The 57,671-nt window shown below is 45.5% G+C and carries 42 protein-coding genes and 2 tRNA genes (2 of these 44 cut by a window edge); 26 read left to right on the forward strand and 18 right to left on the reverse strand.

Translation table 11 applies throughout. The annotated features are described in order from the left end of the window. The 4 genes from ACF8CV_RS18165 to ACF8CV_RS18180 form a co-directional block, all read left to right on the forward strand. Positions 1-1,124, forward strand: the 3' portion of a protein-coding gene (locus ACF8CV_RS18165) for an ammonium transporter (protein ID WP_005490371.1). Its footprint begins 106 nt before the window's first position; the window shows 1,124 of its 1,230 coding nt (coding positions 107-1,230); its start codon lies off the left edge, out of view; its stop codon occupies positions 1,122-1,124. A gap of 151 nt (positions 1,125-1,275) precedes the next feature. After that, complete coding sequence (locus ACF8CV_RS18170; RefSeq protein WP_138938299.1) at positions 1,276-2,289, forward strand: Fe(3+) ABC transporter substrate-binding protein; 1,014 nt, start codon at positions 1,276-1,278, stop codon at positions 2,287-2,289. Between the two features lie 99 nt (positions 2,290-2,388). Next, positions 2,389-4,014, forward strand: a complete 1,626-nt coding sequence (locus ACF8CV_RS18175) for an iron ABC transporter permease (RefSeq protein WP_047708850.1) — start codon at positions 2,389-2,391, stop codon at positions 4,012-4,014. Then, positions 4,014-5,045, forward strand: coding sequence for an ABC transporter ATP-binding protein (locus ACF8CV_RS18180; RefSeq protein WP_005461276.1), 1,032 nt, complete (start codon positions 4,014-4,016; stop codon positions 5,043-5,045). Before ACF8CV_RS18175 ends, ACF8CV_RS18180 begins: the two co-directional genes overlap by 1 nt. A 154-nt stretch (positions 5,046-5,199) precedes the next feature. Here ACF8CV_RS18180 and ACF8CV_RS18185 read toward each other — a convergent pair whose 3' ends face one another. The 14 genes from ACF8CV_RS18185 to hemL form a co-directional block, all read right to left on the reverse strand. Then, a complete protein-coding gene (locus ACF8CV_RS18185; protein WP_047708848.1) occupies positions 5,200-6,612 on the reverse strand; it encodes a phosphoglucomutase/phosphomannomutase family protein in 1,413 nt (470 codons plus the stop codon). 106 nt (positions 6,613-6,718) lie between these two features. Then, positions 6,719-9,127, reverse strand: coding sequence for a GH36-type glycosyl hydrolase domain-containing protein (locus tag ACF8CV_RS18190; protein WP_005494031.1), 2,409 nt, complete (start codon positions 9,125-9,127; stop codon positions 6,719-6,721). Positions 9,128-9,211: 84 nt separating this feature from the next. Next, entirely contained in the window at positions 9,212-11,131 is a 1,920-nt protein-coding gene (locus ACF8CV_RS18195; RefSeq protein ID WP_005494033.1) for a beta-N-acetylhexosaminidase, read from the reverse strand. Positions 11,132-11,139: 8 nt separating this feature from the next. Beyond that, positions 11,140-12,030 (reverse strand): N-acetylglucosamine kinase, encoded by an 891-nt coding sequence (locus ACF8CV_RS18200; RefSeq protein ID WP_015297234.1) that lies wholly within the window; start codon positions 12,028-12,030, stop codon positions 11,140-11,142. 2 nt (positions 12,031-12,032) lie between these two features. Next, complete coding sequence (locus tag ACF8CV_RS18205; RefSeq protein WP_138938298.1) at positions 12,033-13,772, reverse strand: glycoside hydrolase family 9 protein; 1,740 nt, start codon at positions 13,770-13,772, stop codon at positions 12,033-12,035. Positions 13,773-13,835: 63 nt separating this feature from the next. After that, complete coding sequence (locus ACF8CV_RS18210; protein WP_005461254.1) at positions 13,836-14,831, reverse strand: ABC transporter ATP-binding protein; 996 nt, start codon at positions 14,829-14,831, stop codon at positions 13,836-13,838. Between the two features lie 47 nt (positions 14,832-14,878). Next, entirely contained in the window at positions 14,879-15,862 is a 984-nt protein-coding gene (locus ACF8CV_RS18215; protein WP_005461267.1) for an ABC transporter ATP-binding protein, read from the reverse strand. Positions 15,863-15,864: 2 nt separating this feature from the next. Continuing rightward, complete coding sequence (locus ACF8CV_RS18220; RefSeq protein WP_005461261.1) at positions 15,865-16,890, reverse strand: ABC transporter permease; 1,026 nt, start codon at positions 16,888-16,890, stop codon at positions 15,865-15,867. 2 nt (positions 16,891-16,892) lie between these two features. Next, positions 16,893-17,879, reverse strand: a complete 987-nt coding sequence (locus tag ACF8CV_RS18225; RefSeq protein WP_005461259.1) for an ABC transporter permease — start codon at positions 17,877-17,879, stop codon at positions 16,893-16,895. A 170-nt stretch (positions 17,880-18,049) separates the two neighbouring features. Next, entirely contained in the window at positions 18,050-19,732 is a 1,683-nt protein-coding gene (locus ACF8CV_RS18230) for an ABC transporter substrate-binding protein (protein WP_005461274.1), read from the reverse strand. 909 nt (positions 19,733-20,641) lie between these two features. Continuing rightward, on the reverse strand, positions 20,642-24,028 hold the full coding sequence (locus ACF8CV_RS18235) for a response regulator (RefSeq protein WP_005461251.1): 3,387 nt from the start codon (positions 24,026-24,028) through the stop codon (positions 20,642-20,644). Between the two features lie 226 nt (positions 24,029-24,254). After that, entirely contained in the window at positions 24,255-25,280 is a 1,026-nt protein-coding gene (gene rsmC / locus ACF8CV_RS18240) for a 16S rRNA (guanine(1207)-N(2))-methyltransferase RsmC (RefSeq protein WP_021449999.1), read from the reverse strand. Between the two features lie 86 nt (positions 25,281-25,366). Beyond that, positions 25,367-26,452, reverse strand: coding sequence for an AI-2E family transporter (locus ACF8CV_RS18245; RefSeq protein WP_005461253.1), 1,086 nt, complete (start codon positions 26,450-26,452; stop codon positions 25,367-25,369). A 337-nt stretch (positions 26,453-26,789) separates the two neighbouring features. Beyond that, the gene (hemL, locus tag ACF8CV_RS18250) at positions 26,790-28,085 is read right to left on the reverse strand and encodes a glutamate-1-semialdehyde 2,1-aminomutase (RefSeq protein WP_005488434.1); all 1,296 of its coding nucleotides are present in this window, start codon (positions 28,083-28,085) and stop codon (positions 26,790-26,792) included. A gap of 247 nt (positions 28,086-28,332) precedes the next feature. On the opposite strand from hemL, the gene erpA reads away from it, so the two are divergent. The 3 genes from erpA (at position 28,333) to vmeK (ending at position 33,039) form a co-directional block, all read left to right on the forward strand. Continuing rightward, complete coding sequence (erpA, locus tag ACF8CV_RS18255) at positions 28,333-28,674, forward strand: iron-sulfur cluster insertion protein ErpA (RefSeq protein WP_005461279.1); 342 nt, start codon at positions 28,333-28,335, stop codon at positions 28,672-28,674. Between the two features lie 108 nt (positions 28,675-28,782). Beyond that, a complete protein-coding gene (gene vmeJ, locus ACF8CV_RS18260) occupies positions 28,783-29,898 on the forward strand; it encodes a multidrug efflux RND transporter periplasmic adaptor subunit VmeJ (protein ID WP_138938297.1) in 1,116 nt (371 codons plus the stop codon). A 9-nt stretch (positions 29,899-29,907) separates the two neighbouring features. Beyond that, positions 29,908-33,039 (forward strand): multidrug efflux RND transporter permease subunit VmeK, encoded by a 3,132-nt coding sequence (vmeK, locus tag ACF8CV_RS18265; RefSeq protein ID WP_138938296.1) that lies wholly within the window; start codon positions 29,908-29,910, stop codon positions 33,037-33,039. A 24-nt stretch (positions 33,040-33,063) separates the two neighbouring features. On the opposite strand, the gene ACF8CV_RS18270 is transcribed toward vmeK, so the two are convergent. Beyond that, on the reverse strand, positions 33,064-34,353 hold the full coding sequence (locus ACF8CV_RS18270; RefSeq protein ID WP_005490383.1) for a peptidoglycan DD-metalloendopeptidase family protein: 1,290 nt from the start codon (positions 34,351-34,353) through the stop codon (positions 33,064-33,066). Between the two features lie 130 nt (positions 34,354-34,483). Here ACF8CV_RS18270 and tyrS point away from each other — a divergent pair, with 130 nt between their 5' ends. Next, positions 34,484-35,671, forward strand: a complete 1,188-nt coding sequence (gene tyrS / locus ACF8CV_RS18275; protein WP_005479092.1) for a tyrosine--tRNA ligase — start codon at positions 34,484-34,486, stop codon at positions 35,669-35,671. Between the two features lie 418 nt (positions 35,672-36,089). After that, the gene (locus ACF8CV_RS18280) at positions 36,090-36,935 is read left to right on the forward strand and encodes a magnesium transporter (RefSeq protein ID WP_005494055.1); all 846 of its coding nucleotides are present in this window, start codon (positions 36,090-36,092) and stop codon (positions 36,933-36,935) included. Here ACF8CV_RS18280 and dacB read toward each other — a convergent pair. Both dacB and ACF8CV_RS18290 read right to left on the reverse strand, forming a co-directional pair. After that, positions 36,914-38,335, reverse strand: coding sequence for a serine-type D-Ala-D-Ala carboxypeptidase (gene dacB / locus ACF8CV_RS18285; protein WP_021486744.1), 1,422 nt, complete (start codon positions 38,333-38,335; stop codon positions 36,914-36,916). The genes ACF8CV_RS18280 and dacB overlap by 22 nt on opposite strands. A gap of 198 nt (positions 38,336-38,533) precedes the next feature. Then, complete coding sequence (locus ACF8CV_RS18290; protein ID WP_017447707.1) at positions 38,534-39,526, reverse strand: porin; 993 nt, start codon at positions 39,524-39,526, stop codon at positions 38,534-38,536. Between the two features lie 537 nt (positions 39,527-40,063). Here ACF8CV_RS18290 and greA point away from each other — a divergent pair. Next, a complete protein-coding gene (greA, locus tag ACF8CV_RS18295; RefSeq protein WP_005485311.1) occupies positions 40,064-40,537 on the forward strand; it encodes a transcription elongation factor GreA in 474 nt (157 codons plus the stop codon). Positions 40,538-40,618: 81 nt separating this feature from the next. Here greA and yhbY read toward each other — a convergent pair whose 3' ends face one another. Further along, positions 40,619-40,915 carry a ribosome assembly RNA-binding protein YhbY gene (gene yhbY, locus ACF8CV_RS18300; RefSeq protein ID WP_005380066.1) on the reverse strand — a complete coding sequence of 99 codons (297 nt, stop codon included), beginning with the start codon at positions 40,913-40,915 and terminating at the stop codon, positions 40,619-40,621. A gap of 138 nt (positions 40,916-41,053) precedes the next feature. On the opposite strand from yhbY, the gene rlmE reads away from it, so the two are divergent. From rlmE to ACF8CV_RS18380, 16 genes are all read left to right on the forward strand, one after another. Next, complete coding sequence (gene rlmE / locus ACF8CV_RS18305) at positions 41,054-41,683, forward strand: 23S rRNA (uridine(2552)-2'-O)-methyltransferase RlmE (protein ID WP_005494062.1); 630 nt, start codon at positions 41,054-41,056, stop codon at positions 41,681-41,683. A gap of 108 nt (positions 41,684-41,791) precedes the next feature. Continuing rightward, positions 41,792-43,771 carry an ATP-dependent zinc metalloprotease FtsH gene (gene ftsH / locus ACF8CV_RS18310; RefSeq protein WP_021447645.1) on the forward strand — a complete coding sequence of 660 codons (1,980 nt, stop codon included), beginning with the start codon at positions 41,792-41,794 and terminating at the stop codon, positions 43,769-43,771. A gap of 52 nt (positions 43,772-43,823) precedes the next feature. After that, positions 43,824-44,654 (forward strand): dihydropteroate synthase, encoded by an 831-nt coding sequence (folP, locus tag ACF8CV_RS18315; RefSeq protein ID WP_005481601.1) that lies wholly within the window; start codon positions 43,824-43,826, stop codon positions 44,652-44,654. Between the two features lie 19 nt (positions 44,655-44,673). After that, positions 44,674-46,014, forward strand: coding sequence for a phosphoglucosamine mutase (gene glmM, locus ACF8CV_RS18320; protein WP_005481562.1), 1,341 nt, complete (start codon positions 44,674-44,676; stop codon positions 46,012-46,014). Positions 46,015-46,236: 222 nt separating this feature from the next. Then, positions 46,237-46,575 (forward strand): preprotein translocase subunit SecG, encoded by a 339-nt coding sequence (gene secG / locus ACF8CV_RS18325; RefSeq protein WP_005481580.1) that lies wholly within the window; start codon positions 46,237-46,239, stop codon positions 46,573-46,575. A gap of 15 nt (positions 46,576-46,590) precedes the next feature. Then, positions 46,591-46,674, forward strand: a tRNA-Leu gene (locus ACF8CV_RS18330). A 56-nt stretch (positions 46,675-46,730) separates the two neighbouring features. After that, positions 46,731-46,807, forward strand: a tRNA-Met gene (locus tag ACF8CV_RS18335). A gap of 227 nt (positions 46,808-47,034) precedes the next feature. After that, positions 47,035-47,490, forward strand: coding sequence for a ribosome maturation factor RimP (gene rimP / locus ACF8CV_RS18340; RefSeq protein WP_005456065.1), 456 nt, complete (start codon positions 47,035-47,037; stop codon positions 47,488-47,490). 36 nt (positions 47,491-47,526) lie between these two features. Then, entirely contained in the window at positions 47,527-49,014 is a 1,488-nt protein-coding gene (nusA, locus tag ACF8CV_RS18345) for a transcription termination factor NusA (protein WP_005456069.1), read from the forward strand. Positions 49,015-49,036: 22 nt separating this feature from the next. Further along, positions 49,037-51,754 carry a translation initiation factor IF-2 gene (infB, locus tag ACF8CV_RS18350; protein ID WP_005481598.1) on the forward strand — a complete coding sequence of 906 codons (2,718 nt, stop codon included), beginning with the start codon at positions 49,037-49,039 and terminating at the stop codon, positions 51,752-51,754. A 114-nt stretch (positions 51,755-51,868) separates the two neighbouring features. After that, positions 51,869-52,264: a 30S ribosome-binding factor RbfA gene (gene rbfA, locus ACF8CV_RS18355; RefSeq protein WP_005456060.1), complete on the forward strand. Its 396-nt coding sequence runs from the start codon at positions 51,869-51,871 to the stop codon at positions 52,262-52,264. After that, positions 52,264-53,208 carry a tRNA pseudouridine(55) synthase TruB gene (gene truB / locus ACF8CV_RS18360; protein WP_025592130.1) on the forward strand — a complete coding sequence of 315 codons (945 nt, stop codon included), beginning with the start codon at positions 52,264-52,266 and terminating at the stop codon, positions 53,206-53,208. Before rbfA ends, truB begins: the two co-directional genes overlap by 1 nt. Before the next feature lie 150 nt (positions 53,209-53,358). After that, a complete protein-coding gene (rpsO, locus tag ACF8CV_RS18365) occupies positions 53,359-53,628 on the forward strand; it encodes a 30S ribosomal protein S15 (RefSeq protein WP_005456110.1) in 270 nt (89 codons plus the stop codon). Between the two features lie 354 nt (positions 53,629-53,982). Beyond that, positions 53,983-56,118, forward strand: coding sequence for a polyribonucleotide nucleotidyltransferase (gene pnp / locus ACF8CV_RS18370; protein ID WP_005456067.1), 2,136 nt, complete (start codon positions 53,983-53,985; stop codon positions 56,116-56,118). 180 nt (positions 56,119-56,298) lie between these two features. Further along, positions 56,299-57,219: a lipoprotein NlpI gene (nlpI, locus tag ACF8CV_RS18375; RefSeq protein ID WP_045601849.1), complete on the forward strand. Its 921-nt coding sequence runs from the start codon at positions 56,299-56,301 to the stop codon at positions 57,217-57,219. 96 nt (positions 57,220-57,315) lie between these two features. Further along, positions 57,316-57,671 carry the 5' portion of a MarR family winged helix-turn-helix transcriptional regulator gene (locus tag ACF8CV_RS18380; protein ID WP_024702430.1) on the forward strand. It continues 58 nt past the right edge of the window, so the window shows 356 of its 414 coding nt (coding positions 1-356); it begins with the start codon at positions 57,316-57,318; the stop codon falls past the right edge of the window.

A 57,671-nucleotide genomic window follows, 5' to 3' on the forward strand; every position in this document is an offset into this window, starting at 1 on the left:
TAGAAGCGGGTCTAGTGCGTTCTAAGAACACAACTGAGATTCTAACCAAAAACTTTTGTTTGTACGCGATAGCGTGTACCACTTACCTTGTTATTGGTTACAACATTATGTACGTCGATAACGGAGAAGGCGGTTGGTTACCATCGTTCGGTGGGTTGATTGGTACCCAGGGTGAAGGCGCAGACCATTCTCTTGAATCCGACTTTTTCTTCCAAGTGGTATTTGTTGCAACAGCGATGTCTGTTGTTTCGGGGGCCGTTGCAGAGCGCATGAAGCTTTGGTCATTCTTGCTGTTCTCAGCTGTTTTGACCGCGTTCATTTACCCAATGGAAGGCTACTGGACATGGGGCGGTGGCTTCTTATCTGAAGCTGGCTTTAGCGACTTCGCGGGTTCAGGTATTGTTCATATGGCAGGTGCATCTGCGGCGCTCGCTGGTGTGTTACTGCTTGGTGCTCGTAAAGGTAAATACGGTAAAAACGGTGAAATCTACCCAATTCCTGGCTCGAACATGCCATTAGCAACACTGGGTACGTTTATTCTTTGGTTCGGCTGGTTTGGCTTCAATGGCGGTTCTCAATTGATGGTTTCAGACTTTGAAAACGCAACGGCGGTTGGTCAAATCTTCCTTAACACGAACGCGGCTGCGGCTGCGGGTTCGATTGCTGCATTGTTTGTGTGTAAAACCACTTGGGGTAAAGCAGATTTAACCATGATCCTTAACGGTGCGCTGGCTGGTTTGGTCGCTATCACGGCAGACCCACTATCACCATCACCTTTGTATGCTGTAGCAATCGGTGCGGTATCGGGTGCGCTAGTGGTATTTAGCATCATCGGTCTCGATAAACTGAAGATTGACGATCCTGTAGGTGCAATTTCAGTTCATGGTGTTTGTGGTTTCTTCGGTCTAATGGTTGTTCCTCTAAGCAACGGTGAAGCGACGTTTGGTGCGCAGCTTCTTGGTGCCGCAGTGATCTTTGCTTGGGTATTTGGTGCAAGCCTAGTGGTTTGGGCGATTCTTAAAGCTACGGTTGGTATTCGAGTTACGGAAGAGGAAGAAATGGAAGGCATGGACATGCACGATTGTGGTGTTGGTGCTTACCCTGAATTCGTAACTGTGAAGTAAATATGCCTTGTAATAAATAGTTACATTCTCGGTATGTAAAAACCTGCTCCGATGAGCAGGTTTTTTTATTTTGGTCGTTGTTTTCTTATTGAACATACATATAATAACGCAACTGATAAACGTTATCATTAGCATGGTAAAGGATTAAACAATGAAAAAACTGCTAACTCTTTCAGCACTGACTTGCGCAACTCTAGCTCCAATAGCAATGGCAGCTGAAGAAGTGAACGTCTACTCTTACCGTCAACCTTTTCTAGTTGAACCAATGTTCAACGAGTTTACTAAAGAAACTGGCATCAAAGTAAACGTTAAATTTGCGAAGGAAGGTCTAGCAGAGAAACTAGCTCAGGAAGGCGAATACAGCCCAGCGGACGTTGTCCTGACTACTGATATCAGCCGTCTAGCAGAACTGACAAACAAAGGTCTAGTTCAGAAAGTTGATAGCAAGATCATTGAAGAAAATGTACCAGCTCAGTACCAAGACAAAGAGAATGAGTGGTTTGCACTTACGCTACGTACTCGCAGTGTTTACTCTTCTCGCGACCGTGTTGGCAAACTAGGTGCGGACTTTAACTATGCTGATCTAGCCAAACCAGAATACAAAGGTAAGATTTGTACTCGCAGCGGCAAGCACCCATACAACGTATCTCTTGTTTCTTCGATGATCGCTCACTACGGCGAAGCAGAAACGAAAGAGTGGTTGGAAGGCGTGAAAGCGAACCTTGCTCGTAAACCTCAAGGTAACGACCGTGCACAAGTAAAAGCGATCAAAGAAGGTCTATGTGATGTTTCTTTGGGTAACAGCTACTACCTAGGCAAAATGGTTAACGACAAAGAGCAAAAAGCTTGGGCTGATGCGGTTTACATCAATTTCCCGAATCAAGAAACAACAGGCACGCACGTGAACATCTCTGGTATGGCGATGGCGAAATACGCTCCAAACCGAGATAACGCGCTTAAGCTAATGGAGTTCTTGACTGGCGAAACCGCTCAGAAGATGTACGCAGAAGTGAACTACGAGTACCCAGTAAAAGAAGGCGTTAAGCGTTCTGAACTTGTGGAATCTTGGGGCGACTTTAAAGCAGACACGCTTTCTCTAGATGATATCGCTTCTCACCATGAAGCAGCGATTAAGCTACTAGATGAAGTGAAATTTGACCTTTAATTCCTTGTGGGGGTATAACTATACCCCCATTTGATTAAAGGATATGAGATGTATTTGCACCAGCATTTGTATTTCATAAAGCCTTGCAGTAATTAGGCAATGAAAGATAGACATTCTCTATGGAAAACCAGTAGTGGAGCGATAACTCTGTTACTGGTTTTGCCGATCTTAGCGATCTTCTACACCGCAATTGGTGAAACGGATAACCTGTTTACACATTTGATGTCGACGGTGATGCCAACCTATATCTATAACACCGTCGTCTTAACGATTGGGGTTATGGGCCTCTCTCTTATTTTCGGTATTCCAAGCGCTTGGTTGATGGCAATGTGTAAGTTGCCAACGGAAAAGTGGTTACAGTGGGCGCTTGTATTGCCATTGGCAATGCCGGGTTACATTATTGGTTACATATTTACGGATTGGTTCGACTTTGCTGGCCCAATTCAAATATTCCTGCGTGATGTCACTGGGTGGGGACCTGGCGAGTATTGGTTCCCTGATATTCGAACCTTACCGGGGGCGACCTTTGTCCTGTCTCTAGTGTTGTACCCTTACGTGTATCTACTGTGCCGCGCGGCGTTTATGGAACAAAATGTTTCACTGCTGCAAAGTGCCCGCTTGCTGAAATGCTCACCTTGGGAGAGCTTTTGGCGTATTTCGATGCCTTTGGTGCGACCTTCTATTGCCGTGGCTTTGTCGCTGGTGGCGATGGAAACCATTGGGGACTTCGGCACCGTCAGCTATTTCGCCGTTAACACATTAACGACAGCGGTTTACGATACGTGGCTTGGTTATTCTAACCTTAACGCGGCCGCTAAAATTTCCGCAATTATGCTGTTGATTGTTGTGCTGTTACTCAGTACAGAACGCTATAGCCGCAGAAAGCAGAAATTATTCCAAAGCCAATTCAACAGCCATGAAGATTTTCGTTACGAGTTAAGCGGCTGGAAAAAATGGGCGGCACTGGTGTGGTGTTGGGGACTGGTTGCTGTGGCGTTCATTTTGCCATTACTTCAGTTGATCGATTACTCCATTACTTACTTTGAGCAAAGCTGGACACCAGAATTCCGTGAGTATGCGTGGAACAGTCTTGTTGTGTCTGTCATTGCTGCGATCATCGGCGTGGCTGTTGCTCTTATTGTTAACTTTACCCACCGAGTCAATGGCAAACGTGAAAGCCTTGCTTTTATGCGTCTTTCCTCAATGGGCTACGCAGTACCTGGAACGGTATTGGCGATTGGCGTGATGGTTGCCGTGCTGTTTATGGACTATCGCGTAAACGATATTGCGAAGGCGATGGAATGGGGTAGACCGGGACTGATTTTCTCAGGCTCAATGTTTGCGTTGATCTTTGCGATGGTGGTGCGTTTCTCAGCTGTTGCGATTGGTAGTATCGAAAGTAATCTAAATAAAATTTCTCCATCGTTAGATATGGCGTCACGCACGATGGGATGTACGCCTAATACGATGCTGTGGCGAGTGCACTTTCCACTGGTAAAACGTGGTGCACTGATCGCGGCATTGTTGGTGTTTATTGAGTCGATGAAAGAGCTCAATGCCTCTCTGCTTCTGCGTCCATTCAATTTTGAAACACTGGCAACATACGTATATAACTTTGCCTCGGATGAGCATTTAGAATTGGCAGCTCTGCCTGCTGTATTGTTGGTTCTTGTTGGGTTGATCCCGCTTGTTGTTGTTAACCGTTCACTGGAGCAAAATCACTGATGAGCTGCGCACTATCAATTAAAAACCTAACTTGCCAATACGATGCTCAAACCGTTTTAGAGTCTTTGTCGCTTGAAGTTGAACAAGGGCAAATCGTTTGTCTTTTAGGGGCGAGTGGTTGTGGCAAAACGACATTGTTGAAAGCGATTGCTGGTTTGCTGCCTCTTACTTCTGGTCAAATGAGCTTAAATTGTCAGACGATTGATGATGGTGAAAATTGGTTGCCGCCAGAAGAGCGCAATATCGGAATGATCTTCCAAGATTATGCACTATTTCCTCATCTGACAGTTGCGCAAAATATAGCCTTTGGCTTGAAGCATCAATCAGCACAGGAAAAGCGCGCGAAAGTTGATGAAATGCTAGAACTCGTGCACCTTCAAGGTTACGCCGATCGTTATCCACATCAGCTTTCTGGTGGACAACAACAGCGCGTTGCGATTGCCCGTTCTCTGGCTTACAGCCCTGATTTACTGCTTTTGGATGAACCGTTTTCCAATATTGATACTCAGGTTCGTCACGAGTTAATCAGCGAGATCCGTAAGATTTTTAAGGCACAAGGCGTTACAGCGATTTTCGTGACTCACAGTCGTGAAGAAGCATTTGCGTTTGCCGACAAAATGGCGGTGATGAACCACGGTGTTATTGAGCAATACGGCACGGCTTCAGAACTCTACTACCAACCTTCGAGCAAGTTTGTTGCAGACTTCTTAGGTGGTGGTAGCTACCTAGCCGCAACGCGCATTTCAGATACGGAATACGAAACCCATATTGGTGTAGTTGAGGCGAGTGCACAGCAAGAGATTCAAATGCAATCTGCTTGTTCATTACTACTGCGACCACAACATGTCCAAATTCAGTCGGATGAAGACAGTGCGGTCACTGTGCTTGAGCAGCACTTCATGGGTGATCATTGTCGTTATGTGATTGATGCTAATGGTGATCGTCTACTGGCTATCGCATCACAGCCGCTTCATATCGGTGAGCGTGTTGCTGTGAAGATCGAAACTCAAGGCGTGCTAGCGTTCGCTTAATGTCTCTGCATACGGGATTGCGAATCCATTCTCTATTTATAGATACAAAAAAGCCCGGCAGTGATGCCGGGCAAGTGCTCTTCTCCTGTTGATGATCACCTTTTCCAGACAGCGTCGGCTCTCATCATTGTGCTCGAAGCGGGCACAAGGTCAGTTATAGAGACAAGAAGTCTTTAAACTGTTGAAGAACACGTTCCGCAGTGTCCTTATCTTGCATTTCTGCAAAAATACGTAGTAATGGCTCAGTACCAGAGAAGCGCGCGATGATCCAACCGCCGTTCTTGAAGTAGACTTTCGCGCCATCTTCGTAGCTGACTTTTTCAATATCGAACTCAAACTCAGGCAGTTGTTTTTCAACATATATCTTATTGAATAGGACTTCTTTTTGCGCTGGTTTGAATTTGCAATCACCTTCTGCCATGTACGCGTAGCCGTACTTGCCATAGATTTCATCCAGTAGCTCAGACAGCTTTTTGCCCGTTACCGAGATCATTTCAACCAGTAAGCTTGATGCGAACACACCATCTTTACCTTTGATATGACCGCGAATAGTTAAACCACCAGAGCTTTCTCCACCAATCAGTGAGTCATCTGCTTCCATTTGCGAGCTGATGTGTTTGAAGCCCACTGGAACCTCAAAACATTTCTCACCGTGATCTTCGGCAATTTTGTCTAATAGGTGTGTTGTCGCGATGTTACGTACGACTGAGCCTTTCCAACCTTTGTATTTCAATAGGTAGTAATACAGAAGAATCAGCACTTCATTTGGATGAATGAAGTTGCCTTTCTCATCGATGATACCAAGACGGTCTGCATCGCCGTCAGTCCCAATACCGATGTCGTAGCCTTCTTGCTCGACAAGGTGCATCAAGCGGTACAGGGTCGCAGCACTTGGAGAAGGCATTAAACCGCCGAAGTCTGGGTTTTTTCCGTCGTTGATCACGTCTACTTCACAGCGGCCGTTGATTAGGACGGTTTGTAGTGCGTTTTTCGCGACACCAAACATCGGGTCAATCAGCACACGAAGGTTGGCTTTTTTGATTGCTTCAATGTCGATAAAGTCGATGATTGAATCAACAAACTCGTTCATCGGGTTGATGATTTCAATCAACTTGTCTTCAACCGCTTGATCAAAATCGACACTTTTCACATCTTGTGCGGTAAGTGTGGAAATTTGAGTTTCAATTTTCTCGGTAATGACTTCATCTGCATCACGACCACCTTCAATGAAGACTTTGATGCCATTGTAATCTGCAGGGTTATGCGATGCGGTGATGCACGCCGAGTAAGCACAGCCCATCTCTTTTGCTTTGAACATCACGATTGGTGTTGGAACAAACTTATCGATGAAGCTAACTACAATGCCATTTGCCGCTAAAACTTCGGCAAACCAACGGCCCGCTTTATCAGACAGAAAACGTCGGTCATAGCCAATGATAAAGCCACGATCTGCCACTGATTCTCTGTTAGTGATGTTTGCTACTGCCTGAGCAACCAAACGAACATTATCTTTAGTGAATTCTTCACCGATGAATGCGCGCCAACCGCCTGTACCAAATTTGATCATGATTCGAACCTCAATAAGGGCGGCAATACACCGCGCCTTAAAATTTTGCTAGCGAACCCAATGCACAAGCTAAAGAGCAAAAGTGCATTGGGGCATTTTTCAGCGATTAACCTAGTGTTACGATCACTTCGTTCACGGAGCCTTCCGCTTGAACTGGTACTGATGCGCCAGTGATAGCTTCGCCGTTCAGAGTGATAGATTTCACGCCTTTGCTGACTGAATCAGGGTTAACAACTTTGATGTTGTAAGTCGCGCCTAGCCACTGACGAGTGACTTCAAATCCAGGCCAGTTAGTTGGAATACATGGATCGATAGTGAGACCATCAAAACCTGTGCGCACACCAAGGATAAAGTTGGTCACTGCGAAGTAAGCCCAACCAGATGTGCCAGTTAGCCATGGGTGGTTTGCACGACCGTGATCTTGGTGGTCTCGACCCATAATGAACTGCACGTAGGAGTATGGTTCTGCGATACGTTTTTCGATGATGTCGTTTTGGTTGTATGGGTTGAGAGCATCGTAGAACTTCATCGCACGGTCACCGCGCCCCAATTTTGCTTCAGCAACCCAAGCCCATGGGTTTGGATGTGAGAAGATCGCACCGTTTTCTTTTACGCCTTGGTAAACGCGCGTTACAAAGCCGATATCATCATTTGGTGTTGCGAATGATGGTGAGTTCAGATGTAGGCCGTATTCAGAGAATAGATTCTCGTCGACTGCGTCCATTGCCTTTTCACCGCGCTCTTGAGATACCGCACCAGACAGCACCGCAAGAGTGTTTGACTCAAGGTGCACACGACCTTCTTTTTGTTGCGCTGTACCAATCTTGTCGCCGTTTTTCGTTAGACCACGAATGTACCAGCCGCCTTCTTCGTCCCAAAGGTGTGTTTCACACGCTTCGCGAACGTTTGCCGCCATCTCGGTGTATTTCTCAACGTCAGCTTCTTTGCCTAGGTATTTTGCAAGGTCGATGAACTCTTGTAGAGCCCAAAAGTGTAGGAAAGACACCATTGAAGACTCGCCGCCGCCTAGGTTTAGACAGTCGTTCCAGTCGGCACGTAGACCTTTACAGATGCCCGTTTGACCCACGTATTCAGCTGAGAAGTCTAGCGCAGCTTTCATGTGATCATACACGGTTGCATCACCGCCATCCGCGTAAGGAATCACTTCGTCGAAGAAGCTGTGCTCACCGGTTTCCATCACGTATTTACAGATGGTTGGTACTAGCCATAGGTGATCATCAGAGCAAGTGTCTTCAATACCGTGGATCTTATCTTCATCGGACGGAGTAGGAACAACCGTTGGAGACTTAGATGGTTTAACATCTGCTTTTTCAGGATCGAACCAATCAGGATCGAATAGGTGTAGGCCGTAACCCGCTTTTACTTGACCACGCAGCAGATCAACGATGCGCTTACGAGTCATTTTCGGGTTCGCGTGAGGAACTGAAATTGCGTCTTGCGCCGTATCGCGGTAACCAAGACCAGTACGACCACCCACTTCGATGAACGAAGCAAAGCGAGACCAAACCACACACGTTTCTGCTTGATACAGCGTCCAAGCATTGATCATGGTGTCTAGGCCTTCGTTTGGCGATTTCACTTGGAACTTGCCACAACGCTCATCCCAGTGTGCTTTGATGCCAGCAAATGCATTGTCGACTTCTGCAAGGTCTTGGTACTTAGCACGTAGACGCTCACCGTTGCCTTTACCGATACCTAGAATGTAAGCAAAGCGAACTTCTTCACCTGGTTGGATAGTAAATTGCTTGTGCAGAGAGCCACAGTGGTTGTAACACGTTTGTGCGGTGTTAAAACACTTACCTTGTTCTACTGCTAGTGGGTTTGCTTCGTCGCGGTATAGACCTAGGAAGCTATCACGTTGACCGTCGTATGAATCTGGATCAAACGTTGACGCTAGGTAGTAGAAGCCTTCGAAATCGTTAGTGTTGTAGTACAGGTCGTATTCAATCACGCCTTCGTTGTATGACGTACCAGCAGAGTAGAGAGACATCTGGTGGTTTTGGTTATCAGATTGAATGTGGCTGAACGAGAACTCAACAAATGAGAATGCACTGATCGTACGCGGTTTGTCAGAGGTGTTCTTGATGACCACATCCCAAATTTCTGCATCTTCGCCTTTTGGTACAAAGAGCGTTTTGGTTGCGCTAATGCCGCTGTATTCACACTTGAATTTAGAGTACGACAAACCATGACGAACTTCGTAGTTCGCTTCGTCTAGGCTTTTGGCAACTGGTTGCCAAGAGATTGACCAGTAATCTCCCGTCTCATCATCACGTAGGTAAACGTAGTGTCCTGGGCGATCGAATGTCGCATTTGGACGGAACTTAGTAACACGGTTGTATTCTGGAGAGTTGTAGAACGAATAGCCACCTGCGTTATGCGAGATAACGGTACAGAATTTTTCTGTACCTAGGTAGTTGGTCCAAGGAGCAGGTACATCAGGGCGAGTAATGACGTATTCACGATTCTCGTTATCGAAATAGCCGTATTTCATTTGTGTATTTCCTTTTTACAAAGCTGCGTCTGCAGCCAAAATTTAAAAACTCTTCAAGCGTGATGCTTCTACATCAGCTCTGTATTACTTCCACGGTTTACGGTAATTCACTCCCTGCAAATCAAGCAGCGGTAGGTGTCCTTTCAAACGTGATAAATAGTCGGTCCAGTCTCGGTGTTGTTTGTCTGTCCAACATGCTTCTGCCATTGCGGTTAAGCGCGGGAAGACCATGTAGTCCATACGAGACTGGTTGTTGATGATTTCACACCACAATGCTGTTTGAATGCCCCAAATGCGTTTACGTATTGGATCGTCGGCTGGCACTTCAGCGAGTGGTTCATAGTTGTAAGCTTTTTCTAGCGGCAACGGGTTAGCCCAATCCACGCCCGGTTCTTCTGGTGCGTAATCTTGGGTCATATCTAGGTAGGTGGTTTGTGCAGGTTGTAGCACCACATCGAAACCTTGGCGCGCGCAGTTCAACGCCGCTTCTTCGCTTAACCACGAATAGATCACTGTGTCTTTGCTGACTTTGTCGCCATGCTGTGCTTCTTCCCAACCCAGCATGCGCTTGCCAAGTTTGCGCAGTTTGTCTTCGGCATGACGCAAGAAGTGCCCTTGTAACTCTTTGTAGTCGCTGTAACCTAGTTGTTCCATTAGTGCTTGGCACGCTGGGCTTTTTGACCATACGCCGTTAGGTACTTCATCCGCACCGATATGAACATAAGGGGCAGGGAACAACGCGGAGACTTCTTCCAACACTTTATCTATAAACTCATAGCTCCCCGGCAGAGCTGGGTTAATGACGTTGTCGTTGTAATGCTGAATGCTGCGGTATTCGGTGGTATCTTCTGCTTCTACCAATAGGTGTGGTAACGACTTGATGGCAGCTCGGCAGTGGCCTGGTACATCGATTTCAGGGATAACAGTGATGCCTCGTTTTGAAGCAAAGGCAACCACGTCTTTGATGTCTTCTTGAGTGTAAAAACCGCCGTAACGCTCAGCAAGGTGCGTGTACTGTGGCTCATTGGTTTCATCCAACCCACGCCATGCGCCAATATCGGTTAGTTGAGGCAATGATTTGATCTCAATTCGCCAACCTTCATCATCGGTAAGGTGCCAATGGAATGTATTGAACTTGTAGTGAGCCAACTGGTTGATCAAACGTTTGACTTGCTCAACGGAGTGAAAATGGCGAGCACAATCTAGCATCATACCGCGGTAACGAAAACGTGGTCGGTCTTTGATTGAACAGCAAACCACTTCCATTGAGGCTGGTTGATCGCCAACTTTGATCAGTTGCAACAACGTTGCACAAGCATGGGTAAAACCAGACGAAGAGCCAGCTTCAATTTTGATCGACTCTTCTGCTACCTTCAGTTTGTAAGCGCCTTCATCCAAGGTTGGGTTGCCTTTGAAGATGATCTGACTGCCATTGTCTGATGCGAACTCAAATTGATGAATGCGCTTAAGCTCTTCAAGTAACCACTCTTTAGCTGAATTGGCTAAGTTTGAATAAACCGCAACGCCAGCTTGATGATTAAAGCTAAAGCAGTGATCGCTGACTTCTATATGGTTTGGTTTTGGCAATAAAGGCTGCGCATGCGTCAAGCTGGAAGGGATCTCACTACGTTCACGGTACGGCGAAGCCAATACGATCGGCGTGACATCGACTTGAGCTCGCTGCAGGTTGCCGTTGACTTCAAAGTTGACCAAGGCTTCATTGAATCCATCAGAATAGTAACGGAATGGGTTCGAACCAATACTGAACTCGCAGTAAAAATGATGGTTAGCTGCCAGCACCAACCCTTCTGGTTTGAGGGTGCAGTAGCTGCCAATTTGCTTGAGCTGACCATTCGAAATACTATCCGGCAGAATGTAGCGATCAAAAGCAAAAATCAGGCTCCAATTGTGGAGATCTTGATCGCTCAAGTTATGGAAAGTCAGTCCGAAACGGCAGTTTTGCTTTTGTTCTGATAGGACGACGAGATCAACACGATATTCCATATCTACTCCTACGCCGCACTGAGCGAGTAAAGGTTATGTTCAGGTTTACCTGCAAACATAATTGCGCCTTCAATCGCGTCAAACTGTGGCTCAACAACCCATTGCTGAACTGGTGGCGAAAGCCAACGTAAAATACGTTCAGCAATGCTGCCCATTAAACAAATACGCGTTGCGCCGCGCTTGTTTAATGCCACGAGAAACATTTCTATATCAGCTGCAGTTTGCTTCAGCATCTCAATTGCTAGTGCATCACCTTGTTCTGCATGTTGGAAAATCGCAGGAGAAAACTGGCCATAATCACGAGGAAGCGCTTGTTTAGACCAAGCCACCACGTTATCAACGTCATTTTCGAAATGCGCCATGACGTGTTGTGCTAGAGGCGTTTTCTCTCTGATGCCATCTTCTGCTAACAAAACTTGTTGAACTAGGCGAAGCCCCATCACTGCGCCGCCACCTTGATCCGAAATAGGGAATTCGCGACCACCGACAACGTGCTGCTCCAATCCTTTAAGGTAGATGCCACAAGAGCCCGTTCCTGCGATCATGATTGCGCCATCTTCGCCATTGTGTGCACCAACGCACGCGCCGTAAGCATCAGTATTAAGAGTCATACTGGCAAACGGATGAGGAAGAGACATAAAGGCTTGCCAAGATGCTTTGTGCTCAGCACCTGCAAGGGCTAAGCCGACATGCATCGATGTAAAATCTTGTTGTGTCAGGCCACCTTGCTCGGCAGCCGAAGTGATGGATTCAAGAATCGAAGCCATTGCAACTTCAGCACCTAGCATGATGTTGGCGCTGCCGCTTTTGGCCTCGCCAAGAAAATTACCTTGTGAATCTTTGATCCTGGCTCGACATGACGTGCCGCCACCATCGATACCGACAAAATACATCCCCATGATTATTGTTCCTTAATATTTTTAGAGGTTGCCAACTGAGAAATATGCTGAGCTTGACTCATTATCGCGAGTAAGTACCAAGCGCCATGCGGGATCCATTGTTCGCCCCAGCGCCAGTTTTGTAGCATGTCGTCTTTTTGTGCTGGTGGGTTAAATGCGATGTCTTCCTCGTCTTCAAAGCCGCCAGTGATTCCGTTACACACACCGCCTTTAGCGTTGAAGAAACCATATTGAGGAAGGTAATCAGGGTTGTTACGACCGTGGCCATCAAGCATGCACATGTCGTATGGGTTTAAGCCTACAATCCAGTTCAATGCATCTTGAGCAAACACGGAAAGTTGTTGCTGTATTTCTTGCGATGCTATATGCGGTTGAGCAAGGTATGCCATGGTCGCGAGTGAGCCCAATCGAGCATTCTCGCCTTGCCACCAATAGCCGGATTCATTGTTGTGTGCGACAAAAAATGCATCGCGTTTTGACTCATTTACGCCTTTAACATACTGGCGAGGGTAACCGAATGGGTTGGTCACTTTATTCGATATTTTGATCTCAAACTCACACGCTTGGTTAACGATGCGTTTTACCGATTCTGTCTGTACGGAGTCGTCTTCAATTGCTAGGTATTCGCATAGGGCAATAACTGGTAGACCTGCTTCGGCAGCGTGAAAGTATGGACGACTGCCGTCTTGGTTTGCTGACCAAAAGTGTTGAATCTGCTCGTCGCTCATTTGGCGGGCAACTAAGCGTTGTGCCCACAAACGGCTCTCTTCCAAGTAGCGAGTTTCTTTGGTGGCTTTAAACAGTTCTACACTAGCTAGTAGCGCACAGTATTCGTCGATAATGTTTTCTTCACCATCATTGAGGTACTGCGTATTGTGCTCATTTAAGTGCCAGTAACCATTTTCAGCAGCGTTGCGGTATTTCTGTTGATCGTATTCGCCGTGAACACCTAAACGCGACGCCGCGGCCAGAGCTGCGATGGCGACACCGCCACCTTGTCGAAAGCCTGCTTGGTAGTCGTCAAATTTGTGACCAAGTTGCGTTTCGTAGGCACAGATTTCTCGTTGCGCAGTATCTTTGCTCCACTTATCAAAGACCGTCATGTAGAAGAAGCCTTTTTCGTTTTGCATACGAACAAGGAAGTCTGCACCGAACAGGGCTTCTTCAATAAGACGTGTGCGTGTGAAGGCTGCAATGTCTTCGCTTCCTTCAAGCAATGAAAGCCCTTTTAGTATGTTCCAAACCACCATTGGAGTTTGTTGAGGGTTCAAATAATTAGCGTATGAAAGATGACTTAAGTACTTACTAACGTCTCCAGATGCGTCGTACCAGCCACCGTGAACATCAACTGTTTGGTTGGCGTTGAGCACTGGCACTTGTCGATCTTGTTGATCGAAAACCCCACCGCAACGTTGTGATTTGAAGTAGTGGATCACATCTGACAGGGTTTGATTCAACAGAATATGTTCGCCAACAGTGAAATAAGAAGAACGCGAATCTTCCACTTGCAGGAAATAGTCGCCTGAATCTGTGAAAGATGAAAAGTCGATGAGGTAGAAATAGCCCTGATGCCAGTTCGCCACTTTACCTTGTACTTCAACCGCAAAAGTTGCCACTGTTTGCTCGCTAGTGGCACAAATCAATTGAGCAGTGTAAGAAGGCAAGTGTGGTTGTTCGGTCTGGATAATGGCTTTTTTGGGACCCAGACGTTCATAACCAATGTGGTTAGTCAGTAGCAGCATTCAATGTCTCCGGGAAACGATAAAAACAGGAATGGGCCAGGCTGAACCTGACCCTCGTTATGATTAATCTTCAAATAAGTAACAGCGGACAAAGTGGTTGTCGGACAGTTGAGTGACGCCCGGTAGTCGTTCGCGACATTTGTCGGTAGCGTGTACACAACGTCCTGCAAATGGACAGCCGACAGATTCTGGTGTCCAAAGTGGAATTTCCCCTTTGTTGCCTTTCAGTTTCTCGTGAATAGACTTTGATGGATCTGGAACCGCAGATACCAACAGTTGCGTATATGGGTGTTGAGGATCGTGAATGATTTCTTCAGTATCGCCCCATTCAACCATGTGACCTACGTACATGACCGCGAGATCTTCAGCAATGTAACGCGCTGTTGCGATGTCGTGAGTGATGTAAAGCAGAGACATTTGTTTCTCGAACTTCATCTCTTCCATCAAGTTCAGAACACCGGCACGGATTGATACATCGAGCATCGATGTTGGCTCATCCGCCAATACCACTTCTGCACCAACTGCGATGTTACGAGCTAGGTTTACACGTTGACGCTGGCCGCCAGATAGCTGGTGCGGGAACTTTTGCGCCGTTTCTTTTGGTGGAATAAGACCAACTTGTTCAAGTAGGTCGTACACACGCTCTTCCAGTTCTTTCTTGTTGCCCGGTGCTACTTTCTTATGAATCAGCAGCGGGCGCGCAATATGGTGGAAGATATTGTGCGTTGGATTTAGCGAGCCAAATGGGTCTTGCCACACCATTTGTACGCCTTCACGATACGCCATCAAGTCTTGTCTTGAGGTGATGTCTTGAATATCACGCCCTTTGTACTCAATGATGCCGTCAGTAGGTGCGTACATTTTTGCAATCATTTTAGCGGTGGTCGATTTACCTGAACCAGATTCGCCCACTACTGACAAACCGCGGCTTTTGTACATTTTGAAAGATACGTCGTTGATAGCACGCATCTTTGACTGCTTGATTGAGTTACTGTTTAACGGGAAGTCCTTAACGACGTTTTTACCCTCAACCAGCAGTTCGCCGAGTTGTTTGCTCATAATTCTCTCCAGTGTAATTTTGTTCTTAGCTAGCGTGACTTCTGGTTTTAAACCTTGGCTTGAGCAATCGTATCGCCGTACAAGTGGCAGTTTGAATAACGACCAGGTTCAATTTGACGCAGCTGAGTCGGTACTCGTGTACAAGCTTCGTGGACTCGGTCACAGCGAGCTTGGAAGCGGCAGCCTTGAGGAATCTCTAATAGGTTCAAAGGGTTGCCTGGAATACCAGTCAATTTGGTCTTAGGACCAGTTAGTGGAGGGAAAGAGCTACCCAAACCTTTGGTGTAAGGGTGGTAAGGACTTTCCAGAATTTGTTTCGAAGGTGCGACTTCAATCAATTCACCTGAATACATGATGCCTATACGGTCAGAAAACTCGACCATCAGCGACAAGTCATGAGTAATGAACAGAATTGAGAAGCCAAACTCTTCTTTAAGCGCGTAAATCTTTTGCAGAATTTCACGTTGGACCACCACGTCTAGTGCCGTAGTTGGTTCATCCATGATGATCATCTTCGGATTCAGAGCCAGAGCAATAGCGATAACCAAACGCTGACGCATACCACCAGAGAACTGGTGAGGGTAATCGCTCAAGCGGCTAGGGTGAATATCAACAATTTCCAATAGGCCTTCAGCGCGAACTCTTGCTTGAGCTCGAGTGAGTCCTGTGTGGCGCATGATTACGTCACAGAACTGTTCTTCCATAGTGAGAACTGGGTTCAGCGCGTTCATCGCACTTTGGAATACCATCGACATTTCACTCCAACGGAATGATTGCATGCGTTGATCACTGTATTGGAGGATGTCTTCGCCATTGAAGATAACTTCACCTCCGGTGATAAACGCTGGCGGCTTATGTAAGCGCATGAGCGAGAAAGCAACGGTTGATTTACCACAGCCTGATTCACCAGCCAGACCAAAGACTTCGCCCGGTGCAATATCAAAGCTTACGTTGTTACAGGCGCGGACATCGCCCGCATCTGTAATGTAGTCTACGCATAGGTTACGGATAGAAATTAGTGGTGCAGTCATGATTATTTATCTCCGCTCCATAGTGCATTTTGCGGTGCCAATTCAGGCTCACGCTCTTTCTTGTCTTTTGCTGCTAGTTTTTTCCAGCGTTTCATGCCTTTGTGAGAACGAAGCTGAGGGTTCGCAATTTCGTCAACGGCAAAGTTCAACAGAGCAAGGCCAGTAACCAGTAGTGTTAGTGCAATACAAGGTGCGAGTACTTCCCACCATGCGCCAATCAACATTGCTGAAGATGTTTGTACGTTGTACAGCATGATGCCCCAGCTGATGGTGTTTGCGTCGCCAAGACCCAAGAACGAGATAACGGCTTCGGTGTTGATTGCCAGCATTACTGAACCGATGAAGCTTGCACCTACGATAGGAATTAGGTTTGGCAGAATTTCAACGAAGATGATGCGGAATGGAGATTCACCCAAAACTTCGGCTGCTTTAACGAACTCTTTCTCACGCAGTGCCATGGTTTGCGAGCGAACAACACGAGCGCCCCAAGCCCAGGAAGTACCTGCAATAATTAAGGCAATGGTGAGAGGACCTGCCTCGCCAATGAATGCCGCCAATACAAACAGCAATGGATATTGAGGAATTACCAGCATGATGTTCATTGCTGCACTCAATACGTCATCCACTTTACCGCCGAAGTAACCTGCCGAGATACCAATGACCGTCGCTAGGAAACACACGATGATGCCAGCACCAAAGCCTACCCCTAGTGATACGCGGGCACCGTAAGCCACTTGTGACCAGATGTCGCGGCCCATACGGCTAGTACCTAATACGTGATCTGCTTTTTTAGACATAATCAGCGTGCGACGATCGTCTGCTAGGTTCTTAGCCACCCAACCATCAGGGTTACTTTGCGCTTGTTTCACAACAAAGCTTGGGTACTCATGAGGATTACCAGTACGCTTGTCTGGTGCGTGTTTTGTAATTAATGGTGCTGCCACTGCAACGAAGATGAAGATCGTGATAATGGCTAAACCAATACGTGCGAACGAGTTGCCTAAAATCAGTTTGAATAAGTTTTTCATGATTATTTGCCTCCCTTGCGTAGGCGAGGGTCTAGAATCATGTACAGCATGTCAGCCATTAAGTTGAAGCACAGCATGAACATCGTCATGATAATTAGCTGACCTTGAAGTACTTGGTAGTCACGAGCGTGGATAGCGTTCAGTAGAACAGTACCTAGGCCTGGGTAGTTAAAGATCATTTCGATAATCAACTGACCACCGATAGCCATACCTAGAGACATTGAAAGTGCAGTCACACTTGGAAGTAAAGCGTTACGAGCGGCGTAGTTAAATACCACACGGTTTTCGCTTAGACCCTTACCTTTAGCCATTGTGATGTAGTCTTCAGCTAGAAGGTTGATCATGTTGTTACGCATGTTTACTAGGAAGCCACCGATTTGAACAATCGTTGCACAAAATAGAGGCAGTACCGCGTGGTAACCAACGTCTTTAATGAATGCCCAGCTTGACCAATCTGGCACGGTGCCAGGTGTATAAGCGTAGCCAGATGGGAACCATTTCAAGCCAATTGAAAAGGTAAACAGCGCTAGCATTGCGATAACCATTTGTGGGATAGCTTGGATGATCAGTGTGCCTGGTGTTACGAAGGCATCGTAACGACTACCACGTTTCCAAGCGGCGAAGATGCCAAGAACTGATGCGATTGAGAAAGAAAGTACAACCGCTGTACCAGCTAGGAACAGAGACCAGCCAAATGCACTGCCAAGTAGAGAGTTTACTGAAAGCGGATAGAACTGAATTGAAGTACCTAGCTCCCAGCTTAGAATGTTTTTAATGTAGGACAGGTATTGGATGTAAATAGGACCATCAACGAAACCTAGCAATTCTTTCATTGCTGCGATTCGCTCTGGCGTTACCTGTACTGAAGCGTTCGCAAACATCATGGTAACTGGGTCACCAGGCATTGCTCGCGGAATAATAAAGTTTAACGTCGCCGCAACTAAGAGCGCGACAAGATAGAACGACAAACGTCTTAAAAAATAACCCATAACTCACACCTTACTCACCCAGATTTTTTCCCTGTTTCTGGTTTCAGGTCGCCCCTAGCGAAATTTAGAGCGAAAAATCCCCTGACGACGAGCGCCACATATTGGTTTCGTTATTAGGGGATTTTTATAGGCGGCACACGGGATGTGTGCCGCGAGAAATGAACTTCTACTTATTTAACTGGTTTTAGGTCCAGTACGTGAAGTAGACGCTCTGGGATACCAGCCCAAATGTTTGGACGGCCCTTAGGATTTTCTTCGTTCCACCAACCAGTGAAGCGAGTTGTGTTGTATTGGTACATGTAAGCGCCAGACAACACAGGGATAGTAACTTGATCCTGAGCGATGATTTGCTGGATACCATGAGCGATTTCTAGCTGCTCTTGCTTATCAGCTGTTTTGTAGAAGCTGTTAAGTAGGCTGTCTAGCTTGTCGTTCTTGTAGAAGTGCATCGCGAAACGAGGCATACCATCGCCAGATTGTAGCTTCGAGTTGTAACCGCTATCCCAGTACAAGTGTGGATCTGCACCGTGGAAGTAGTTGGTGTAAGCAACGTCGTAAGTACCTTCTAGCATTGCTTGGTTGTACACAGAGAAGTCTGGAGTACGAGCACGTGCTTTAATACCAACTTCTGCTAGTTGCTCAACCGCTAGTTGTACGGTGTTGTTGAAGTCCGTCCAACCGTTTGGCGATTGAATTAGAAGCTCAAAAGACTTACCTGATGGTGTGTCTACGAAGCCATCTTTGTTCACGTCTTTGAAGCCAGCTTTCGCTAGAAGTTTCTTAGCACCTTCAACGTTGTACGTGTTGTAGCCTTTGTACTTGTTGTGAGTTGCTTCGTCAGACCAAGCTTCGAATGCGTAGCCAAGGCCAGATGCGAAGTCGTTCACTGTACCGCCACCGTAGAATGCGATGTCGATGATAGTTTGACGGTCAAGCGCCATAGAGAACGCGCGACGGAAGTCAACGTTTGTTAGTGCTTCGTTCTTAGCAGCGTCTGGGTTTTTGAAGTTCACTACGAACGCTTGAGTACCTGCTGGCGGGTACCAGTAGTGGTGGTTCGGGCTTGCTGCTGCGTAAGTACGGTCAATGTCAGGAACGAATGAAGAAGTCCAGTCCATCTCGCCGTTAACAATCTTACCTAGGAATTGGTCGTTGTTTGCGATTTGAGGTACACGTAGACAGTCAACATCTAGGTTGTCAGCATCCCAGTAGTTCGGGTTTTGACATTGGATGTACAATTGTGGAGTGAACGTATCGATCACTGTGAATGGGCCTGAACCTACAGGATTTTCGTTAGTAAACGTTGCTGGATCTTTCACTTTGCTCCATACGTGCTTAGGTACAACTGGTACTTTAGCAATTTCGTAAGGAACGTTAGAGTTTGCTTCGCTTAGACGGAATTTAACTTGGTAGTCGTTAACTTTCTCAACACCAGTAACCCAAGAGTTGATGCCTGACTGGTCTAGCTCAGGCTTCTCTTTTACTAGATTGAAAGAGTAAACAACGTCGTCAGCAGTGAATGCTTGACCATCAGACCATTTCACGCCTTTACGAATATCGAAAGTTACGCTCATTAGGTCGTCAGCCATTTTGAAGTTTTCAGCTAGACGGAATACCGGAGTGTTACCGTGCATTTCGTTGAAAACAACTAGTGGCTCGTAGATGAAGTCGGTTGTTGTGTGCAAGTTAGTTGCACCCAAGAAAGGGTTAAAGTTACGAACGAAAGTTGTAAACTCTTTAGGGTGGATAGTCAGTTCACTGCGTTCAGCCGCAGTAGCTACCGATGCAAAACCTGTAGTAGCTGTTGCAATAATTGCTGTTGCTAGTGCTGTTTTTTTAATATTGGCAAGCATAGCTGTTCCTTACTATTTGCTTTCATTTCACTAAATGGAATTGAATGTCATCAATTGATAAACACTCTCCAAGACCTACCTCTTCGTTTTTCGTTACTTACGCTTTTCACATTAAGTCTCGTTAAGAGTGGCCTGTAGGCCTTAGGCAGGAGTAAGAAAACACCTTATCCATAAAATAATCAAACTCGATTCCCGTTAAAAACGTTAAAAACACACCCGCCCACGTCATAAACGTCATTTTGTTTGCTTTTAGCTCGTTCTTGGTTGAAAAATGAACATTGATATGTGTCGCAGTTTATATCCGTGTTTTGTTTGTGTGTTAGTAGATGCTAACGTTGTGGGGTGGGTTTTTAAAGGGCTTACTCTGTCTATCTAAGGTTCGGAGATCTAGATCACATGCGTTGAAAGCGTTAATTAATCAGGTGAAATTTAATCTGCCGTTCTGTTGTGATTGACTTCGCAATCTCTGTCAATTGTTGGTCAATTTCCGTTTGGAATATGAAAAATCGTCTTTTTTACCAGCGAAATTAAGGGGGGGATTATGCTTTTTTTACAAGAAAAATGAAGTCTAATTTCCCATTTATCAAAGAAGAATGGCGGATTGATAAATAGTGCAATACAACACTTTTTAACTACGGTGTTTTTTCGTTTAAAGAAGAGGAGAGTTCCGTCGAAGTTGCTAGGAAATGAGCTCAATTAAGAAGAGTGCTTGAGGCCGTCGCTAAGATTAATGGTGTTTGTGAAAATGTCAGCTCGTACTAGTTCGTTGAGTGCATAGGAGCATACATTCACCGTTTACATGTCATGCATTTTTGTTTTTTGAGAGGGGAGAGTGCGTACCACCCATAGGTAGAAAACAATAGGTATAAAAAGCCCCGCATTGAGCGAGGCTTGTATTTTATGAGAGGTTTAGCTAGTGAGCAGTCTTTGCAATTTGTCGCGCTGTGCTTCGATGTAAGCACGTTCAGGGCTCTGTTCTTTACAGTGTTCAAGAATAAACTCAATCGAACTCAGAACCGTTCTCCAGCGCGGTGTTTTAGGCAGAGTTTCGATACGCATGTATTTATCGAGCGTGCGGGTTTGCAGTGTGCTTCGGTCGAGGTAGACGCGCCACAGCCCACTTTGTTCGGCAAACGCAAATTTACTTTCACCCGTAACAGACTCCCAATAGTCCAATGCATGCGTCATGGCATCGACCAACACTTCACGCATCAAATCTTGCTTATCTTTTTTGTTGCCCAAAGCCTTATCAGCCAAACGAGTAAACTCTCCACCAAGCTCTTTGAGTTTCTGCAACTGGTCTCTATCACCATCGAATGCATAACTTGAGAGTACTTCTACCGCAGTTTCTAGGTTATGAATACGCGCGGCGTTAGCTCCACCACCGACATTAAAGATGTACATCACATCTAAGCCGGAGCCTTCTGGCAGTTTTAGAATGTCGGCTTCAATGTTTTGACGAATATCCTCGATGTAGATATCAATCTTGCCGCAATAATGAGGCTGCTTCACCGTCAAATATTTTGGTGCGATCAGTTCATCAGCTGACGAGCGTTTAAGTTGCTCTAAACTGCGTTTGAATAGCTTACAAGCCGCTTCGTTAGCAAAACGAATACGCTGATCTTCTCGCAGACAAATAATAGCTTCCGGAGCAGATTCTAGCTGTTCTAACAAACGACCTTGAGTTTCAAGAAGGCTTGCTTCGACGACAGCTCGCTGTCTAAGCTCTGACTCCAGCACTTTGTTTTCCATATGGCGCATTTCCGCTTTACTTGCTGTTAAATGCGCTTGGATACGTGCCGCCAACTCTTGTTTGTTGAATGGCTTCGATAAGTAGTCATTCGCGCCTGCTTCAAAGCCTCTCACACGGTCTTCTGTTTGGCTGAGAGCGGTGAGCATAATGATCGGTAGCTCAGCATGATCATAGGTTTCACGTAGTTCACTACATACTTGGTAGCCGCTCATGCCGGGCATCATAATGTCGAGTAACAGCAGTTCCGGCTTTTCTTGTTCAACCAGCGCCAGCGTTTCTGGGCCATCTGAAACGGTACGAACGCGGTATCCTTCTAGGCGCAAGAAGCTTTCCAGTACTCGCAAGTTAACGGGTTCATCATCTGCGACGTAAAGCAGTGGGCCATCAGGGTTCTCTGGTAGCGATAAGTCGTCGCCATTTTCCAAATTAATCTCAGGAATTTGAAAGTGCCCGCGCGCCACCAAGGTTTGAGTTGCTTGGATTTCTTCTTCGCTGGCCAATGGCAGTGTGAAACTAAACGTGGTGCCGACCATCGGCTGGCTGCTCACGTAAAGTGAACCGCCCATCAACTCAATCAGTTGGCGGCTAATCGATAGTCCCAGTCCCGCACCTTGACGATAGCGACTTGCATCTTGGCCAGCTTGAATTAAAGGCTCAAAAATATGCTCAAGATGTTCTGCTGGAATCCCCTGACCAGTATCGACCACTTGCACTCGGACGTGATCGTCAACAATGGTAGCGGAAATGACGATCTTACCTTCTGAGGTGTATTTAATGGCATTGCCAATCAAGTTATACAGCACTTGCTCGAGGCGTTGAGGATCGGCCGAAACGGCTTTCAGGTCGGCTGGTACTTGGTTGATGATGCGAATGGTCTTATTGCCTAGCAGGTGATTAGAAAGCTCAAGCACCAAGCGTGTTGCACTGGCTAAGCTTACTGCCGATTTTTGGATATCCATGCTGCCATAGCGCATTTTGTGGTAATCCAATAAATCGTCTACGAGGTTAGCTAAGCGTTGACCACTTTTGATAATGATATCAAGTTGGTATTTTTGACTGGCGGGAATGACTCCATTTGCTCCTGACACAAGGGTTTCTGCTATCCCAACCATGCCATGTAGCGGTGTACGCAATTCGTGCGAGGTTGTTGCGAGGAACTCATCTTTCAGTTTATCAGCCAGTTGCAACTCATCATTTTGCTTCTGAATCAGCTTGATGTTGCTTTCAAGTTCTTCGTTTTGCTGTTTGATGGTTTGGATTTTTTCTCGAATCGAGCGCTGCATACGTTCGAAGCTGATAGCCAAGCGACCGATTTCATCTTTACGTTCGGTATTGAATGTCGTTTCGTCGAGGTCGCCAGCGGATACTTTCTCCGCCGCCCAAGTCAGCTTCAGCAGTGGTGATGTAATGAAGTTGGACAAATAATGCGATGCAATCACCACAAGAATGATCGCGATTAGCATGGCGATAACGAAGAGCTTTTCCAGTTGATGAATGCGTGAAAACGCCTCTTTTTCTGGAAGTTGAACCACGAGCGCCCATGTAATACCGCGTGTTTGAATTGGGGCAAATGCAGCGATAATTTCTTCGCCAAGTCCATTGGTGTAGGTGCCAACGTCGGTTTGTCCCGCTAAAGCTTTATCGATGACTTCAAGACTGTTTTGAATACTGTCTTGCTTGGTATTAATCGTACGTGGTTGCTGATCGCTGCCGACCAGTAGAGTGTTGATGGACGATTCACGGTTCTTATCTGCGATCAGTTTGGTAATGCCGTTGTTTGGTAAACGGAACATAGCATAGCTGTGCAAATAGCCTTGCTGAACGATAGGTGCACCAAGCCAAGCGACTTGTCGACCATGTTCCAGTTCAAAATCAGAAATAATGACGGGCGTATAATCTTCATTCACTTTGCGGCGTTCGTTGACGTCATCAGCTAGACGTTTAAAGGTTTTACCTAATGCCGAGTCTTTATAGCGCCCTGTTAGTAGGTTAGTACCGTAGTTGTCGTCTTTATTGATGGAATAGGTCACGTTGCCGTTAATATCGACCAGCAAAATATCATTAAAATCTGAGCGTTTGAGTAGCTCCAGATACGCCCAGTGATAACGTTTGTGGAGTAAGCGATAACGTTCACTGCCGACATAATTTGAGGACTCCGGCAAAATCGATGTTTTGATTTGGTCACCGCTGCCTTCTATATAACGTTGCTGAGCATTTTCACGTGCTTCTTCAATATCATTGCCTAAACGGCTAAATGCATTGACGAGGCCGTAAAAACGACCACCACTGGCATACGCGAGCTCAGAGCGTACAAATCCCATGACTTCGGTTTCTTGCGCTTCGAAGTAGTCGAGGATCTGTTGTTGTTTGGTATCACGAACAGAAAGCAGATGTGAAGTGCTCTGTTCTTGCAGATCTTTACTATGGGATTGCAGGAAAAAAATCGCAGTGATGGTAAGAGGCGTAATGCTGAGGACAAGAAACGCAGTCATCAGCGTACTCTGAAGGCGCTTAAATTTCTGTTTTTTGTAGAATTTAAACATGGATAAGATTACAACTCGTAAAGGGCTTGCACGGGTTGAAGGTGCTCGCCTAGGTTCTCGTTAAAAACGGATAAGAAGTTAAATTCGATAGAATTAACAAAATTAACGAGTTTTTTTTCTTTGACAAGAAAGTTAGTTGCAAAGCGTGCAGAGTCACGCAGTTTTTCTTACAAATGGGGCAATTTGAGGAAAGAAGCGCACAGGTTCTTGCCTGCGCGGCTCACAATTACGATTTTTTCGCGTAGTAGATAGAGAACTTATTGGTCTTATTTAGCGTCTCGCAATTATTGAATGCGTTCTCAATAATTGGTGGGTATTTCAAGAAGCTGTTCGCAACAATGATCATCTCACCATGGTTTGAAAGATGTTGTGGCGCGTGACCTAACAGAGTTTCAGCCGCGTTGTAATTGGTGTCTAAACCACTGTGGAATGGTGGGTTGCTGATGATAAATCGGTAGTCATTGGCCGTATCTGAGTAAATGTCAGACGCAAACACGCGACCAGACAAACCGTTGGCTTCAAGCGTTGCTTGGCTTGAGGTGATGGCATACGCGTTGATATCACACATCTCAATCGCAATTTCTGGGTTTGCTTTCGCCATGAACGCGCCTAAAACACCGGCACCACAACCAAAATCGAGCACTTTGCCTGACAAGTTAGGTAAGGTTTCCAGTAGTAGACGGCTGCCTAAGTCAAATTCACCATGACTGAATACGCCCGGTAAACTTTTTACTGTAAGTGACTGCTCACCAAGGGTTACCGTGTAAGACTTAAACCACTCTTCTTGATTGAATGGCTTTGGCTCATTTAAGCAATTACCCCAGTAGAAAGAGCAGCGGCGAGCTGAGTCGTATTTGTTCACAGGGCCATATTCTTTGAACATCTTTTCAATGCTCTTTACACCGGAACGGTTTTCACCGACAACCACAATCTCCGTGTTCACGCCCAGTTTAGCCATAAGCATGGCAAGCAAATATTCGGCTTCTGCTTTCGCTTTTGGCCAATACAGTAGGAGCATGTCGGCTTGAGTATCCACATCAAATTCAGAACCAAAATGGCTTTTTATTTTGTCTGAGTGACGGATTTGACGGAAATAGCTGTAGTTTGAAGTAAAGACTTCGACCGATTCACAGTGTGCGGTCAGTTCCAGAGGGAACATATCTTCGACTTCACCTGCAACTAAAACATGTTTTCCGTTGAAGTACTCTAGCTGACGCTGAGCGATTTGGCTTGGAGCGATATAGGCAGACATAAATTTGGTTCATCAGAAATAATTAGGGCCAGATTTTCGCACAATCTGGCCCAAGCTTGAAGCTGTTGCTTACTATTCAGTGGCGGCTAGCTGTTGTCTTGTTGGTTGAGGAAGTCTTTGAATTCCTCTTCATAGATATTAAACAGCACCATGGTGACCGCAAAAATCAGTGGGCCATAAATCAAACCAATCAAACCAAATAAGTGCAGACCACCTAATAATGAGAAGAAAATCATTAAGGTATTCATGCCTGCGCTGCCTTGCATCAACAATGGACGCAGCAAGTTATCAATCGAACCGACGATGACTACACTCCATGCGGTTAGGAAGATTGCCCACGTCATATCACCGGTGAGGAACAAGTACGCGGCGGCTGGTATCCAGATCAACGCCGTACCGACAACTGGAATGAAGGAAGCAAAGCCCATCATTGTTCCCCAGAATAGGCCAGGGAAGCCAGCTAGCCACATACCGATACCGCCCGCTAAGCCTTGCGCGATAGCCGTTAAAAACGAGCCCATGACTGCGGACTTCGAAACTTGTTCTATCTCGGTCAAGATTCTATCTTCTTGGCTACGAGAGAGTGGCAGAATATGTCGAATGGCCGAAATGATTTTGTCGTGGTCACGTAATAGGAAGAAAAGCACAAACAGCATTAGGAAAAAATCCATCAAGAAGTTTGTTGCATCACCCAGAATTTTCGCACTGATCGCGACAAGGTTTGAACCAAAAGTGGTAGCAAATTGCCCGATTTTTTCGGCGATGGCTTTTGGCTCGATTTTATCGAAAGGTAAGTACTCATTAACAATGGATAGACCTTTGATAACCCAAGGATGTTGGAAGATGTCTTGAATGCCACCATTGGTGACCCATTTGTACGTATTCTGAGAAAAAACAGAGCCTTGTTGAACAATTGCAGCAAACACAAACAGTAGTGGAATGACAATAATGAAGGTCAAAACTACGCACGTGAGCAGCGATGCCGAATTTTTGTGTTTTGGCATTTTACGCTCAAACCACTCATGCACAGGAAACATAAGCAGTGAGATAATGAAAGCCATTACGATCGAATTGATGTAAGGCTCGACCAATAAATAGCAAGCAAAAGCAGCGGCGAGTAGAGCGATCATTAATACACGATGACTCGACGTGATTTTTACGTTGTTTGGCATGAGATAAATCCAACTTACGGATGACGTTTACAATGGCTCGCGTTGATATCAGCGCGAAACCTTTATTACTTTGCACCGGCTTTCCTTTCAGCCTTATGACACAGCTGAATTGGGAAGGGGTAAATGACCTTGTTATAATGACTACAAATCAGATGGTTATCAATCAAGAGATGAAAAATGGGTTGTTGTAACGGCGATAAGAAATGTAAATCTGAGAAGAAAACCAAACGTATTCCGTGGTTTGGTATTGTTCTAGGCGTGTTAGCTGTCTTGGTAATTTTGAACTGGCAATAAAAAAGGACCTTCCGGTCCTTTTCTTATAACTTGCGTGTAGCGCTTATTTTGCTTCTGCCGCAATGATCGCAAAACAGCGATCCGCCGCTTCTAGTGTCGCGTCGATCTCTTTTGAACCGTGCGCTAGAGACGTAAAGCTTGCTTCGAATGCTGATGGCGCGAGGTATACGCCGTGATCTAGCATTAAGTGGAAGAAACGCTTGAATCGTTCGATGTCGCACTTAGTTACGTCTTCGTAGCAAGTTACTGTTTCTTGGTCAGTGAAGAAGAAGCCGAACATGCCGCCCACTTGGTTAACAACTAGTGGGATACCGTGTTTCTCTGCTAGAGACTTAAAGCCATCTGCCAGTTGCTTAGTTTTAGAAGCTAGGCGTTTTTCATTGCCTTCTTCTTTTAGAAGGTTCAAACAGGCAAAACCTGCAGCCATTGCCACTGGGTTACCAGAAAGCGTACCAGCTTGGTAAACAGGGCCTGTAGGCGCAACGTATTGCATCACTTCTTTACGGCCACCGAAAGCACCCACTGGCATACCGCCGCCGATTACTTTACCTAGCGTGGTTAGATCTGGTTTGATGTTGTAGTGTGCTTGTGCGCCGCCAAGTGCAACACGGAAGCCTGTCATTACTTCATCAAAAATCAGCAGTGCGCCTTCTTGATCACAGATTTCACGCAGGCCTTCATGGAAGCCTTCTACTGGTGGGATACAGTTCATGTTGCCCGCCACCGGCTCAACGATGATACATGCGATTTCACCTTTGTTCGCTGCAAACAGTTCGCGTACAGAATCTAGATCGTTAAATGTTGCCGTTAGCGTGTGCTTAGCAAAGTCTGCGGGAACGCCTGGAGAGCTTGGTTGACCAAGGGTCAGAGCGCCAGAGCCTGCCTTTACTAACAAGCTGTCTGCGTGACCGTGGTAACAGCCTTCAAACTTCATGATCTTGTCACGACCAGTAAAGCCACGAGCGAGACGAATCGCACTCATGGTTGCTTCTGTACCAGAACTTACCATACGGATTTGTTCCATTGATGGTACGAGTTCAGACACTAACTCTGCCATCGCGATTTCCATCTCTGTTGGTGCGCCAAAGCTCAGGCCACGTTGTGCAGCGTCGATAACCGCTTCACGAATAACAGCGTGGTTGTGGCCAAGAATCATTGGACCCCAAGAGCCAACGTAATCGATGTACGCTTTACCATCGGCATCAAAAATCAGTGCACCGTCTGCTCGTTCGATAAATAGCGGAGAACCGCCAACGCCATTGAATGCACGAACTGGTGAATTTACACCGCCAGGAATGGTTTGCTGAGCTTTTTGATACAGCTCTGATGATTTGGTCATGGGGTTATCCTCTTTTGATTGCTCGGACCAAGTGGGGCGCATTGTACCTAGCTATAATCAAGTTAGAAACGTTTTGCTTAATTTATGTGTTGTTTCGCAGTGTAATCTTACATATCAGCGACCAATCTAAAGAATCGGCGGCGAATACTTGAACGAGTTTGTCAGGTATTGGATAATCGTCCTCAATTAGCACAAATTTGACGTCTTGCTCCAGGCTTGACGCATTACACGAGTGAGAGAGGTCTTCGTGAGCGAAGTAAACGTACCATTATCTTTTTCTGATGCTGCAGCATCTCGCGTTAAGGCACTGATTGCAGAAGAAGAAAACCCAGCATTGAAATTGCGCGTATACATTACTGGTGGCGGTTGTAGCGGCTTCCAATACGGCTTTACTTTCGATGAGAACGTAAATGACGGCGATACAACCATCGAAAACAGTGGCGTGACACTGGTTGTTGACCCAATGAGCCTGCAATACCTGATTGGCGGCATTGTGGATTACACCGAAGGGTTGGAAGGCGCTCGCTTCTTCGTTAACAATCCGAATGCAACAACCACATGTGGTTGTGGTGCATCATTTAGCGTGTAATTGACACGATGACAGGCAGCCAATTGGCTGCCTGAGTTTTACGTAGCAGGATGTCACGTAAACATGCTCTCAGCGCTCCGCAGGAGAGAATAATAAAAAGGACTTTGTATGTCTGGAACTTCGTTTGGGCGACGTTTTGTCGAACGTCCGTGGCTAGTATCTCTCATCCTTATTTTGCTACTTGTTGCTTGGTTGGCTGCAGGGCAGCTCAAAGCACAAGGTGACCACACCTCATCCCCATCTCTCCAATCTGAAAACACGCCCTTAGCTAAGGTGATGTTTGATACTTTCATCGCAAAACCTACCAGTAAAACGATAGAACTTTATGGCCGAACCGCACCCAATCGCCAAGCTCGTCTTGGTGCAGAAGTGGCCGGTAAAATTGTCAGTCTCAGCATCAATAAAGGGCAACTTGTTAAGCAAGGGCAAGTGATTGCTAACATTGATAAGCGGGATTTGGACAGTCAGCTCAAACGCGCTCAGGCCATGCTGCGAGTGAAAGAAAAGGAGTTTAATGCCGCAAAATCGCTCAAAAGCAGGGGGTTACAAGGCGAGGTGGCCTTTGCGACTGCGGAAGCCGCGTTAGTCGATGCAAGAGCGAACCTCAATAATGTCCAAACCGCTCTCAAGAATACCGAAGTTAAAGCGCCCTTTGATGGCATTGTTGATCATCATTTTGTCGAAGTGGGTGACTTTGTCGGTGTGGGCGATCCAATAGCGACAGTGATTGATTTAGAGACTCTGGTCATTGAGGCCGACGTTAGCGAGCGCCACATCCAGTATCTTAAAGAAGGTCTTCAAGCGGATGTCAGAACGATCAATGGTCAGCATCACTTGGGGACTTTACGTTATATTGGTCGCGTTTCCTCCGTATCGACCAATACGTTTCCGATTGAAATCGAAATAGATAATCGTAATTCGCTCATCCCTGCGGGGATCAGTGCGGAAGTGCAGCTCCCTTTGAATGAAGTGCTAGCGATTAAAATTACCGCTGCAATGTTGGCGTTAGATGAAGAAGGGAATTTAGGTGTCAAAACACTGCAAGATGAACACGTTAAGTTTGTTCCTATCCAGTTAGTCAAAGCAGAAGAAGATGGCGTTTGGTTATCTGGGCTTGGCGAGCAAGCGGACATCATTGTATTAGGACAGGGGTTTGTTCGTGATGGCGATACCGTGATTGCGAATAAAGTCGGTGATGTCGCTACCGATGCGGCCGAAAAATAGGGAGGCAGCATGTTTAGTATAATTGACGCTGCGTTATCCCGATCAAGAACGATGTTGACCTTGTTGGTGATGATCCTCATCGCAGGGGTCATTACTTACGTCACCATCCCAAAAGAATCTAGTCCCGATATCACTATTCCTATCATTTACGTCTCTGTGGGGCATCAAGGTATTTCTCCAACTGATGCTGAGCGTTTACTGGTTCGTCCTATCGAACAAGAACTGCGCTCAATTGAAGGGGTGAAAGAGATGACATCGGTTGCCTCCGAAGGCCACGCCTCAGTCACTTTGGAGTTTAGCGTCGGCGTGGATCTCGATAAAGCGATGGCGGATGTTCGCGACGCGGTCGATCTGGCGAAACCTAAGTTACCTGCAGACAGTGATGAACCGACGGTCAATGAAGTCACTTTTGCTTCAGAGGAGCCTGTTTTAACTGTTGTGCTTTATGGCACGGTGCCAGAGAGAACCATTGTTCAAATCGCACGAACGTTGCGTGACCGATTAGAAAGCTTCCGTCAGATCTTGGAAGTCGATATTGCTGGTGATCGTGAAGATATTGTCGAGATCGTGGTTGATCCGCTTTTAATGGAAAGCTATGAATTGGATCAGGCCGATATCTATAACTTGATCGCACTAAACAACCGAGTGGTTGCGGCGGGGTTTATCGATACAGGATATGGGCGCTTTTCGGTCAAAGTTCCGTCGGTGTTTGATTCTCTGAAAGATGTTCTCGAATTGCCTATCAAAGTGAATGGCAAAGAAGTGATCACTTTTGGTGATGTGGCCACAGTTCGCCGAGCGTTTCGTGATCCGGAAAGCTTTGCCCGCTTGGATGGTGAGCCTGCCATTGTGCTTGACGTGAAAAAGCGTGCTGGCGAGAACATTATTGAAACTGTCGCGTTAGTTAAAGAGGTGATTGCTCAAGGGCAACTGCGTGCAGAGTGGCCAAGTAATTTGCAGGTTAAATACACTTGGGATCAGTCGGATGATGTCAAGCTGATGCTTAGTGATCTGCAAAACAACATTCTCTCGGCAATCATTTTGGTGGTCATCGTTATTATCGCGATCTTGGGGGTAAGAACGGCATTGTTGGTTGGGATCTCTATTCCAGGATCTTTCTTAACGGGGCTGTTAGTTCTCTCTGTTTTTGGTCTTACCGTAAACATCGTGGTGCTGTTTGCCTTAATCATGGCGGTCGGCATGCTGGTGGATGGTGCAATCGTCGTCACTGAGTTTGCCGATCGGAGAATGCAAGAAGGCACGCCGCGTAAAGAGGCATACCGAGACGCAGCTAAACGCATGGCATGGCCGATCACCGCCTCTACCGCGACTACGTTGGCGGCATTTGCTCCGCTTCTTTTTTGGCCGGATATTACCGGTGAGTTTATGAAGTACTTACCGTTAACGCTAATCGCGACGTTAGCGGCGTCATTGGTGATGGCTTTGCTATTTGTGCCTGTTATTGGCGGCATTATTGGTAAACCTCAGGTTATCAATCCTAAAGCCCAACAAGAAATGGTGGAGCTACACAACGGAAACTTTGAGAAAGCGACAGGAATTACCAAGCTTTATTACAAAACCTTGTTTGTGGCGATTCAACATCCTTGGAAAGTGCTGCTGAGCGCGGTATTGCTGGCGGGTGGTGTTGGATTTACTTACAGTAAAGCGGGGTCAGGAGCTGAGTTTTTCCCTGAAGTCGACCCGCCATTTTTCACCGTAAAAGTACGCTCTTACGGGGATCTTTCCATTAATGAGAAAGATATCGTAATGCGAGAAATTGAAAAGGTCATGCTGGGTCATGATGAGTTTGAAAGTGTCTACACTCGCACTGGATCGAGTGATAATGGTGACGAAATCGGTCAGATTCAAATAACTCCTGTGGATTGGCAATATCGTCGTAAAGTCAAAACGATCATTGAAGAGCTAAAAGCTACCACCGACCAATTTTATGGCGTTGAGTTAGAGTACAAATTCCCGGATGCCGGCCCTCCGGTTGAACATGATTTGGTGATTGAAGTTTCTTCTCGAAGTATGAGTATAGGCGAGCTAGATGACGCCGCGAAGCTAGTTAGGCTTTGGGCAGATAGCAACCCAGCACTGACTAATTTGAGTGATACCACCAATAAAGAGGGGATTGACTGGCAAATTGACATTCGACGCGACGACGCTTCTCGTTTTGCTGCCGATGCAACTTTGGTGGGAAATACAGTTCAATTTGTCACGAATGGTCTGAAAATAGGGGACTATTTACCTGACGATGCGGATGAAGAAGTCGATATTTTGGTTCGCTACCCACAAGAGAAGCGAGATATTGGTCGATTCGATCAGCTAAGAGTGAAAACCGCTGCAGGTTTAGTGCCTATAACCAACTTTGCTCAAATTAAGCCAGACCACAAGCAAGATACTATCCGTCGTGTTGATGGTCATCGAGTTATCAACATTAAAGCGGATATGGTGGAAGGCTACAATTTGGCGCTTGAGTTACCTAAGATTGCCGCTGAAATGGAACAGCTCGGTTTACCGGAAGGCGTTGAATATAAGATTCGAGGTCAAAATGAGGAGCAGGAAAACTCATCAGCATTCTTGCAAAACGCTTTTGTTGTGGCTCTTGGCGTTATGGCGCTCATTCTCATCACGCAGTTCAACAGCTTTTATCAGGCATTTTTGATTTTGAGTGCGGTGCTGTTTTCAACGGTCGGGGTTTTTGCTGGGTTGCTTATTTTCCAAAAACCATTCGGCATCATCATGTCTGGCATTGGTGTGATTGCCTTGGCTGGTATCGTAGTTAATAACAACATTGTACTGATTGATACTTATAACCAAATGCGAAAAAGAGGACTGGACAAAGCAGAGGCTATCCTGCGGACCGGTGTGCAACGTTTGAGACCGGTGCTATTAACCACAATTACGACCATTTTAGGGTTGTTACCGATGGTTCTAGAAATGAACATCGATTTAGTTAATCAAAAAGTCGAATTTGGTGCGCCGAGTACGCAATGGTGGTCTCAGTTAGCGACGGCAGTAGCGGGGGGATTGGCATTTGCTACGGTGTTGACGTTGGTGCTTACGCCTTGTTTGCTTATGTTGGGAAGAGATCATCTTGCTAAGCCCGAACCTGATGAAAGCGAAGAGGCAGCGTAATGCTGCCTCTTTTTACTTTTCCGTTTATCTCATTGCCAGTAACTTACTGTAACGATCCAGCTTGTCCATACTGACTTTTGCATTCGCCATGAAGGTTTGTCTTGCTTTACCTGTTAACGATTTGGATTGCGGCAAATTCACTGTTCTTGGGTTTTTGTGCACGCCATTTACTAGGAACTCATAATGTAAGTGAGGTCCTGTCACACGACCTGTTCCACCAAGCGTACCGATAGTTTGACCTTGTTTAACACGTTGACCCGTTTTGACTGTGCGCTTCGTTAAGTGCAGATACTTGGTAATGTAAGTATTGCTGTGCTTAATGAACACGTAGTTCCCGTTGAACTTGTTGTAAGCCGATTTTTGCACCACACCATCACCAGCGGCCCAAATTGGCGTACCAACAGGTGCTGCGTAGTCAGTGCCTCGGTGAGGACGTACTCGACCCGTAACTGGGTGAAGACGACGTGGGTTAAAGTTTGAAGTCACGCGACGGAAATCCAGTGGAGCGCGCAAGAAGGCTTTTTTCATCGCTCGGCCATTTTCGTCGTAATATTTGCCCGTTTTTTCATCTAAAATAGCCGTAAACGTATCGCCCTGGTTTTTGAATATCGCAGCGATGATTTTTCCGCGACCAATGACTTCACCTTCTACAACTTCTTCTTGATACAGCACTCGGAAAGAGTCGTTTTTGCGAATATCGAGTGCGAAGTCGATATCCCAGCCAAAAATTCCTGCTAGCTCCATGATTTGGTTGCCATTCAAGCCAGACGAAATTCCTGCGTTCCAGAAGTTGGATTTGATGGTTGCCTCGGCGTAGTTGAATTGGTAATCGACCTCTTTTTTATCGACCTCAGAAACGTATTTGCCGTCTTGCAGTTTGATGCGAAAGGTTTCGAATGCGCTTAACGTACGGCGCAGTTGAACCAAGTCGTTTTTCTCATCAAAACCAAATTGCAATTTATCGCCCGGACGAAGACGAGTTAACTGCTGTTCAATTTCTTTATCGGAGGACACTAACTCGTGCAGTAGACGAGCAGATAGTCCCACTCGATTAAATAGAATGGCGGCGCTCTCGCCATTTTTTACTTTGTAAGTTTCCCAGCGCAAAACCGAAGACATCTGAGAGGAGCCATTTAATGTCGTCAATTCAAGTGAGATTGGCACAGGATAGTGTTGACCAACTTTTAATCGGCTTTGTTGCGGGTTGAGGTCTTGCGGATCGGGCAGAAAGAACAGTGCAATGATGATCAGAGCACTAAAAAAACCGATCAATACTTTGTGCAAGAGTGGAAGTCGGACAAAAATCGAATGCATGAGGTACTTGATTGCTAAATTAAACGGAAAAAGTGACAACTACCTAGTCTAACGTGTTTCAAAATGCATCGCTATTCAAGTAATATGTTCAGCTATTATATTTTTGCCAAATCTGTGGGAGTGAACAAGAATGGCGAGCATTGAAGCTGCACTAGCCGAGATTAAGCGCGGTGTTGAAGAGCTGATTCCAGAAGAAGAGCTAATCGCAAAACTAAAAGAAGGTCGTCCTCTACGTATTAAATTGGGCGCCGATCCAACAGCACCTGACATTCACCTAGGCCATACGGTTATTTTCAATAAGCTTCGCTTGTTCCAAGAACTAGGTCATGAAGTGACGTTCCTAATCGGTGACTTCACTGCAATGGTTGGTGACCCAACAGGTAAAAACACAACTCGTCCACCGCTAAGCCGCGAAGACGTACTGCGTAACGCTGAAACGTACAAAGAACAGGTGTTCAAAATTCTAGATCCTGCGAAGACTAAAATTCAGTTTAACTCTGAGTGGCTGTCTGAGCTGGGTGCAGAAGGTATGATTCGTCTGGCTGCAAACCAAACCGTTGCTCGTATGCTAGAACGTGACGACTTTAAAAAGCGTTACGCAGGCGGTCAACCAATTGCTATCCATGAGTTCATGTACCCACTTCTGCAAGGTTGGGACTCTGTCGCGATGGAAACGGACGTTGAATTAGGCGGTACAGACCAGAAGTTCAACCTTCTAATGGGTCGTGAACTGCAAAAATCTCACGGTCAAAAACCTCAAGTTGTACTTATGATGCCGCTTCTTGTTGGTCTAGACGGCGAGAAGAAGATGTCTAAGTCTGCGGGTAACTACATTGGTATCAGCGAAGCGCCAAGCGAAATGTTTGGTAAGATCATGTCGATCTCTGATGACTTAATGTGGAGCTACTACGAGCTGCTATCGTTCCGTCCTCTAGAGGAAATCGAACAGTTTAAAGCGGATGTTCAAGCGGGCAAAAACCCACGTGATATCAAAGTGCTACTTGCTAAAGAGATCATTGCACGTTTCCACAGTGAAGCCGATGCAGATGCGGCAGAGCAAGAGTTTGTGAACCGTTTCGCTAAGAACCAAATCCCTGACGAAATGCCAGAATTTGACTTTGATGCTGGCACTCCAGTAGCGAATCTTCTAAAAGATGCTGGTCTGTGTGCGTCAACGTCTGAAGCGATGCGCATGGTAAAACAAGGTGCAGCGAAGGTTGAAGGCGAGAAAGTTGCCGACGCTAAGTTTGCGCCAGAAGCTGGTACTTACGTATTCCAAGTTGGTAAACGTAAATTTGCACGTATTACGATTAAGTAATCCATAATTTTTACGTATGGAAGCGCCCAATGGGCGCTTTTTTTTGTTCCTAAAATTGGCAAAAAAAGAACAAAGCCCACCTGTAAATATGGATTAACTTTGCTACTATACTTGCGCTGCTAATCAGGGCAGCGATATCGGAGATTTACATGAACAATACCGACCATCCTCCCAGTCGTTGGGTGAGTAAGATTAAGGGAGCGAAATAACCCGCTTCGGTATTGGCGATCTCCGTCTTACCCGAGTGGTGAGGCATCTTTTCTAATTTTCTTCTCGTTATTTCCTTCATACATTCTGAATAGACAGTGCTTTTGCATTGGTGAATTCTCGTGTTTGTGTCATCTATCGGCATAAAGGCGTGATGAGCTTGTGCTTGTGTTGTCGATGGTCGTTACCAATGCCAATCGGGAGATTCGCCATGACGGTAATGAACAACACTTTTATTGAAACAACACCAAACTTTTCTGAAGTAGAAATTGGTGCAGCTCGCAATGCGTTTTTGAAATACGATCAAGAGCAGCAACTTCATTTGCTCACCATCATGCCAATAGATGAAGCGGTGGGGATTTTGAAGCACTGTTCTGTAGGGTATGTGAACAGTTTGATGTCTCAGCTTGAGCATGCGGGTCATGATAAGCGTGCGCGTCACTATGCGCACCAATTGGGTTTGCATGTGTCGGAAGTTGATACTCCTGACGGTTACTTATCAACAGGCGTACTAGAGCATGTAAAGCAGCGAATCGGCTGGATTATTGCTCTCGCTTTATTGGGGATCGTTTCTGGGCTGATTATTGCTCAGTATGAAGATACATTGAGCCAACTGGTTTTACTTGCAGTGTACATGCCGGTGATTGCGGCGGCTGGTGGTAATACGGGCACTCAAGCGGCCACATTGGTCATTCGTGCATTGGCCACAGGTGAGCTTAAAAAGCGTCAGTGGTTAGCAGTACTTTGGAAAGAAAGTCGCGTAGCGCTGTGTCTCGCATTAGCGATCGCAATAGTTATGGTTGGACGCATTATGCTTTTTAGTGCCGGCCAATCTACGGGGGGCTTTGAACTGACAGACATCGCACTTGCAATCGCCGTTGCTTTGTTTATTCAAGTCTCAATTTCCACAACGCTTGGCGGTTTGTTGCCAATAATTGCCCGTGCTTGCAAGCTAGACCCAGCCGTATTGGTGAGCCCTGTGCTTGCATCAATCGTTGATATATCAGGTATGTGGATTTACTTTACTGTGGTGAATTACTTCTTAGGTATCGCCTGACTAAAATTCACGATGTCACGGTAAAATAACTGCTCAAAATGCGTAATAGGGGCGATGACAGGTTTGTTATCGTCCCTTTTTTCTGGAAAGTAGTCTGAGACAAACTGGACGAAAATAGTATTCGGCTGGCCATTTTTATCTAAACCATAACCCGCCATGTTGTAGGTTCCGTACAATGAACCACTCTTGGCAATCAGTTGACCTTTGATTGGGGCATTCCGCATGCTTTGGCGGTATTGCAGCGTACCCGATTCGCCTGATTTAGGCATGATGGCAATCAGCTTCAGTGTTTTTTCATTTTTCCAGATATAACGTAGGATTTCCGCCATTTTGGTCGCAGAAATACGGTTGTTTCTTGAAAGGCCCGATCCATCTTCCAAGCGTGCGTTACGGATATCGATGCCAGTGTTGGCGAAAATGATCTGTTTGATCGCTTCTGTACCATTGGTAAAACTTCCGGGTTGAACAAAAAATTTCGCACCCAATGTTTTCGTTAATGTGTCTGCGATCAAATTGTCAGAATGCTTGAGCATGTCATCAAGTAAATCGGATAGCGGCTTTGATTGATGTAATGCCATCAATTTACGTTGTTTCTGTGGCGCTGAACCAATCTTAATTTTGCCTTTGAGCTCAATACCTAATTGCTTGAGTAACGTACTGATATTTTGACTGGTATAACGTTCAGGATCTTGAACCGCAAATTTGAGAGGCAGCGGCTTTTCTCGTTCGACTAAGCATCCTTTTAATTCGTAGCGATTGTCTGGGTTAGCAAGCAGGTCTAAATCGCAATGGCGGCTCTTTTGAATCGTCTTAGAAACGGTCTCGACCGAACTTTTAACACGAATAGGTTGATGCTCAGGCACATAGACTCGAGTCCCGCCATCTTTTTGCGTATAGATAGAAGCTTGGACGCAGTTGTTGTTGAGTGTAATGCTAGAAGCCGGAGCGCTGTAGCAAACCCCCAGAATGTCCCACGGCCAACCCACCGCTCGGTCATACCCTGTAAAGGCACTGTTGTCTAACCACAAGTCACCGTTAATGCGCGTTAAACCATTTTTTTTCGCCAATGACAGCAACGCTTTCAAATCTTGTGTTTGTAGGGTGGGATCTCCGACAAAGTAGATAACGGCATCGGAATTCGAGGTTTCAAGCTTTGTTCGAAATGCAAAGCTGTCCCCTAACTCTAATTTAGCAGCTAAGGCTGTGACAATTTTTAATGTGCTCGCTGGTGGAAATAGTTGGTCTGTTGGACGGATACCATCGAGCGTGGAACTTTCGTTTAGTTTTTCTGCAACTAAGCTGATACGGGCGCCCTCTGGCAATACCTCTTGATGAGGATACGCATAAGACAATAACGGAAAAATAAGAGAAGAAATGAGTAGAGGCCAACGTAAACGCATAGTGTGATTTTCTAGGGTTAGTTATGTGATTGAGTATACGCAAGTCCACTCAATATGCTAGGCGCATCCAAGAATGCTTGGTTCATCATTAATATTGAGACAAAGTGGTTAGAAGAACGCGCTATTAAGATGAAAAATGAAAGATAAAAAAATGCCCGCAATAAGCGGGCACTGAGTATTCAAGTCTAAAGACTGGAATTAGAAGTCGTAACGTAGACCTAGAGCTAGCTCGTCTTCTGCATCAGCTTTAGATGCTGTAGTGTTGCCACCAACTTTACCTAGTTTATCGCCAGAGTCGATTAGGTTGAAGTTGTATGAAACGTAACCACGGAAGTTAGGCTTGAAGTAGTAAGATGCATCAACAGCGAAGTTGTTAGCAGAAGTTTCGTTGTTAGTTTCTGCGTTGTTGTACGTTGTTGTGAATACTGTTTGACCTAGAGTGTAAGCACCAGCTAGTTCGTAACCAGTGTAGTCACCTTCAGTTTTCGCTTTTTCACCGTCAGTGAAGATACCAGCGAAGTATAGGTCACCCATAGTGTAAGATGCAGCTAGCATGTATTCGTTAGCTTCGTCTTGGTCTGCGTAACCAGCACCTAGCTCAAGACCTGTGTCTGCTACTGCGTAGATTGCAGATAGAGAGTAACCGTCTTGTTTGTTGTCTGTGTATTCACCGTTTACTTCTTCACGGTCAGCAAAGCGGTAGCTAGCTTTAACGTTTAGGTTTTCGAATTGACCTTTGTAAGACATCATGTTGTCTGAACGGTCAGCCACTGCTAGTTTGTCAGCTGCTGAGTTACCGTGGTAAGCCATGATATCTGTGAAATCAGTGATAACGCCTAGTGCACCTTCGTTTTTACCGTAAGTGAACTCACCCCATGCACCGCCAAGACCAGCGTATGCGTAACGAGTGTCTAGGTTGCTGTTTCCATCCACACCGCCGTTTTCAGCTGTAGTAAATTCACCTTCCCAGAAACCAACACCGTAAAGGTTGTCGTTGATAGCTTGAGTACCAAGGAAGTTTAGACGGATACGAGAGTTGTCTTGAGCGTCGCCATCTTTCATAGATAGACGTGCTTCAGCGCGGCCGCCCATTTCTAGAGAAGTGCCGTCTTGGTTGTAAAGTTCAGCTGCGTTAACGCCAGTTGCCATAGCTGCTGCAGATACAGAAAGAGCAATTAGAGTCTTTTTCATCTTATTTGTCCTAGTTAGCTGTCCATAATCATTGTTGTATGGGGGAGAGATGACCTCTCACAAGTTATTGGTCTATATTTGGCTTCATCTGCGAGAGTTTTCCGCAACTGTAAGCCTTTGATGTAACAACTTGCTGGACATGTTTTACTGCTAAAGTTTCATGATGAGTTAGTAAAATGATATAAATCATGCTGATGAACACTGTTCGATTGTAACTGGTTGTTTATTAAGTGGCTGTTTTTTAATAGTTAATGCTTCAATGACATTGGCCTGACATTGATTAGTTTTTATGTTTTTTGATGTTTTTGGTGTAATGAACAGTGTTGTTTTTCAATAAATTGCGATAATGATTGGATCTAAAATTGATTCGGTTCGTTATGCTGCAAAGGCATAGCAATGTTGAATTTCGAATTAAGATGATTTCGCTCAGGAGTTTGTTTACACTAGTTGAAAATACATCTTTAACCGCACTACCTAGTCCTACGACTGGGTGGGCTTTTTATTGTCCAAAGACCCGTTTGGGCTTGAGGTTACATAATGGAAAAAGTTCCAATGACACTACGTGGCGAACAAATGCTACGTACAGAACTAGAACGTCTACTTAAGCTACGTCCTCAAATTTCAGAAGCGATTGCTGAAGCACGAGAACTAGGTGATTTGAAGGAAAATGCTGAATATCATGCCGCTCGAGAAGAGCAGGGTATTTGTGAAGCGCAAATCCGTGACATTGAATATAAGCTATCTGTTGCGCAAGTAATTGATGTAACTAAAATGGAAAACACTGGCAAGGTTATCTTTGGTTCAACGGTGACTTTGATTGATGTCGATACCGATGAAGAAAAGACATATCAGATTGTTGGTGACGATGAAGCTGATATTAAAGCTGGCCGTATTTCAGTGAGCTCTCCAATTGCTCGTGGCTTGATCGGCAAGATGGAAGGCGACGAGGTTGCTATCCAGACTCCTGGTGGAGCGAAAGATTTCGAAATTGACCGAGTTGAATACATCTAAGTGGCATCTTGAATGCCCACTATTTGTTAAATGCAAAAAAGGTCGCCAATGGCGACCTTTTTCTTCAACAACGTAAGTGAATTACTTACGAGGAATTTCGATTTTACGCTCTTCAGACTGGCGGTATAGCACAAGCACTTTACCAATTGTCTGAACTTTTTCAGCGCCTGTCTCACGTACGATAGCGTCAATGATTAGCTGTTTTGTTTCACGATCTTCTGAAGCAACTTTTACTTTGATCAGTTCGTGATGGTTTAGAGCGATTTCAATTTCTGCTAGCACGGCTTCTGTAAGTCCATTTGCGCCCATTAGCACAACAGGTTTTAAACTGTGAGCCAGGCCTTTTAGGTGCTGCTTTTGTTTGGTGCTTAGGTTCATTACGCGGCCAATTTTCTTTAAAATAAGGGTTGAAAAAAGCTATTTTAACGCCATCTATTGCTGAAGACTATAATTTATTGAGTAATAGGTTGTGCCTATTAAAACAATAGCTCCTATTTGCGCCTTGTTGGGATTAAAATGAGTAAACAAAAACATTCGGCTAGTTCTGGTCGTTGGTTGAAAGAACACTTTGATGATAAATACGCGAATGAAGCCCGTAAAAAAGGATATCGTTCACGTGCGTACTTCAAGATTGATGAAATCCAAACAAAAGATAAGTTGTTAAAACCTGGCATGACAGTGGTCGATTTAGGTGCTGCTCCGGGTGGATGGTCTCAATATGCTGCTAAAATAGTAGGAGATAGTGGTCAGATTATTGCTTGTGATTTACTTCCTATGGATCCAATAGCTGGTGTAAGTTTCTTGCAAGGTGACTTCCGAGACGATGCCGTGTTAGAGGCGTTGCTTGATAGAATTCAACCATCAATGGTTGATGTTGTAATGTCTGATATGGCGCCGAACATTGCAGGTAACAACTCTGTCGATCAACCACGCGCAATGTATTTAGTTGAATTGGCTTTAGATATGTGTCGACAAGTTCTAGCGCCTAATGGTAGCTTTGTCGTAAAGGTTTTCCAGGGTGAAGGCTTCGATCAATACGTGAAAGAAGTCCGAGACATGTTTAAAGTCGTAAAAATCAGAAAACCAGACTCATCGCGAGCGCGCTCCCGAGAAGTCTTTGTTGTAGCCACTGGTTACAAAGGTTAACTATTTTGCTCTTTCGGGAGCGTGTTAACACTATAGCTACAGTGAGTGAACTGTAGTACCCTACCTTTAATTACAATTAGTTATCGAGAGGCTTACACCTTGAGTGACATGGCAAAAAATTTAATTCTGTGGCTTGTTATCGCTGTCGTATTGATGTCGGTATTCCAGAGCTTTGGCCCTGGAGAAAGCAATGGCAGAACCGTGGATTACACCACGTTTGTACAGGAAGTTGGCCAAGGCCAGATTCAAGAAGCAACTTTTAAAGACGGTGAAATTAGCTTTGTTCGTCGTGGCGGCGGTGCCAAAATGGTCACTTACATGCCTGTGTATGATCAGAAGCTTCTAGATGACCTAATTAACCAAAACGTGAAAGTGCAAGGAACGCCTCCTGAAGAGCAAAGCTTGCTTGGCACAATTTTCATTTCTTGGTTCCCAATGATCTTACTGATTGGTGTGTGGATTTTCTTCATGCGTCAAATGCAAGGCGGCGGCGGTAAAGGCGCTATGTCTTTCGGTAAGAGTAAAGCTCGAATGATGAGCGAAGAACAAATCAAAACCACTTTCGCTGATGTTGCAGGCTGTGACGAAGCAAAAGAAGACGTAAAAGAACTTGTTGATTACCTACGTGATCCAAGCCGTTTCCAAAAACTGGGTGGTAAGATTCCAACTGGTGTTTTAATGGTTGGTCCTCCAGGTACGGGTAAAACGTTACTTGCAAAAGCTATCGCAGGTGAGGCAAAAGTACCGTTCTTTACTATTTCAGGTTCCGATTTCGTAGAAATGTTCGTTGGTGTTGGTGCATCTCGTGTACGTGACATGTTCGAGCAAGCGAAGAAAGCCGCGCCTTGTATTATCTTTATCGATGAAATCGATGCTGTAGGTCGTCAGCGTGGTGCTGGTGTAGGTGGTGGTCACGATGAACGTGAGCAAACACTGAACCAAATGCTAGTAGAAATGGATGGTTTTGAGGGCAACGAAGGTATTATCGTTATTGCTGCGACCAACCGCCCAGACGTATTAGACCCTGCATTGCTACGTCCGGGTCGTTTTGACCGTCAAGTAGTTGTAGGTCTTCCTGATGTACGCGGTCGTGAACAGATTCTAAAAGTACACATGCGCAAAGTGCCATTAGCTGGTGACGTAGAGCCTTCTTTAATCGCTCGTGGTACACCAGGTTTCTCTGGTGCAGACCTAGCCAACTTAGTTAACGAAGCTGCGCTATTTGCTGCACGTGGTAACAAACGCAATGTCTCTATGGTTGAGTTTGAGCTAGCGAAAGACAAAATCATGATGGGTGCAGAGCGCCGTTCTATGGTGATGTCAGAAGAGACCAAAGAGTCAACAGCGTACCATGAAGCAGGTCACGCGATTGTTGGCCGTTTAGTACCTGAGCATGATCCTGTGTACAAAGTGTCTATCATTCCACGAGGTCGTGCACTTGGTGTAACGATGTACTTGCCAGAACAAGACCGCGTAAGTATGTCTCGTCAGCACTTAGAGTCTATGATTTCAAGCCTGTATGGCGGTCGTCTTGCTGAAGAGCTAATTTACGGTCCTGAAAAAGTATCGACAGGTGCTTCCAACGACATTGAACGGGCGACAGATATTGCTCGTAAGATGGTGACACAATGGGGCTTCTCTGAAAAACTTGGTCCTCTACTTTATGCAGAAGATGAAGGTGAAGTATTCCTTGGTCGTAGCGTAACGCAGACTAAACACATGTCTGATGATACCGCTAAGCTGATCGATGATGAGGTTCGTCAAATCATCGACCGCAACTACGACCGTGCGAAAAAGATTTTGGAAGACAACATGGACATCATGCATGCGATGAAAGATGCGCTAATGAAGTATGAAACCATTGATGCTCGCCAAATTGATGATCTCATGGAACGTAAAGCGGAAATTCGTGAGCCAGCAGGCTGGGGTGATAACCCAATGAATAAGCCAAAGGATGACGATAAGTCTCAAGCAACGCCTGAAGTGAAAGAGGAAGAGAAAGCAACGGATTCTGCGAATGCCGCAGAGCAAGTTACTTCTCAAGATTCTGCTTCAAGTGAAGTTCCAGAAAAGAAAGACTCTGAATAAAGAGTGTTGATAATAATAAACCCCGAGTTAGCTCGGGGTTTTTGTATTTATTATGATTATTACAGCAAATAACAAATCTCTCGACCTATCTCGTCCACATGTAATGGCGATTCTTAATGTTACCCCTGATTCATTTTCTGATGGTGGTAAATTCAATTCTTTAGAACTTGCTCTTGCTCAAGTCGAAAAAATGATTACAGCAGGGGTTAGCATCATTGATGTCGGTGGTGAGTCCACACGCCCTGGGGCGCCAGATGTCTCTCTAGAAGAAGAGTTGCAACGCGTTGTTCCTGTTGTAAAGGCCATCCGCGAAAAATACGATGTATGGATCTCTGTCGATACCAGTAAAGCAGAAGTAATGCGTCAGGCTATCGCTGTTGGTGCGGATCTGATTAACGATATCCGTGCGTTACAAGAACCTGGTGCACTTCAAGTTGCGGCAGCATCAAAACTACCTGTTTGCTTAATGCATATGAAGGGGCAACCTAGAACTATGCAGGAAAGCCCTCAGTACGAGAACTTGATGGATGACGTCGCTCAGTTTCTAGAAGAGCGCATAGCTGCTTGTGAAGCCGTAGGTATCAATAAGTCTCAACTTATCCTCGATCCTGGTTTTGGCTTTGGCAAAACCATTGAACACAATTATCATATGCTCGCTCATCTCGAGAAGTTTCATGAGTTCGGTCTGCCTATCTTGGCGGGCATGTCTCGTAAATCAATGATTTTCAAGCTGCTTGATAAGCCCGCAGCAGATTGCACTAACGCCAGTGTGGTTTGCGCCACGATTGCTGCCATGAAAGGCGCGCAGATCATTCGTGTTCATGATTTTGAAGAAACTATTGAAGCAATGAAAATTGTCGAAATGACGCAAAACAATATTTAAAAATAATAAAGGTAAGTTTATGTCGAATAAAAGACGTTACTTTGGTACGGACGGTGTACGCGGTAAAGTTGGACAGTACCCAATCACTCCAGACTTCGTACTTAAGCTTGGCTGGGCAGCTGGTCGTGTACTAGCAAAACAAGGCACAAAGAAAGTTATTATTGGTAAAGATACTCGTATCTCTGGTTACATGCTTGAATCTGCACTAGAAGCAGGTCTTGCTGCCGCAGGTCTGAAGGCAACCTTCACTGGTCCAATGCCGACACCTGCTGTCGCTTACTTAACGCAAACTTTCCGCGCAGAAGCGGGCATTGTGATTTCTGCATCGCATAACCCATATTACGACAACGGTATTAAATTCTTCTCATCTGAGGGCACAAAATTGCCTGATGATATCGAGCTTGCTATCGAAGCTGAATTGGACAAAGACATTGAATGTGTTGAGTCTTCTGAATTGGGCAAAGCGACTCGTTTAAATGATGCTGCAGGTCGTTACATCGAGTTCTGTAAAAGCACATTCCCATCGACACTAAGTCTCTCTAACTTAAAGATCGTCGTTGATTGCGCTCATGGTGCTACCTACCATATTGCACCAAATGTCTTCAAAGAACTTGGTGCAGATGTAATCGCGATGGGTGTTGAGCCAAATGGTATCAACATCAATGAAGAAGTCGGTGCTACAGACGTTCGCGCGCTACAAAAACGCGTTGTAGAAGAGCAAGCTCATCTTGGTCTTGCATTCGATGGTGACGGCGACCGTATCATCATGGTTGACCATTTAGGTAATAAAGTCGATGGTGACCAAATTGCTTACATCATCGCACGTGATGCTCTGCGTCGTGGTGAACTAAAAGGTGGCGTGGTTGGTACATTGATGACTAACCTAGGTATGGAAAATGGCCTGAAGCAATTAGGTATTCCATTTGTTCGTGCTGCTGTCGGTGACCGCTATGTAATGGAGCAATTGCTGGCTAAAGGCTGGAAGATCGGTGCCGAAAACTCTGGTCACGTTATCTTGCTAGATAAAGTAACAACGGGAGACGCGATTGTTGCTGCTCTACAAGTGCTTGCTTCTGTTGTTGGTAGTGACATGTCACTGCACGACTTGTCGCAAGGCATGACGCTTTACCCACAAGTTTTAGAAAATGTACGTTTCGCCGGTGAAAATAACCCTCTAGAAGCGCAAGCAGTACTGGCTGCTGTAGAAGAAGTTGAAGCTGAGCTAGGCGATAAAGGTCGCGTTTTACTACGTAAATCAGGTACAGAGCCTTTGATTCGCGTAATGGTAGAAGGTGAAGATGCCGAGCTTGTTCAAAGCTCAGCGCTTAAGATTGCGGATGCAGTAAAAGCAAGTTGTTAATCATTGCTTTCACGTGTTTAAAGAAAGAAAAGGGTAAGTTTTGCCCTTTTTTTGAGCGCTTAACCCGCCGGCATTGATTTTTTACTAATTTTCCCTTGTCAGCGTTACTGGCTTTCGCTAGTATTGCTCCGCCTCCTGTTAGGAGGTCGCTAGCCTTGTTCATTAACGATGTTTCGATATTGAACGGCGCTGGCTCAACAATTTGGAACATAGGTGGAAAAAATGTTTTCAGTTCTACTTGTGATTTACCTGTTGGCAGCGCTTGGTGTGATTGGCCTTGTGTTGATTCAACAAGGTAAAGGCGCAGATATGGGAGCCTCGTTCGGTGCTGGTGCTTCAAACACAGTGTTTGGTGCTAGTGGCTCAGGTAATTTCTTAACCCGAACAACTGCTATTTTAGCAACCGTATTTTTTGTCGTTAGCTTGCTACTTGGTCGTATGTCTACACACAAGACCGAGTCTCAATGGGTAGACCCAACATTAGGTCAACCAGTAGTTGAACAAGTTAAAGACGCAGCGAGTGAAGTTCCAGCACCTACTGGTGATGAAATTCCTCAATAAGCTGTAAGGTTTTGTGCCGAGATGGTGAAATTGGTAGACACGCTAGCATGAGGTGCTAGTGCCTTAGGTGTGAGGGTTCGAGTCCCTCTCTCGGCACCATGTATTTACAAACTTGTAAATCACTTGTTTGCGAGTATAATGCTCAGCAAGTCGGACGCGGGGTGGAGCAGCTTGGTAGCTCGTCGGGCTCATAACCCGAAGGTCGTCGGTTCAAATCCGGCCCCCGCAACCAATCTCCTTCTTTGAATAAAGAAGTTGCAGATTGGCAAGTTTGCGTAGTGCTAACCACACTACGAGTTAAGAAAAGTAATTTTGACTATTCTTAACGTATCAGGGTCCAGCAGCATAAAACCCCGACTATCGGGGTTTTTTGTTATCTGAGTTTTTTAAATGACTCAGGTCACTGCTTGGTTTTTTGATTGGGCTCTGAGCCCTTTTTTTGTTTCTGGAGTGGTTTAAATGACTGGTTTAGAAAGACAACTTACTGAAATGCTTGAAGCGCCAGTAGAGGCATCAGGCTATGAGTTAGTTGGATTAGAATTCATTCGTGCTGGCGCGCACTCAACGTTACGCATCTACATCGACCATGAAAATGGTATTAACGTGGACGACTGTGCAGAAGTTAGCCACCAAGTAAGTGCAGTGTTAGACGTTGAAGATCCAATTTCTGTTGCTTACAGCCTAGAAGTGTCTTCTCCAGGTTTAGAAAGACCACTATTCAAAGCAGCACATTACGAGCAATTTATTGGTCACGAGGTCAGCATCGTTTTGAAAATGGCTGTAGCAAACCGTCGTAAGTGGAAAGGTATTATCCACGGCGTGGATGGCGAAACAGTGACAGTTACTGTTGAAGGTCAGCAAGAAGAGTTTGCTTTAAGTAACATTTCAAAAGCTAACCTGATCCCTAAATTTTAGGTCCCTAAAAAAGTTTAAGCTTAGAGGCTAAATACAATGAGTAAAGAAATTTTAGCGGTAGCAGAAGCGGTATCGAACGAAAAAGCGGTACCTCGTGAGCGTATCTTTGAAGCTCTTGAGATTGCTCTAGCAACTTCTACAAAGAAAAAGTACGAAATCGAAATCGACGTTCGTGTTGCTATTGACCGTAAAACTGGTGAGTTTGTAACTTACCGTCGTTGGTTGGTTGTTGACCAAGTAGAAAGCCCAACGAAAGAGATCTCTCTAGAAGCTGCTCAATATGAAGATGATTCAGTTGAGCTAGGCGATTACGTAGAAGATGAAATCGAATCAGTAACGTTTGACCGTATTACGACTCAAACGGCTAAGCAAGTTATTGTACAAAAAGTTCGTGAAGCTGAACGTGCACAAATCGTTGAGCAGTTTATCGATAACGAAGGTGATCTAATCACTGGTGTTGTTAAGAAGGTAAACCGCGACACAATCGTTCTTGACTTAGGTAACAACGCAGAAGCGGTAATCCTACGTGATGACCAACTTCCTCGTGAAAATTTCCGTCCAGGTGACCGTGTACGTGGTCTTCTGTACAAAGTTGCTCCAGAAGCGCGTGGTTTCCAATTGTTTATCACTCGTTCTAAGCCTGAAATGCTTGAAGAACTATTCCGTGTAGAAGTTCCAGAGATCGCTGAAGAAATCATCGAACTGAAAGGTGCTGCTCGTGATCCTGGTTCTCGCGCTAAGATCGCAGTGAAAACAAATGACAAACGTATTGACCCTGTTGGTGCGTGTGTTGGTATGCGTGGCGCACGTGTACAAGCTGTTTCTGGTGAGCTTGGTGGTGAGCGTATCGATATCGTGCTTTGGGATGATAACCCAGCGCAATTCGTTATCAACGCAATGGCTCCAGCAGACGTAGCTTCTATCATCGTGGATGAAGATGCACACTCAATGGACATCGCAGTTGAAGCCGACAACCTAGCACAGGCTATCGGTCGTAACGGTCAGAACGTACGTTTAGCATCTCAGCTAACGGGTTGGGAGCTGAACGTAATGACAGTTGCAGATCTTCAGAAGAAACACGCTGAAGAATCACAAGCGTCTATCGAAAACTTCATGAAGTACCTAGACATCGAAGAAGACTTTGCTCAGCTGCTTGTTGAAGAAGGCTTCTCTACTCTAGAAGAAATCGCATACGTTCCAGTTAACGAGCTTCTAGAAATCGACGGCCTAAACGAAGAGCTTGTAGAAGAGCTACGTGGTCGTGCGAAAGACGCGCTAACAACAATTGCATTAGCACAAGAAGAATCTTTTGAAGGTCTAGAGCCTGCAGACGATCTACTAGGTCTTGAAGGTCTAGAGCGCGAAATGGCATTCAAACTGGCAGCTAAAGGTGTAGCGACACTGGAAGATCTAGCTGACCAAGGCATTGACGATTTAGAAGGTATCGAAGGCCTGACCGAAGAACGTGCAGGCGAGCTAATTATGGCCGCACGTAACATCTGTTGGTTCGGCGAAGAAGCATAATTTCGGCAAGGAGGAAAGCGGCATGACACAATTAACAGTTAAAGCACTGAGTGATGAGATTGGTACGCCAGTCGACCGCTTGATTGAACAACTTGCTGACGCTGGCATGAAAAAGGCGAGCTCTGACAATGTAACTGATGAAGAGAAGCAAAAGCTTCTCTCTCATCTAAAGAAAGAACACGGTGATAAATCTGGTGATGCAGAGCCGACTCGCCTAACGCTTCAGCGTAAAACTCGTAGTACACTTAGTGTGAATGCGGGTGGTGGTAAGAGTAAGAATGTTCAGGTTGAGGTGCGCAAAAAACGTACATACGTGAAGCGTAGCACAATTGAAGATGAAGCTAAGCGTGAAGCAGAAGAAGTAGCAAAACGTGAAGCAGAAGAAGCAGCAAAACGCGTAGCAGAGGAAACTGCTAAGCGTGAAGCTGAAGAAGCTGCAAAACGTGAAGCTGAAGATGCTGTAAAACGTGAAGCGGAAGAAAAAGCGAAACGCGAAGCTGAAGAAAAAGCGAAGCGCGACGCAGATACGAATGCACAACGTAATGCTGAAGAAAAAGCAAAACGTGATGCTGAAGAGAAAATTAAGCAAGAAGCAGCGCGAAAAGAGGCCGACGAGCTTAAACGTCGTCAGGAAGAAGAAGCTAAGCGTAAGGCTGAAGAGGAAAGTCAGCGCAAGCTTGAGGAAGCTCGCGAATTGGCTGAAAAGAATAAAGAGCGTTGGTCTGCTGCAGAAGAGAAAAAGGGTGATATGGAAGATACAGATTACCATGTAACGACTTCACAATACGCACGTGAAGCCGAAGATGAAGCAGATCGCAAAGAAGAAGCCGGTCGTCGTAATAAGAAGAAGAAAAAACCTTCGACTAAAGACGAGCAGGCACGCAATAGCGGTCGTAGCCAACGTGGCGGTAAAGGCGGCCGTAAAGGTAAGCTAGCTAAACCAACATCAATGCAGCACGGCTTTGATAAGTCGGCGACTGTTGCTAAGCAAGATGTTGTGATTGGCGAAACAATTGTTCTTTCAGAACTTGCTAACAAGATGTCGGTTAAAGCGACAGAAGTTATCAAAGTGATGATGAAGATGGGCGCTATGGCGACTATCAACCAAGTGATCGACCAAGAAACAGCACAGCTTGTTGCTGAAGAAATGGGTCACAAAGTTGTTCTTCGTAAAGAGAACGAACTGGAAGAAGCAGTACTATCTGACCGCGATACTAATGCTGAATCAGTACCTCGTGCTCCAGTTGTAACGATCATGGGTCACGTTGACCACGGTAAAACGTCAACACTTGACTACATCCGTCGTACACACGTTGCTTCAGGCGAAGCGGGTGGTATTACACAGCACATCGGTGCTTACCACGTTGAAACTGAAAACGGTATGATCACGTTCCTTGATACTCCTGGACACGCGGCGTTTACTGCTATGCGTGCTCGTGGTGCTCAAGCGACAGATATCGTTGTTCTTGTAGTTGCAGCAGATGATGGCGTAATGCCACAAACAGTAGAAGCGATCCAGCACGCGAAAGCGGCAGGCGTTCCTTTGATTGTTGCTGTGAACAAGATCGATAAAGAAGATGCGAACCCAGACAACGTTAAGAATGAGCTAGCTCAATACGACGTAATCCCTGAAGAATGGGGCGGTGAGAACATGTTCGTTCACATCTCTGCAAAACAGGGTACAAACATTGATGGTCTGCTAGAAGCAATCCTTCTTCAATCTGAAGTTCTAGAACTTACAGCTGTGAAAGAAGGTATGGCGTCTGGTGTGGTAGTTGAATCTCGTCTTGATAAAGGTCGTGGTCCAGTTGCTACAGTACTAGTTCAATCTGGTACGCTACATAAAGGCGACATCGTACTTTGTGGTCAAGAGTACGGCCGTGTTCGTGCAATGCGCGATGAACTAGGTCAAGAAATCACAGAAGCAGGCCCGTCTATTCCTGTAGAGATCCTTGGTCTTTCAGGTGTGCCAGCTTCAGGTGACGAAGCTACTGTAGTACGTGATGAACGTAAAGCGCGTGAAGTTGCTAACTACCGTGCTGGTAAGTTCCGTGAAGTGAAACTTGCTCGTCAGCAGAAATCTAAACTAGAGAACATGTTCTCTAACATGACTGCTGGTGAAGTTGCAGAGCTTAACGTTGTACTTAAAGCTGACGTTCAAGGTTCTGTAGAAGCTATCGCAGACTCACTACTGAAACTATCGACTGACGAAGTGAAAGTGAACATCGTTGGTTCTGGTGTTGGTGGTATTACTGAGACTGACGTAGTACTAGCAGAAGCTTCAAACGCAATCATTCTTGGCTTTAACGTACGTGCTGATGCATCTGCTCGTCGTGCAGTTGAAGCCGCAGCAGTTGACCTACGTTACTACTCAATCATTTACCAATTGATTGACGAAGTGAAACAGGCAATGGGCGGTATGCTTGCTCCAGAATTCAAGCAAGAGATCATTGGTCTTGCTGAAGTTCGTGACGTGTTTAAGTCACCGAAACTGGGCGCAATCGCTGGCTGTATGGTTACTGAAGGTCTAATTAAACGCAACAACCCTATCCGTGTTCTACGTGATAACGTTGTTATTTACGAAGGTGAACTAGAGTCACTACGTCGCTTTAAAGATGACGTTCAAGAAGTTAAGAATGGCTACGAATGTGGTATCGGCGTTAAGAACTACAATGACGTTCGCGTTGGTGACCAAATCGAAGTATTCGAAATCGTTGAAATTCAACGTACTCTAGACTAATTGACTAAAATTACTCATATTATCTTTGATAGATAAGTAGTAATTGGTTGTTGAATACACCATGGGGGGCTGGCTTTGACCAACCCCCCATTCTTTCTATATAAGAGAAAAGATATGTCAAAAGAATTTAGCCGCACGCAGCGTGTTGCACAGCAGCTGCAAAAAGAATTAGCAATGATCCTTCAACGTGAAGTTCGTGATTCACGTTTGGGTATGGTTACCATTTCCGATGTGGAAGTCTCTCGTGACCTTGCTTACGCAAAAGTGTTCGTGACTTTCCTATGTGTAGGTGAGCAAACACCAGAATCATGCCTAGCGGCACTACGTGAGCATGAAGTTCACATTCGCATGATGCTTGGTAAGCGTATTCGTCTGCGTCTAACTCCAGAAATCCGCTTCTACTACGACAACACGCTCGTAGAAGGTATGCGTATGTCTAACCTAGTAACCGAAGTGGTTAACTCAGACAAGCAGAAGCAAAAGAACTCTGGCCGTGAGGACGAAGAATAATGGCTCGTCGTCGTAAAGGTCGTCCAATTAATGGTGTTATCTTGTTGGATAAACCAACAGGTATCTCTTCCAATGATGCACTGCAAAAAGTAAAGCGAATCTACTTTGCTGAGAAAGCGGGTCACACTGGTGCGTTGGACCCTCTAGCGACGGGTATGTTGCCGATCTGTTTAGGTGAAGCAACCAAGTTTTCTCAGTTCCTACTGGATTCAGACAAACGCTATCGCGTGATCGCGAAACTTGGCGAACGTACTAACACTTCAGACTCTGATGGTGAAGTGGTAGAAACGCGTCCAGTAGATGTGACTCTCGAGAAACTAGAAGCGTGTATTGAGAAGTTCCGTGGCGAATCTGACCAAGTGCCTTCGATGTTTTCTGCTTTGAAATACCAAGGCAAACCTCTGTACGAGTACGCTCGTAAAGGTATCGAAGTTCCACGTGAGTCTCGTAAAATCACCGTTTACGAAATCATTCTTCACCGTTTTGAAGGTGATGAAGTTGAGATGGAGGTGCACTGTTCAAAAGGCACTTACATTCGTACTATCGTCGATGACTTGGGCGAAATGCTTGGTTGTGGTGCTCACGTAACTATGCTGCGCCGCACAGCTGTAGCCAAGTACCCTTACGAGAAAATGGTGACTCTTGAGCAGCTTAATGAGCTACTTGAGCAAGCTCATCGTGAAGAAATCGCTCCTCGCGAGTTGCTCGATCCACTGCTTATGCCAATGGACACTGCAGTTGAAGACTTACCAGAAGTAAACCTAATTCCTGAATTAGCAGATATGGTTCAGCATGGCCAACCGGTTCAAGTATTAGGTGCACCAGAGCAGGGGTCTCTGCGCCTGACTATGGGCGAAGAGCGTTTGTTCATCGGTGTTGGTGAAATGAACGATGATGGTAAGATCGCACCAAAACGTTTAGTCGTTTTCCGCGACGAAGAGTAATCTCTATATCACTTGAAAAATACCGGCATTTAAGCCGGTATTTTTATATTGCGCCTATAAGCAAACTTCCTTATAATTCGCGCTTCTCGTGTCGGCTGAATCAGAGATTGGCTGGCACAAACATTAACTTACTCTTATTAGGAGAGAATTATGTCTCTGAATGCAGAAACTAAAGCAGCAATCGTTGCAGAATACGCACAATCTGAAGGCGACACTGGTTCACCAGAAGTTCAAGTAGCTCTACTTACAGCTTCTATCAACCACCTACAAGGTCACTTCAAAGCTCACAAAGGCGATCACCACAGCCGTCGTGGTCTTCTACGTATGGTTTCTCGCCGTCGTAAGCTTCTAGATTACCTAAAAGGTAAAGATCTAGCTCGCTACCAAGACCTAATCAAGCGTCTAGGCCTACGTCGCTAATAAGCGACTGCATAGCAGTTTGTCAAAAAAGGGGCTTTATGCCCCTTTTTTGTTGCCCCTAATTTATTTTTTGACTGCTATAGCTTAGCCAAATCATCCTTAAGCCGTTATAATACTGGCGGCTTAATCTTTTGATACCGTTCTAGATGAGTGATTAGTCGCTGATTAGTCTGGTATATTAGATTTTTATTAAACTCATAGCATTACAGTCAACCTCGTCGACCAAAAGGTCGCGGCTATTAAAAAGAAATTTAGGTAAGTTTCTTTTCACTAGTCGCGATTCGTAATGCCTTGAGTGTTTATTAACACACCTAAGCGGCTATTTATCGGTGCGCTTAGAAACAAGGAATAACAATGTTCGAAAAACCAGTTGTTAAAACGTTCCAGTACGGTAACCACACGGTTACTCTAGAAACTGGCGTTATCGCACGTCAAGCTACAGCAGCAGTTATGGTTACAATGGACGATACAGCAGTATTCGTTTCAGTTGTTGGTAAAAAAGAAGCAGTAGCGGGTCAAGATTTCTTCCCACTAACTGTAAACTACCAAGAGCGTACTTACGCTGCAGGTAAGATCCCAGGTGGCTTCTTCAAACGTGAAGGTCGTCCATCTGAAGGCGAAACGCTAACAGCTCGTCTAATTGACCGTCCAATCCGTCCACTATTCCCGGACGCGTTCAAAAATGAAGTGCAAGTTATTGCAACGGTTGTATCTGTAAACCCAGACGTTCAACCAGATATCCCAACAATGATTGGTACATCTGCGGCTCTTGCCATCTCTGGTATTCCATTCAATGGTCCTATCGGTGCAGCACGTGTTGGTCACATCGATGGTCAGCTAGTTCTTAACCCTAGCCAAACTGAGCTAAACGCATCGCGTCTAGATCTAGTGGTTGCAGGTACAGAGTCTGCGGTACTAATGGTTGAGTCAGAAGCTGACAACCTAACTGAAGAAGAAATGCTAGCAGCAGTTGTGTTCGGCCACGATCAACAACAAGTTGTAATCAACGCTATCAACGAGTTCAAAGCTGAAGTTGCTACTCCAGCTTGGGATTGGGTTGCTCCAGAAGAAAATACAGCACTTAAGACTAAGATTGCTGAACTTGCTGAAGCTAAGCTTGTTGAGGCTTACCAAATCACTGAGAAAATGGCTCGTTACGACCGCATCCATGAGATTGCAGCAGAAGTAAACGAAGCACTGCTTGCTCAAGATCCTGAAGCGGATACTAAAGAAATCCACACAATCTTCCACGATCTAGAGAAGACTGTTGTACGTCGTAGCATCATCGCGGGTAACCCTCGTATCGATGGTCGTGAGAAAGACATGGTTCGTGCGCTAGACGTACGTACTGGTGTTCTTCCACGTACTCACGGTTCTGCACTGTTCACTCGTGGTGAAACTCAGGCCCTAGTTACTGCGACTCTAGGTACTCAACGTGATGCACAAATCATCGATGAGCTAACTGGTGAGCGTAAAGATCACTTCCTACTACACTACAACTTCCCTCCATACTGTGTGGGTGAGACTGGTTTCGTAGGTTCTCCTAAGCGTCGTGAAATCGGCCACGGTAAACTGGCTAAGCGTGGTATTGCAGCTGTAATGCCATCTGTTGACGAGTTCCCATACACAGTTCGCGTTGTATCAGAAATCACGGAATCTAACGGTTCATCTTCAATGGCGTCTGTATGTGGTACATCTCTAGCACTTATGGATGCTGGTGTGCCAATCAAAGCATCTGTTGCGGGTATCGCGATGGGTCTTGTGAAAGAAGGCGATGACTTTGTTGTTCTTTCTGACATCCTTGGCGACGAAGACCACCTAGGTGACATGGACTTTAAAGTAGCAGGCACTAGCACTGGTGTTACTGCACTTCAAATGGACATCAAGATCGAAGGTATCACTAAAGAGATCATGCAAATTGCGCTTAACCAAGCACAAGGCGCACGTAAGCACATCCTATCTGTAATGGATGAAGCGCTTGCTGGTGCTCGTGACGATATCTCTGAGTTCGCTCCGCGTATCCACACAATGAAGATCAGCGCAGAGAAGATCAAAGACGTTATCGGTAAAGGTGGTGCAGTTATCCGTGCTCTAACTGAAGAGACTGGTACAACTATCGAAATCGAAGATGACGGTACAATCAAGATTGCAGCAACTGAAGGTGCAGCAGCGAAAGAAGCTATCCGCCGTATCGAAGAGATCACTGCTGAAGTTGAAGTAGGCCGTATCTACACTGGTAAAGTGGCTCGTCTAGCTGACTTTGGTGCGTTTGTAACGGTTCTACCAGGTAAAGATGGTCTAGTACACATTTCTCAAATCGCTGAAAAACGCGTTGAGAAAGTGTCTGACTACCTAACTGAAGGTCAAGAAGTTCAAGTTAAAGTTCTTGAAATCGACCGTCAAGGCCGTGTACGTCTAAGCATGAAAGAAGCGGTAGAGAAGCCTGCTGAAGAAGCAGCGGCAGAAGCACCAGCAGCGAAAGAAGAGTAATCTGAAACTCGCCTTTCGGTCTTTTATTAGCTTAAGAGCCTGAAAGCATGCTATAAAGGGGAGCATTTTCGCTCCCTTTTTTTTGGCCTGTTTCGAGGAGTTTGACCTCAAATGAGGTTATTTATCCTATAGTGCATTAAGGAAACAGACCCAAGGCGGTCCAAACAGGAGTATCAATTAGTGAAATGGTTTCAAACCGCAAGTTTATGTGTTGCTATCGCGCTGACCGGTTGTGCAAATACTTCTCAGCATTCAGCTCTGAAGTGGCTTTACCCACCAATGGCTGTGCCTTTACAACCGAGCGTTCAACAAGAAGTTCAAATTGCGCGTTTATCACAACTACTGCAGCGCCCTGATCTCAGCGATGAAGTGCGTGCCAAAATGCACTATGAACGTGGTAATTACTACGACAGTGTTGGCTTGCGTGACCTTGCTCGTTTGGATTTCAACCAATCATTGCAGTTGAACCCCGCTCAGCCAGATATATTTAATCTTCTCGGCGTTTACTTTACTCAGGTTGGAGAGTTTGATGCGGCATACGAAGCATTTGATTCAACACTCGAACTTGCACCAGATAACTCTTACGCAGAGCGCAATCGGGCGATAGCGCTATACTACGGCGGTCGTATTGATTTGTCCTTGGAAGATATGACCAAGCATTATCAAGAGATGCCAAGCGATCCATTTCGCGCATTGTGGTTATACATCATTGAAGCGGATCAAAACCCTGAGCAAGCAAAAGCAAACCTTCAGCTGCGTTACCAACAAGATCGCAGTGAAGAATGGGGTTGGGTGTTAGTCGCTCTTATGCTACGCGATGTTTCTGATGAAGCGGCTCTTGCTGCTATTATGGATGGGACGCGAGAAAACTATCGCCTTGCTCAGCGATTGACGGAAACCTATTTTTATCTCGGTAAACGTCATCAATTGGAAGGTGACATCGCCAGCGCGATTTCGTTGTATAAGCTCGCCATTTCGTTGAATGTGTACGAGTATGTTGAGCATCGTTACTCTTTCTTGGAGTTAGCACAAATTTATGACCAACTTCAGCAAGATAGGTTGGCCAAGCTAAAAGCCGCCGAGCAACAAGAACAGCAATAATGATAAAGCCGCTTCCATAAGCGGCTTTTTTACGCTTGATGATTGAGATAACTCGCTTTAGAATAGTTAGCCTTGCTAACTAATTGGTGAATCTTTATGGCCTTAGAAGAGAGTTTGATCGATTTGGAGCGTTTTTGCGCCAAAGCTTGGCGTGTTTACGCTAAAGAAGATCCATTGTCTCATCTTAGCTTTAACGAATTTGATTACTTACGCGTAATTCAGGTGTTTCCTGAAGGCGTTCGTATTACTGATCTTGCCGACGAGTTACAGGTAACCAAACCTTCTGCCTCCAATATGGTGGTGCGTTTAGAAAAGAAAGGGTTAGTGAAGCGTATTGCTTGCAATGAAGATGCTCGCGCAAAGCGTGTCTTATTGACGGAAGAGGTCGCTGAAAAAATGTCTTTAGAACAAATTGTTTATAAGGATATTTCGGATCAAATGATGCTAAAGCT

Origin of the sequence: Vibrio sp. zbq_1 (assembly GCF_043102935.1) — a bacterium.
Classification (GTDB): Bacteria; Pseudomonadota; Gammaproteobacteria; order Enterobacterales; family Vibrionaceae; genus Vibrio; species Vibrio parahaemolyticus.

What these genes read in the sequence shown, in the direction of transcription:
- ACF8CV_RS18210 (WP_005461254.1), bottom strand. Translation starts at nt 14,831, where the DNA reads ATGAGCAAACAACTCGGCGAACTGCTGGTTGAGGGTAAAAACGTCGTT.
- ACF8CV_RS18225 (WP_005461259.1), bottom strand. Translation starts at nt 17,879, where the DNA reads ATGGGTTATTTTTTAAGACGTTTGTCGTTCTATCTTGTCGCGCTCTTA.
- ACF8CV_RS18270 (WP_005490383.1), bottom strand. Translation starts at nt 34,353, where the DNA reads ATGCATTCGATTTTTGTCCGACTTCCACTCTTGCACAAAGTATTGATC.
- ACF8CV_RS18200 (WP_015297234.1), bottom strand. Translation starts at nt 12,030, where the DNA reads ATGGGGATGTATTTTGTCGGTATCGATGGTGGCGGCACGTCATGTCGA.
- ACF8CV_RS18290 (WP_017447707.1), bottom strand. Translation starts at nt 39,526, where the DNA reads ATGAAAAAGACTCTAATTGCTCTTTCTGTATCTGCAGCAGCTATGGCA.
- infB (WP_005481598.1), top strand. Translation starts at nt 49,037, where the DNA reads ATGACACAATTAACAGTTAAAGCACTGAGTGATGAGATTGGTACGCCA.
- ACF8CV_RS18170 (WP_138938299.1), top strand. Translation starts at nt 1,276, where the DNA reads ATGAAAAAACTGCTAACTCTTTCAGCACTGACTTGCGCAACTCTAGCT.
- greA (WP_005485311.1), top strand. Translation starts at nt 40,064, where the DNA reads ATGGAAAAAGTTCCAATGACACTACGTGGCGAACAAATGCTACGTACA.
- rsmC (WP_021449999.1), bottom strand. Translation starts at nt 25,280, where the DNA reads ATGTCTGCCTATATCGCTCCAAGCCAAATCGCTCAGCGTCAGCTAGAG.
- ACF8CV_RS18280 (WP_005494055.1), top strand. Translation starts at nt 36,090, where the DNA reads ATGACGGTAATGAACAACACTTTTATTGAAACAACACCAAACTTTTCT.
- rimP (WP_005456065.1), top strand. Translation starts at nt 47,035, where the DNA reads ATGACTGGTTTAGAAAGACAACTTACTGAAATGCTTGAAGCGCCAGTA.
- ACF8CV_RS18215 (WP_005461267.1), bottom strand. Translation starts at nt 15,862, where the DNA reads ATGACTGCACCACTAATTTCTATCCGTAACCTATGCGTAGACTACATT.
- hemL (WP_005488434.1), bottom strand. Translation starts at nt 28,085, where the DNA reads ATGACCAAATCATCAGAGCTGTATCAAAAAGCTCAGCAAACCATTCCT.
- secG (WP_005481580.1), top strand. Translation starts at nt 46,237, where the DNA reads ATGTTTTCAGTTCTACTTGTGATTTACCTGTTGGCAGCGCTTGGTGTG.
- tyrS (WP_005479092.1), top strand. Translation starts at nt 34,484, where the DNA reads ATGGCGAGCATTGAAGCTGCACTAGCCGAGATTAAGCGCGGTGTTGAA.
- ACF8CV_RS18180 (WP_005461276.1), top strand. Translation starts at nt 4,014, where the DNA reads ATGAGCTGCGCACTATCAATTAAAAACCTAACTTGCCAATACGATGCT.
- ftsH (WP_021447645.1), top strand. Translation starts at nt 41,792, where the DNA reads ATGGCAAAAAATTTAATTCTGTGGCTTGTTATCGCTGTCGTATTGATG.
- vmeJ (WP_138938297.1), top strand. Translation starts at nt 28,783, where the DNA reads ATGTCTGGAACTTCGTTTGGGCGACGTTTTGTCGAACGTCCGTGGCTA.
- ACF8CV_RS18245 (WP_005461253.1), bottom strand. Translation starts at nt 26,452, where the DNA reads ATGCCAAACAACGTAAAAATCACGTCGAGTCATCGTGTATTAATGATC.
- rlmE (WP_005494062.1), top strand. Translation starts at nt 41,054, where the DNA reads ATGAGTAAACAAAAACATTCGGCTAGTTCTGGTCGTTGGTTGAAAGAA.
- ACF8CV_RS18235 (WP_005461251.1), bottom strand. Translation starts at nt 24,028, where the DNA reads ATGTTTAAATTCTACAAAAAACAGAAATTTAAGCGCCTTCAGAGTACG.
- ACF8CV_RS18190 (WP_005494031.1), bottom strand. Translation starts at nt 9,127, where the DNA reads ATGAAATACGGCTATTTCGATAACGAGAATCGTGAATACGTCATTACT.
- truB (WP_025592130.1), top strand. Translation starts at nt 52,264, where the DNA reads ATGGCTCGTCGTCGTAAAGGTCGTCCAATTAATGGTGTTATCTTGTTG.
- ACF8CV_RS18195 (WP_005494033.1), bottom strand. Translation starts at nt 11,131, where the DNA reads ATGGAATATCGTGTTGATCTCGTCGTCCTATCAGAACAAAAGCAAAAC.
- ACF8CV_RS18175 (WP_047708850.1), top strand. Translation starts at nt 2,389, where the DNA reads ATGAAAGATAGACATTCTCTATGGAAAACCAGTAGTGGAGCGATAACT.
- rpsO (WP_005456110.1), top strand. Translation starts at nt 53,359, where the DNA reads ATGTCTCTGAATGCAGAAACTAAAGCAGCAATCGTTGCAGAATACGCA.
- dacB (WP_021486744.1), bottom strand. Translation starts at nt 38,335, where the DNA reads ATGCGTTTACGTTGGCCTCTACTCATTTCTTCTCTTATTTTTCCGTTA.
- vmeK (WP_138938296.1), top strand. Translation starts at nt 29,908, where the DNA reads ATGTTTAGTATAATTGACGCTGCGTTATCCCGATCAAGAACGATGTTG.
- nusA (WP_005456069.1), top strand. Translation starts at nt 47,527, where the DNA reads ATGAGTAAAGAAATTTTAGCGGTAGCAGAAGCGGTATCGAACGAAAAA.
- ACF8CV_RS18220 (WP_005461261.1), bottom strand. Translation starts at nt 16,890, where the DNA reads ATGAAAAACTTATTCAAACTGATTTTAGGCAACTCGTTCGCACGTATT.
- folP (WP_005481601.1), top strand. Translation starts at nt 43,824, where the DNA reads ATGATTATTACAGCAAATAACAAATCTCTCGACCTATCTCGTCCACAT.
- rbfA (WP_005456060.1), top strand. Translation starts at nt 51,869, where the DNA reads ATGTCAAAAGAATTTAGCCGCACGCAGCGTGTTGCACAGCAGCTGCAA.
- yhbY (WP_005380066.1), bottom strand. Translation starts at nt 40,915, where the DNA reads ATGAACCTAAGCACCAAACAAAAGCAGCACCTAAAAGGCCTGGCTCAC.
- glmM (WP_005481562.1), top strand. Translation starts at nt 44,674, where the DNA reads ATGTCGAATAAAAGACGTTACTTTGGTACGGACGGTGTACGCGGTAAA.
- ACF8CV_RS18230 (WP_005461274.1), bottom strand. Translation starts at nt 19,732, where the DNA reads ATGCTTGCCAATATTAAAAAAACAGCACTAGCAACAGCAATTATTGCA.
- pnp (WP_005456067.1), top strand. Translation starts at nt 53,983, where the DNA reads ATGTTCGAAAAACCAGTTGTTAAAACGTTCCAGTACGGTAACCACACG.
- ACF8CV_RS18185 (WP_047708848.1), bottom strand. Translation starts at nt 6,612, where the DNA reads ATGATCAAATTTGGTACAGGCGGTTGGCGCGCATTCATCGGTGAAGAA.
- ACF8CV_RS18205 (WP_138938298.1), bottom strand. Translation starts at nt 13,772, where the DNA reads ATGCTGCTACTGACTAACCACATTGGTTATGAACGTCTGGGTCCCAAA.